The 54,647-nt window shown below is 73.6% G+C and carries 61 protein-coding genes and 4 tRNA genes (2 of these 65 running past the window's edge); 21 read left to right on the forward strand and 44 right to left on the reverse strand.

From position 1 onward, the window contains the following. The 4 genes in view from CLV52_RS11795 to pyrR are tightly spaced (each overlapping or abutting the next) and all read right to left on the reverse strand, a layout consistent with a single transcriptional unit that may run on beyond the window. A protein-coding gene (locus CLV52_RS11795; protein ID WP_133766522.1) for a PH-like domain-containing protein crosses the window boundary here: on the reverse strand, positions 1 to 286 show its 5' portion. 221 nt of this gene lie to the left of the window's left edge; 286 of the gene's 507 nt are visible here — the first part of the coding sequence; its start codon is at positions 284 to 286; the stop codon falls past the left edge of the window. Continuing rightward, on the reverse strand, positions 283 to 1,590 hold the full coding sequence (locus tag CLV52_RS11800) for a dihydroorotase (protein WP_133766523.1): 1,308 nt from the start codon (positions 1,588 to 1,590) through the stop codon (positions 283 to 285). Before CLV52_RS11800 ends, CLV52_RS11795 begins: the two co-directional genes overlap by 4 nt. Then, the gene (locus tag CLV52_RS11805) at positions 1,587 to 2,537 is read right to left on the reverse strand and encodes an aspartate carbamoyltransferase catalytic subunit (protein WP_133766524.1); all 951 of its coding nucleotides are present in this window, start codon (positions 2,535 to 2,537) and stop codon (positions 1,587 to 1,589) included. Before CLV52_RS11805 ends, CLV52_RS11800 begins: the two co-directional genes overlap by 4 nt. Beyond that, positions 2,534 to 3,070 (reverse strand): bifunctional pyr operon transcriptional regulator/uracil phosphoribosyltransferase PyrR, encoded by a 537-nt coding sequence (gene pyrR, locus CLV52_RS11810; protein ID WP_133766525.1) that lies wholly within the window; start codon positions 3,068 to 3,070, stop codon positions 2,534 to 2,536. Before pyrR ends, CLV52_RS11805 begins: the two co-directional genes overlap by 4 nt. Before the next feature lie 295 nt (positions 3,071 to 3,365). Between pyrR and CLV52_RS11815 the strand changes: the two genes are divergently transcribed. After that, the gene (locus CLV52_RS11815; protein ID WP_133766526.1) at positions 3,366 to 3,674 is read left to right on the forward strand and encodes an EthD domain-containing protein; all 309 of its coding nucleotides are present in this window, start codon (positions 3,366 to 3,368) and stop codon (positions 3,672 to 3,674) included. Between the two features lie 6 nt (positions 3,675 to 3,680). Here the strand turns inward: CLV52_RS11815 and CLV52_RS11820 are convergent, their stop codons facing one another. Next, complete coding sequence (locus CLV52_RS11820; RefSeq protein ID WP_133766527.1) at positions 3,681 to 4,340, reverse strand: nucleoside/nucleotide kinase family protein; 660 nt, start codon at positions 4,338 to 4,340, stop codon at positions 3,681 to 3,683. A gap of 38 nt (positions 4,341 to 4,378) precedes the next feature. On the opposite strand from CLV52_RS11820, the gene CLV52_RS11825 reads away from it, so the two are divergent. Continuing rightward, positions 4,379 to 4,891, forward strand: coding sequence for a GNAT family N-acetyltransferase (locus tag CLV52_RS11825; RefSeq protein ID WP_133766528.1), 513 nt, complete (start codon positions 4,379 to 4,381; stop codon positions 4,889 to 4,891). 70 nt (positions 4,892 to 4,961) lie between these two features. Here the strand turns inward: CLV52_RS11825 and CLV52_RS11830 are convergent, their stop codons facing one another. Continuing rightward, entirely contained in the window at positions 4,962 to 5,639 is a 678-nt protein-coding gene (locus tag CLV52_RS11830) for a phosphonatase-like hydrolase (protein WP_133766529.1), read from the reverse strand. Between the two features lie 163 nt (positions 5,640 to 5,802). On the opposite strand from CLV52_RS11830, the gene CLV52_RS11835 reads away from it, so the two are divergent. The 8 genes from CLV52_RS11835 to CLV52_RS11870 all read left to right on the forward strand — a co-directional run bounded on the left by CLV52_RS11835 (position 5,803) and on the right by CLV52_RS11870 (position 13,229). Continuing rightward, a complete protein-coding gene (locus CLV52_RS11835; protein ID WP_246018095.1) occupies positions 5,803 to 6,918 on the forward strand; it encodes a TIGR03364 family FAD-dependent oxidoreductase in 1,116 nt (371 codons plus the stop codon). A gap of 65 nt (positions 6,919 to 6,983) precedes the next feature. After that, the gene (locus CLV52_RS11840) at positions 6,984 to 8,150 is read left to right on the forward strand and encodes an ABC transporter substrate-binding protein (protein WP_133766530.1); all 1,167 of its coding nucleotides are present in this window, start codon (positions 6,984 to 6,986) and stop codon (positions 8,148 to 8,150) included. A gap of 4 nt (positions 8,151 to 8,154) precedes the next feature. After that, positions 8,155 to 9,096: an ABC transporter permease gene (locus CLV52_RS11845; RefSeq protein ID WP_133766531.1), complete on the forward strand. Its 942-nt coding sequence runs from the start codon at positions 8,155 to 8,157 to the stop codon at positions 9,094 to 9,096. Between the two features lie 59 nt (positions 9,097 to 9,155). Beyond that, on the forward strand, positions 9,156 to 10,031 hold the full coding sequence (locus CLV52_RS11850; protein WP_246018096.1) for an ABC transporter permease: 876 nt from the start codon (positions 9,156 to 9,158) through the stop codon (positions 10,029 to 10,031). Beyond that, on the forward strand, positions 10,028 to 11,101 hold the full coding sequence (locus CLV52_RS11855; RefSeq protein WP_133766533.1) for an ABC transporter ATP-binding protein: 1,074 nt from the start codon (positions 10,028 to 10,030) through the stop codon (positions 11,099 to 11,101). The genes CLV52_RS11850 and CLV52_RS11855 overlap by 4 nt, the downstream gene beginning before the upstream one ends. Then, a complete protein-coding gene (locus tag CLV52_RS11860; protein ID WP_133766534.1) occupies positions 11,098 to 11,961 on the forward strand; it encodes a glycerophosphodiester phosphodiesterase family protein in 864 nt (287 codons plus the stop codon). The genes CLV52_RS11855 and CLV52_RS11860 overlap by 4 nt, the downstream gene beginning before the upstream one ends. A 24-nt stretch (positions 11,962 to 11,985) precedes the next feature. After that, positions 11,986 to 12,582 (forward strand): hypothetical protein, encoded by a 597-nt coding sequence (locus CLV52_RS11865; protein WP_133766535.1) that lies wholly within the window; start codon positions 11,986 to 11,988, stop codon positions 12,580 to 12,582. A 44-nt stretch (positions 12,583 to 12,626) separates the two neighbouring features. Then, positions 12,627 to 13,229 carry a hypothetical protein gene (locus CLV52_RS11870; RefSeq protein WP_133766536.1) on the forward strand — a complete coding sequence of 201 codons (603 nt, stop codon included), beginning with the start codon at positions 12,627 to 12,629 and terminating at the stop codon, positions 13,227 to 13,229. Positions 13,230 to 13,232: 3 nt separating this feature from the next. Here CLV52_RS11870 and nusB read toward each other — a convergent pair whose 3' ends face one another. From nusB to CLV52_RS11935, 14 genes are all read right to left on the reverse strand, one after another. Next, positions 13,233 to 13,652, reverse strand: coding sequence for a transcription antitermination factor NusB (gene nusB / locus CLV52_RS11875; RefSeq protein ID WP_133766537.1), 420 nt, complete (start codon positions 13,650 to 13,652; stop codon positions 13,233 to 13,235). 2 nt (positions 13,653 to 13,654) lie between these two features. Further along, positions 13,655 to 14,215, reverse strand: a complete 561-nt coding sequence (efp, locus tag CLV52_RS11880) for an elongation factor P (RefSeq protein ID WP_133766538.1) — start codon at positions 14,213 to 14,215, stop codon at positions 13,655 to 13,657. A 76-nt stretch (positions 14,216 to 14,291) separates the two neighbouring features. Continuing rightward, positions 14,292 to 14,735 carry a type II 3-dehydroquinate dehydratase gene (locus tag CLV52_RS11885; protein ID WP_133766539.1) on the reverse strand — a complete coding sequence of 148 codons (444 nt, stop codon included), beginning with the start codon at positions 14,733 to 14,735 and terminating at the stop codon, positions 14,292 to 14,294. 9 nt (positions 14,736 to 14,744) lie between these two features. After that, the gene (locus tag CLV52_RS11890; RefSeq protein ID WP_133766540.1) at positions 14,745 to 15,719 is read right to left on the reverse strand and encodes a cation diffusion facilitator family transporter; all 975 of its coding nucleotides are present in this window, start codon (positions 15,717 to 15,719) and stop codon (positions 14,745 to 14,747) included. A 36-nt stretch (positions 15,720 to 15,755) separates the two neighbouring features. Continuing rightward, entirely contained in the window at positions 15,756 to 16,829 is a 1,074-nt protein-coding gene (gene aroB, locus CLV52_RS11895; protein WP_133766541.1) for a 3-dehydroquinate synthase, read from the reverse strand. Then, positions 16,826 to 17,296 (reverse strand): shikimate kinase, encoded by a 471-nt coding sequence (locus tag CLV52_RS11900; RefSeq protein WP_133766813.1) that lies wholly within the window; start codon positions 17,294 to 17,296, stop codon positions 16,826 to 16,828. Before CLV52_RS11900 ends, aroB begins: the two co-directional genes overlap by 4 nt. A 29-nt stretch (positions 17,297 to 17,325) precedes the next feature. Continuing rightward, positions 17,326 to 18,528 (reverse strand): chorismate synthase, encoded by a 1,203-nt coding sequence (gene aroC, locus CLV52_RS11905; RefSeq protein ID WP_133766542.1) that lies wholly within the window; start codon positions 18,526 to 18,528, stop codon positions 17,326 to 17,328. 74 nt (positions 18,529 to 18,602) lie between these two features. Next, positions 18,603 to 19,400: a shikimate dehydrogenase gene (locus tag CLV52_RS11910; protein ID WP_133766543.1), complete on the reverse strand. Its 798-nt coding sequence runs from the start codon at positions 19,398 to 19,400 to the stop codon at positions 18,603 to 18,605. Continuing rightward, positions 19,397 to 20,536, reverse strand: a complete 1,140-nt coding sequence (gene mltG, locus CLV52_RS11915) for an endolytic transglycosylase MltG (RefSeq protein WP_162850830.1) — start codon at positions 20,534 to 20,536, stop codon at positions 19,397 to 19,399. Before mltG ends, CLV52_RS11910 begins: the two co-directional genes overlap by 4 nt. Before the next feature lie 46 nt (positions 20,537 to 20,582). Then, positions 20,583 to 21,050, reverse strand: a complete 468-nt coding sequence (ruvX, locus tag CLV52_RS11920) for a Holliday junction resolvase RuvX (RefSeq protein WP_133766545.1) — start codon at positions 21,048 to 21,050, stop codon at positions 20,583 to 20,585. Positions 21,051 to 21,076: 26 nt separating this feature from the next. Further along, the gene (gene alaS, locus CLV52_RS11925; RefSeq protein ID WP_133766546.1) at positions 21,077 to 23,734 is read right to left on the reverse strand and encodes an alanine--tRNA ligase; all 2,658 of its coding nucleotides are present in this window, start codon (positions 23,732 to 23,734) and stop codon (positions 21,077 to 21,079) included. Further along, a complete protein-coding gene (locus CLV52_RS18450) occupies positions 23,731 to 23,907 on the reverse strand; it encodes a hypothetical protein (protein ID WP_162850831.1) in 177 nt (58 codons plus the stop codon). The genes alaS and CLV52_RS18450 overlap by 4 nt, the downstream gene beginning before the upstream one ends. Before the next feature lie 138 nt (positions 23,908 to 24,045). Then, positions 24,046 to 24,675 (reverse strand): 30S ribosomal protein S4, encoded by a 630-nt coding sequence (gene rpsD / locus CLV52_RS11930; RefSeq protein ID WP_133766547.1) that lies wholly within the window; start codon positions 24,673 to 24,675, stop codon positions 24,046 to 24,048. 350 nt (positions 24,676 to 25,025) lie between these two features. Further along, positions 25,026 to 26,441 carry a replication-associated recombination protein A gene (locus CLV52_RS11935; protein WP_133766548.1) on the reverse strand — a complete coding sequence of 472 codons (1,416 nt, stop codon included), beginning with the start codon at positions 26,439 to 26,441 and terminating at the stop codon, positions 25,026 to 25,028. Positions 26,442 to 26,551: 110 nt separating this feature from the next. On the opposite strand from CLV52_RS11935, the gene CLV52_RS19080 reads away from it, so the two are divergent. The 3 genes from CLV52_RS19080 (at position 26,552) to CLV52_RS11950 (ending at position 29,307) form a co-directional block, all read left to right on the forward strand. After that, positions 26,552 to 27,352: a peptidylprolyl isomerase gene (locus tag CLV52_RS19080; protein ID WP_133766549.1), complete on the forward strand. Its 801-nt coding sequence runs from the start codon at positions 26,552 to 26,554 to the stop codon at positions 27,350 to 27,352. An 89-nt stretch (positions 27,353 to 27,441) separates the two neighbouring features. Beyond that, positions 27,442 to 28,671: a DUF349 domain-containing protein gene (locus CLV52_RS11945; RefSeq protein WP_425455697.1), complete on the forward strand. Its 1,230-nt coding sequence runs from the start codon at positions 27,442 to 27,444 to the stop codon at positions 28,669 to 28,671. 99 nt (positions 28,672 to 28,770) lie between these two features. After that, entirely contained in the window at positions 28,771 to 29,307 is a 537-nt protein-coding gene (locus CLV52_RS11950) for a hypothetical protein (RefSeq protein ID WP_133766550.1), read from the forward strand. 73 nt (positions 29,308 to 29,380) lie between these two features. Here the strand turns inward: CLV52_RS11950 and CLV52_RS11955 are convergent, their stop codons facing one another. The 7 genes from CLV52_RS11955 to CLV52_RS11985 form a co-directional block, all read right to left on the reverse strand. Continuing rightward, on the reverse strand, positions 29,381 to 31,639 hold the full coding sequence (locus CLV52_RS11955) for a RelA/SpoT family protein (RefSeq protein WP_133766551.1): 2,259 nt from the start codon (positions 31,637 to 31,639) through the stop codon (positions 29,381 to 29,383). Between the two features lie 55 nt (positions 31,640 to 31,694). Next, complete coding sequence (gene secF, locus CLV52_RS11960; protein WP_133766552.1) at positions 31,695 to 32,753, reverse strand: protein translocase subunit SecF; 1,059 nt, start codon at positions 32,751 to 32,753, stop codon at positions 31,695 to 31,697. After that, a complete protein-coding gene (gene secD, locus CLV52_RS11965; RefSeq protein WP_133766553.1) occupies positions 32,753 to 34,465 on the reverse strand; it encodes a protein translocase subunit SecD in 1,713 nt (570 codons plus the stop codon). The genes secF and secD overlap by 1 nt, the downstream gene beginning before the upstream one ends. 103 nt (positions 34,466 to 34,568) lie before the next feature. Next, positions 34,569 to 34,994: a preprotein translocase subunit YajC gene (gene yajC / locus CLV52_RS11970; protein WP_133766554.1), complete on the reverse strand. Its 426-nt coding sequence runs from the start codon at positions 34,992 to 34,994 to the stop codon at positions 34,569 to 34,571. 118 nt (positions 34,995 to 35,112) lie between these two features. Continuing rightward, entirely contained in the window at positions 35,113 to 36,138 is a 1,026-nt protein-coding gene (gene ruvB / locus CLV52_RS11975; RefSeq protein WP_133766555.1) for a Holliday junction branch migration DNA helicase RuvB, read from the reverse strand. Continuing rightward, positions 36,135 to 36,737: a Holliday junction branch migration protein RuvA gene (ruvA, locus tag CLV52_RS11980; protein ID WP_133766556.1), complete on the reverse strand. Its 603-nt coding sequence runs from the start codon at positions 36,735 to 36,737 to the stop codon at positions 36,135 to 36,137. The genes ruvB and ruvA overlap by 4 nt, the downstream gene beginning before the upstream one ends. Positions 36,738 to 36,804: 67 nt before the next feature. Next, positions 36,805 to 37,092 (reverse strand): hypothetical protein, encoded by a 288-nt coding sequence (locus CLV52_RS11985; protein ID WP_133766557.1) that lies wholly within the window; start codon positions 37,090 to 37,092, stop codon positions 36,805 to 36,807. 85 nt (positions 37,093 to 37,177) lie between these two features. On the opposite strand from CLV52_RS11985, the gene CLV52_RS11990 reads away from it, so the two are divergent. Next, positions 37,178 to 38,212, forward strand: coding sequence for a hypothetical protein (locus CLV52_RS11990; protein ID WP_133766558.1), 1,035 nt, complete (start codon positions 37,178 to 37,180; stop codon positions 38,210 to 38,212). A 14-nt stretch (positions 38,213 to 38,226) separates the two neighbouring features. Here the strand turns inward: CLV52_RS11990 and CLV52_RS11995 are convergent, their stop codons facing one another. The 11 genes from CLV52_RS11995 to CLV52_RS12040 form a co-directional block, all read right to left on the reverse strand. After that, on the reverse strand, positions 38,227 to 38,697 hold the full coding sequence (locus CLV52_RS11995) for a hypothetical protein (protein ID WP_133766559.1): 471 nt from the start codon (positions 38,695 to 38,697) through the stop codon (positions 38,227 to 38,229). A gap of 60 nt (positions 38,698 to 38,757) precedes the next feature. After that, positions 38,758 to 39,312: a crossover junction endodeoxyribonuclease RuvC gene (gene ruvC / locus CLV52_RS12000; protein WP_211342682.1), complete on the reverse strand. Its 555-nt coding sequence runs from the start codon at positions 39,310 to 39,312 to the stop codon at positions 38,758 to 38,760. Positions 39,313 to 39,319: 7 nt separating this feature from the next. Next, positions 39,320 to 40,084, reverse strand: coding sequence for a YebC/PmpR family DNA-binding transcriptional regulator (locus CLV52_RS12005; RefSeq protein ID WP_133766560.1), 765 nt, complete (start codon positions 40,082 to 40,084; stop codon positions 39,320 to 39,322). 51 nt (positions 40,085 to 40,135) lie between these two features. Continuing rightward, positions 40,136 to 41,164: a hypothetical protein gene (locus CLV52_RS12010; RefSeq protein WP_133766561.1), complete on the reverse strand. Its 1,029-nt coding sequence runs from the start codon at positions 41,162 to 41,164 to the stop codon at positions 40,136 to 40,138. A 12-nt stretch (positions 41,165 to 41,176) separates the two neighbouring features. Further along, positions 41,177 to 41,329: a hypothetical protein gene (locus CLV52_RS18455; RefSeq protein WP_162850832.1), complete on the reverse strand. Its 153-nt coding sequence runs from the start codon at positions 41,327 to 41,329 to the stop codon at positions 41,177 to 41,179. 43 nt (positions 41,330 to 41,372) lie between these two features. Next, entirely contained in the window at positions 41,373 to 41,978 is a 606-nt protein-coding gene (locus CLV52_RS12015) for a hypothetical protein (protein WP_133766562.1), read from the reverse strand. 143 nt (positions 41,979 to 42,121) lie between these two features. Then, positions 42,122 to 42,700 carry a pyridoxal 5'-phosphate synthase glutaminase subunit PdxT gene (pdxT, locus tag CLV52_RS12020; protein WP_425455687.1) on the reverse strand — a complete coding sequence of 193 codons (579 nt, stop codon included), beginning with the start codon at positions 42,698 to 42,700 and terminating at the stop codon, positions 42,122 to 42,124. Further along, positions 42,697 to 43,632: a pyridoxal 5'-phosphate synthase lyase subunit PdxS gene (pdxS, locus tag CLV52_RS12025; RefSeq protein ID WP_133766564.1), complete on the reverse strand. Its 936-nt coding sequence runs from the start codon at positions 43,630 to 43,632 to the stop codon at positions 42,697 to 42,699. Before pdxS ends, pdxT begins: the two co-directional genes overlap by 4 nt. Positions 43,633 to 43,682: 50 nt before the next feature. Continuing rightward, positions 43,683 to 44,237, reverse strand: a complete 555-nt coding sequence (locus CLV52_RS12030; protein WP_246018099.1) for an HIT family protein — start codon at positions 44,235 to 44,237, stop codon at positions 43,683 to 43,685. Then, complete coding sequence (gene thrS, locus CLV52_RS12035) at positions 44,234 to 46,306, reverse strand: threonine--tRNA ligase (RefSeq protein WP_133766816.1); 2,073 nt, start codon at positions 46,304 to 46,306, stop codon at positions 44,234 to 44,236. Before thrS ends, CLV52_RS12030 begins: the two co-directional genes overlap by 4 nt. Before the next feature lie 85 nt (positions 46,307 to 46,391). Further along, complete coding sequence (locus CLV52_RS12040) at positions 46,392 to 47,027, reverse strand: hypothetical protein (RefSeq protein WP_133766565.1); 636 nt, start codon at positions 47,025 to 47,027, stop codon at positions 46,392 to 46,394. Between the two features lie 135 nt (positions 47,028 to 47,162). On the opposite strand from CLV52_RS12040, the gene CLV52_RS18930 reads away from it, so the two are divergent. Together CLV52_RS18930 and CLV52_RS12045 are read left to right on the forward strand one after the other, a co-directional pair. Further along, positions 47,163 to 47,303: a pyridoxamine 5'-phosphate oxidase family protein gene (locus CLV52_RS18930; RefSeq protein WP_246018100.1), complete on the forward strand. Its 141-nt coding sequence runs from the start codon at positions 47,163 to 47,165 to the stop codon at positions 47,301 to 47,303. Then, positions 47,300 to 47,569 carry a pyridoxamine 5'-phosphate oxidase family protein gene (locus CLV52_RS12045; protein ID WP_246018101.1) on the forward strand — a complete coding sequence of 90 codons (270 nt, stop codon included), beginning with the start codon at positions 47,300 to 47,302 and terminating at the stop codon, positions 47,567 to 47,569. The genes CLV52_RS18930 and CLV52_RS12045 overlap by 4 nt, the downstream gene beginning before the upstream one ends. 73 nt (positions 47,570 to 47,642) lie before the next feature. On the opposite strand, the gene CLV52_RS12050 is transcribed toward CLV52_RS12045, so the two are convergent. From CLV52_RS12050 to CLV52_RS12060, 3 genes are all read right to left on the reverse strand, one after another. Continuing rightward, positions 47,643 to 47,714 (reverse strand) — tRNA-Val (locus CLV52_RS12050). Positions 47,715 to 47,736: 22 nt separating this feature from the next. Further along, positions 47,737 to 47,807 (reverse strand) — tRNA-Cys (locus tag CLV52_RS12055). Between the two features lie 61 nt (positions 47,808 to 47,868). Then, positions 47,869 to 47,940, reverse strand: a tRNA-Gly gene (locus CLV52_RS12060). 129 nt (positions 47,941 to 48,069) lie between these two features. Between CLV52_RS12060 and CLV52_RS12065 the strand changes: the two genes are divergently transcribed. Further along, positions 48,070 to 48,145 (forward strand) — tRNA-Val (locus CLV52_RS12065). A 195-nt stretch (positions 48,146 to 48,340) separates the two neighbouring features. Here the strand turns inward: CLV52_RS12065 and CLV52_RS12070 are convergent. Together CLV52_RS12070 and zapE are read right to left on the reverse strand one after the other, a co-directional pair. Continuing rightward, positions 48,341 to 49,648: an ammonium transporter gene (locus CLV52_RS12070; protein ID WP_133766566.1), complete on the reverse strand. Its 1,308-nt coding sequence runs from the start codon at positions 49,646 to 49,648 to the stop codon at positions 48,341 to 48,343. Positions 49,649 to 49,867: 219 nt separating this feature from the next. Next, positions 49,868 to 50,833 (reverse strand): cell division protein ZapE, encoded by a 966-nt coding sequence (gene zapE, locus CLV52_RS12075; protein ID WP_133766818.1) that lies wholly within the window; start codon positions 50,831 to 50,833, stop codon positions 49,868 to 49,870. A gap of 193 nt (positions 50,834 to 51,026) precedes the next feature. Between zapE and CLV52_RS12080 the strand changes: the two genes are divergently transcribed. Genes CLV52_RS12080 through CLV52_RS12090 form a run of 3 tightly spaced genes read left to right on the forward strand, consistent with a single transcriptional unit; the run spans position 51,027 to position 53,052 of the window. After that, a complete protein-coding gene (locus CLV52_RS12080; RefSeq protein WP_133766567.1) occupies positions 51,027 to 51,929 on the forward strand; it encodes a sulfurtransferase in 903 nt (300 codons plus the stop codon). Beyond that, the gene (locus CLV52_RS12085; protein WP_133766568.1) at positions 51,926 to 52,339 is read left to right on the forward strand and encodes a SufE family protein; all 414 of its coding nucleotides are present in this window, start codon (positions 51,926 to 51,928) and stop codon (positions 52,337 to 52,339) included. The genes CLV52_RS12080 and CLV52_RS12085 overlap by 4 nt, the downstream gene beginning before the upstream one ends. A gap of 2 nt (positions 52,340 to 52,341) precedes the next feature. Further along, complete coding sequence (locus tag CLV52_RS12090; protein ID WP_162850833.1) at positions 52,342 to 53,052, forward strand: dihydrofolate reductase family protein; 711 nt, start codon at positions 52,342 to 52,344, stop codon at positions 53,050 to 53,052. On the opposite strand, the gene CLV52_RS12095 is transcribed toward CLV52_RS12090, so the two are convergent. After that, the gene (locus tag CLV52_RS12095) at positions 52,961 to 54,196 is read right to left on the reverse strand and encodes an alpha/beta hydrolase (protein ID WP_133766570.1); all 1,236 of its coding nucleotides are present in this window, start codon (positions 54,194 to 54,196) and stop codon (positions 52,961 to 52,963) included. The genes CLV52_RS12090 and CLV52_RS12095 overlap by 92 nt on opposite strands. A gap of 127 nt (positions 54,197 to 54,323) precedes the next feature. Between CLV52_RS12095 and CLV52_RS12100 the strand changes: the two genes are divergently transcribed. After that, positions 54,324 to 54,647 carry the 5' portion of a DUF3000 domain-containing protein gene (locus CLV52_RS12100; protein WP_133766819.1) on the forward strand. The gene runs 246 nt beyond the window's last position, so the window shows 324 of its 570 coding nt (coding positions 1-324); its start codon is at positions 54,324 to 54,326; its stop codon lies off the right edge, out of view.

The following is a 54,647-nucleotide window of genomic DNA, read 5'->3' on the forward strand; positions in this document are numbered from 1 at the left end:
GGTCGCCGCCGGCGCGCTCGACGAGCACGCCGCGGTCCGTGACGGTGAGCGTCGCCCGCGCGCGGAAACCGAGGCCGCCCGCGACGACCCGCTCGAGCGGGCGGCCCGCGAAGGTCGTGGCGACGAGCAGTCCCTCGGCGACGGGGCCGGTCGTGCGGAGGTCCGCCGGCACGGCGGGCAGCACGAGGTCCCGCTGCGCGCGGCCGCGGCGGCGCCAGCCCCACGCCATGCCGAGCAGGGCGAGCACGAGGATCGCGAGGACGATCGCGACGGACACCGGGTTCACCAGGCGGCCCCGATCTCCTCCGGCGCGCGGACGCGCCCGTCGAGGACGGTCGGGACGCCGCGGAAGAACGTCGCGACCACCCGGCCGGGCAGCTCCTGACCGAGGTAGGGCGAGTTCGTGCTGCGGCCGGCGAGGTCGCCGACGTCGAAGCGGCGGCGGGCGGACGGGTCGAGCAGCACGAGGTCGGCGCCGCGTCCGACGGCGATCGGCCGCGCGGCGTCCGCGAGGCCCGCGATCTCCGCAGGGCGCCTCGACATCGCGCGCTCCACCTCCGGCCAGCCGAGCAGCCCCGTCTCGACCACGGCCGCCTGCACCACGAGCACCGCGGACTCGAGCCCGACCATGCCCATCGCGGCGGCGGACCACTCGCTGCGCTTCGCCTCCGCCGGGTGCGGGGCGTGGTCGGTGGCGACCGCGTCGATCGTACCGTCGGCCAGCGCGGCCCGGAGGACGTCGACGTCCTCCGCCGTCCGCAGCGGCGGGTTCACCTTGAAGCGGGCGTCGTAGCCGCGCGCGGCCTCGTCGGTGAGCCAGAGGTGGTGCGGCGTGACCTCCGCGGTGATGCGGATGCCGCGGGCCTTCGCCCAGCGCACGACCTCGACGCTGCCCGCCGTGGAGACGTGGCAGACGTGCAGCCGGGAGTCGGTCGACTCGGCCAGCAGGGCGTCGCGGGCGATGATCGCCTCCTCCGCCACCGCGGGCCAGCCCTTCAGCCCGAGGTCCGCCGCCACCGCGCCGTCGTGGAGCTGCGCGCCGGCGGTCAGCCGCGGCTCCTCCGCGTGCTGGGCGACCACCCCGTCGACGATGCGGGCGTACTCGAGCGCGCGGCGCATGAGCAGCGGGTCGGCGACGCAGGAGCCGTCGTCGCTGAAGATCCGGACGCGGGCGCGGGACCTGGCCATCGCGACGAGCTCGGCGAGCTCGACGCCCTCCCGGCCCTTCGAGACGGCGCCGATGGGGCGGACGTCGACGTAGCCGGCCTCCTCGCCGAGCGCCGCGACCTGCTCGACGACGCCCGGGGTGTCCGCGGTCGGGGTCGTGTTCGGCATCGCGTGCACGGTCGTGTACCCGCCGGCCGCGGCCGCGCGCGAGCCGGTGAGGACGGTCTCGGAGCCCTCCCCGCCCGGCTGCCGGAGGTGGGTGTGGAGGTCGATGAAGCCCGGCAGCAGCAGCAGGCCGTCCGCGTGGACCGTCCGGTCCGCGGTACCGATCGTCCCGAGCTCGACGATCACGCCGCCGTCGACGCGGACGTCCGTGCGGGTGCCGTCGGCGAGCTGCGCGCCCCTGATGACGAAGGCGCTCATGCCGCCCGCTCCCCCGCCAGCACGTCGTACAGCACGGCCATGCGCACCCCGATCCCGTTCTGCACCTGCTCGAGCACGGTCGATCGCGGCGAGTCCGCGACCGCGCCGGCGATCTCCAGCCCGCGGTTCATCGGCCCGGGGTGCATCACCAGGCTCGACGCCGGCAGCCGGTCCGCCCGCGCGACCGAGAGGCCGTAGAGCGTCGCGTACTCCTTCGCCGTCGGGAAGAACGCCTCCGTCATCCGCTCGCGCTGGACGCGGAGCATCATCACGACGTCCGGGCCGCCGTCGACCGCCTCGTCGAGGTCGATGCCCGTCGTGACCGGCCAGCCCTCCGTGTGCGTCGGCAGCAGGGTCGGCGGCGCGACGAGGTGCACGGAGGCGCCGAGGGCCGTCAGCAGCCAGATGTTCGAGCGGGCGACCCGGCTGTGCAGGATGTCGCCGACGATCACGACGCAGACCCCCTCGAGGTCGCGGCCGCGGGAGTCGTCGCCGTGGCGGCGCTTGCGGATCGTGAACGCGTCGAGCAGGGCCTGCGTGGGGTGCTCGTGGGTGCCGTCGCCCGCGTTCACGATGCCGGCGCGGGTCCAGCCGCTCGTGGCCAGCACGTGCGCGGCGCCCGAGGAGGAGTGCCGGATCACGATGCCGTCCGCGCCCATCGCCTGGAGCGTCTGCGCGGTGTCCTGGAGGCTCTCCCCCTTCGACACCGACGACCCCTTCGCGCTGAAGGTGATGACGTCGGCGGAGAGGCGCTTCGCCGCGGCCTCGAAGGAGATCCGCGTGCGGGTCGAGTCCTCGAAGAACAGGTTGACGATCGTGGTCCCGCGCAGCGTCGGGAGCTTCTTCACCTGACGGTTCTGGGTGTCCGCCATGTCCTCCGCGACGTCGAGCAGGGCGACGCCGCGGTCGCGGGTGAAGCCCTTCGTCGACAGCAGGTGGTCGCTCACTGCTCGGCTCCTTCGATCGTGACGGCGTCGGCGCCGTCGACCTCGGTCAGCGTGACGCGGACCCGCTCCGTCTTGGCCGAGGGCAGGTTGCGGCCGACCGCGTCGGGTCGGATGGGCAGCTCGCGGTGGCCGCGGTCGACGAGCACCGCGAGGCGCACGACCGCCGGCCGGCCGAAGGCGGTGAGCGCGTCGAGCGCGGCGCGGACCGTACGGCCGGAGTAGAGGACGTCGTCGACGAGCACGACGGTCGCGCCGTCGAGGTCGACCGGGACGTCGGTCCGCCGGGTCGGGCGAGTGGGCTGCCCGGCGAGGTCGTCGCGGTAGAGCGTGACGTCGAGCACGCCGACGGGGATCTCGCGGCCGGCGATGCGGGTCATCTGCTCGCCGAGCCGCTTGGCCAGCACGGCACCGCGGGTCGGGATGCCGAGGAGGACGAGCCGTTCCGCGTCCGGGTCGTGCTCGACGAGCTCGTGCGCCATGCGCGTGATCGCGCGACGGACGTCGTCGGCCTCCAGCAGGGTGCGCAGCGTCATCCGACCTCCTTCCCCGTCTCTCTGGACGGTCCGTTAAAGGTGATCGCGGACGACACTAGCGCGACCCGAGGACACGGTCTGACGGGCCCCTGAACGGCGCGGACGCGCGCGCCGGCGCCGCGGGGCGGGGCCTCGACGCGATCGCGGGCGTGATGCGACGAACCGGGCGTCCAGGAGCGCCCGTCTCGTCGGATCACGCCCGCATCCGCCGGATGCACCGGGGCAGCGGCCGGTTCGGCCCGTCATCCTTCGATGCATCGAGCGGACTGCCGGGCGGAGGTGGTGGGCTGCATCCATGCCTACGAAGATCGAGCTCATCGTCGACAACCAGGACGACAACGACGCCCTCGACGCGCAGTGGCCGGGCCTCCTGCAGCTGGCCCGCGCGCTGCCCGGCCTCGAGCGCCTCGAGTCCGGCAAGGTCTGGCCGAAGGAGGACGGGTCGCCGACGCCGGCGCACCGCTCGCTGCTGCTGTACTTCCCGGGCTACGACGCGGCCTCCGCCGCGGTCGCCGGACCGGAGGGCGGCGCGTTCTTCCAGGCCTTCTTCCCCGCCGTGCACGGCAAGGTCACCGCGCTCTTCACGGACATCGAGGAGGGCTGACCCGCCTCAGGCGCGGATGAGCAGCGGTGCCGCGGGGTCCGTGTCGTCGACGACGATCGACGCCCGGTCCCGCGGCGCCTCCTCCTCGACGTACATGCGGCGCGCCGCCGCGTACCGGGAGGCGTACGCCGCCTCCGCCGCCGACTCGCCCCCGAGCGCCGCCGCGTCCCGGGCGACACCGCGAGCCGTCGCGACCCCCTCGGGGACCTCGAGCCAGACCACCTCGTCCCAGTCCTCCCGGAGCGTCCCGCGCTGGAGGAACGTGCAGCCGAGGACGACGACCGCGTCGGGCGCGGCCACGGCGAACCGCGGTGCGACCTCGTCCGTCTCCAGGTCGTGGAGGTGCTCCGCGTACCGCCGGTCGCCGCCCGGGCCGAGCGGCCGCAGCACCAGATCGCGGAGGCCGTCCAGGTCGTACGCGTCCTCGTAGTAGCCCCGCGCCGAGTCCCGGCCCTGCCGGTACCGCCGCGCGCGGACGTGGTGGAAGCCGTCGGAGTCGACCTCGATCGCCGTCCCGCCGGCGTCGCGGACCGCCTCCGCGAGCGCGTGCGCGAACGTCGTCTTCCCCGCCCCGCACACGCCGTCGACGCCGACGCGGAGCGGATGGTCGAGCCGACGCCCGAGGAGCCGCTCGGCGATCCGCTCCAGCACCGCGTCGCGCTCCATCCCGTCATCCTCGCGCGCCGGTGCCCCAGAGTGGAGTCGTGCTCACCGACCTCCCGCTCCCCGCTCCGCTCGACACGAGGGACGGCGCGCTGACGCTGCGCCGGGCGTCCGCCGCGGACCTCGACGCGCTCGTCGCGCTGCTGTCGGACGACGCCGTCAGCGCGACGCGCGGCGACGTCGCCGACCCCGCGGACCTCCCCGCCTACGCCGCCGCGCTCGATGCGGTCCTCGCGGCGGAGGGCAACGACCTCCTGGTCGCGGTCGACGGCGACGAGGTGCTCGGCACCATGCAGCTCACCCGGATCCCGGGCATGGCGCGACGCGGCACCACCCGCCTGCTGGTCGAGGCCGTCCGCGTGCGCAGCGACCGACGCTCCGCGGGCATCGGCGGTGCCATGCTGCGCTGGGTCCAGGAGGACGCGGCGCGCGCGCTCGACGCGGGGCTCGTGCAGCTCACGTCGGACGCGGCCCGGGAGGACGCGCACCGCTTCTACGAGCGCCTCGGCTTCGTCGGGTCGCACGTCGGCTTCAAGTACCGGCCCGCACCCTGACACGGCGATCCCGGACTCGTGCGGCGGGGATCCGACCCGCACGAGTCCGGTGATCACTGCACGCGGGCGGTCAGCGCTCGGTGGACAGAAGCTCCGGGACGTCGACCACGCTCGGGAGGAGGTGCGTGTGCCGCGCCTCGCCCAGCTCGGCGACGGTGTGGGCGCCGGTCAGCACCCCGACCACGAAGCGGGCGCCCGCGCGCGTCCCGGCGGTCACGTCGTTGACCGTGTCGCCGGCGACGAGCACGTCGCGCACGTCGACCACGCCCGTCGCCTCCATCGTCCGGAACACGAGGAACGGTGCGGGCCGGGAGGCGGTCACGTCCTCCGCGGTCGCGAGCGCGTCGACGTCGCGGCCGACGCGCCAGCCGACGACGTCGAGCAGCCCCTCGGCGACCTCCCGCCGGTAGCCGGTCTGCAGCGCGACCTTCACGCCCTGCGCGCGCAGCTGCTGCACCGTCTCTGCCACGCCCGGCAGCAGCACGGGCGGGTCCGCCTCGTACGCGGCGACCAGGTCGTCGGAGAACGCCGCGAAGATCCGGTCCGTCTGCGCGAGGTCCTCGTCGAGCGCGGTGAGGATCCCGACGATCGCCTCGCGCTTGTCCGTGCCGCTCCACCGCGAGAGCAGGTCGTCCGGCACGTCGCGCCGCGTCGCGCGCTCGACCGCGGTGCGCAGGACCGCGTACACGGCGCCGCCCTCGTCGATGGTCGTGCCGGCCATGTCGAAGGAGGCGAGTCGGATCGTCATGAGCGCCGATCCTCTCGGGCGGCCCGAGCCGGGACGGCCTCGATCACCTGCTGTTCACCGGGAGTTCCCGCACCGCGCGCTCGGTGACGCGGAGGAGAACGCTCGATGAGCACTGCTTGGAATCGCCTCCGAAAGCCCCTCCGGCGCAGCATGCTCACGGCTCGTGGTGAGAAGCGGAGCCGACCTCGTGGTGGTCGGAGCGGGCATCGTCGGGCTGTCGCACGCCCTGCACGCCGCCCGCGCAGGGCTCCGCGTCGTCGTGGTCGAGCGGGATGAGCGCGCCGTGGGTGCGAGCGTGCGCAACTTCGGCCACGTCTGCACCACCGCGCAGGCCGGCGAGGTCCTCGCCCTCGCCGAGACCGCGCGGGAGGAGTGGCTCCGCCTCGGTGCGGAGGCGGAGCTGCCCGTCCTGCAGCACGGCACGGTCGTCGTCGCCCGCACCGCCGCGCAGGCCCGGGTGCTCGACGAGTTCGCGGCCGAGCGCGGCGCCGCGGTCCGGCCGCTGACGCCCGCCGCGGCGGAGGGCCTGCTCGGCTTCGCGCCCGACGGGATCGTCGGCGCCGCGCACCTGCCCGCCGACCTGCGGGTCGACCCGCTCACGGCGAGCGCCCGGATCGCCGCGCACCTCGAGCGCCTCGGCGTCGAGGTCCGCTGGCGCACGAACGTCCTCTCGGTCGAGCCGGACCTCGTCCGCACCACGCGCGGCGACCTCGAGGCCGCCCGCGTCGTGCTCGCGGTCGGGCACGACGTCGACCGCTTCTTCCCCGACGTCGCGGACGAGCACCGGCTCGTGCGCTGCCGTCTGCGGATGCTGGAGGTCGACCCGCCGGCGGGCGCGCTGCTGCCCGCCGTGCTCACCGGCAGCTCGATGCTCCGCTACGACGGGCTCGCCCAGCAGCCCTCCGCGGCCGACGTGCGCGCCGAGCTGCTCGCCGAGTCGCCGGCGCTGCTCGAGCAGGGCGTCAACCTCATGCTCACCCAGCGGCCGGACGGCCGGCTCGTCATCGGCGACACGCACCACGCCGGCGTCACGGAGGACCCCTTCGAGGACGAGTCGTCCGACGCCCTCGTGCTCGCCGAGATGGAGCGCCTCCTCGGTGCTCCGCTCACGGTCCGGCGTCGCTGGCGCGGCGTCTACGCCTCGAGCGCGAAGGCGCCCTTCCTCGTCACCGAGCCGCTGCCGGGCGTGACCGTCGCCTCGGTCACCACGGGCATCGGGATGACCACCGCGCTCGGTCTCGCCAAGCGGACCGTCGGCCAGCTCCTCGTCACGACCTGACGGGTCCGAAGCCCCGGAGCCGGCGTCCGCCGGGTCCGGTCCCCCCACCAGGAGGAACCCCACACATGCACCGCTCCATCACCCGCCGCACGGTCGTGCGGGCCGCCTCGGCCCTCGCGCTCGCCGGCCTCACCGCCGCGTCGCTCGCGGCCTGCTCCGGCACCGCGTCCGCCGGCACCGCGAGCTCCGTCCCGAAGGCCTCCGCCGCCGTCGCCACGTCCGCGAAGGACTTCGGCGGCATGAAGGGGCTCGTCGCCGCCGCCGAGGCGGAGGGCAAGCTCAACGTCATCACCCTGCCGCCGTCGTGGGCGAACTACGGGAAGATCATCGCCGGCTTCGAGAAGAAGTACCCGAAGATCACGATCACCTCGCAGAACCCGAACGGCTCCTCGGCCGACGAGGTCGCCGCGATCAAGTCGCAGGGCACCGGCTCGAACGCGCCCGACGTCGTCGACATCGGTACCGCGGTCCTCGACGCGAACAAGGACCTCTTCACGCCCTACAAGGTGCAGACCTGGGGCGACATCCCCACGGACTACAAGGACGCCGAGGGCCTCTGGTACTACGACTACACGGGCCTGATGTCGATCGGCTACGACTCCTCGAAGGTCAAGGCCCCGACGTCCCTCGCCGACCTGCTCGGCTCCGAGTACAAGGGCAAGGTCGCGATCAAGGGCGACCCGACGCAGGCGAACGAGGCCGCGAGCGCGGTCTACCTCGCCGCGGTCCAGTCGGGCGGCAGCGCGGACGACGTCCAGCCGGGCGTCGACTTCTTCGGCAAGCTGAAGAAGGCCGGGAACATGATCTCGGTCCTCCCGACGCAGGCCACGGTGAACTCGGGCCAGACCCCGGTCGTCATCCAGTGGTCCTTCAACAACGTCGCGTGGGGCGCCGCGGGCGGCTCGACGGGCAACCCGAACTGGAAGACCGTCGTCCTCCCGGGCACCGCGATCGGCAGCTACTACAACCAGTCGATCAACAAGAACGCGCCGCACCCGGCCGCCGCCCGCCTGTGGGAGGAGTACATCTACTCCCCCGAGGTGCAGAACCTGTACCTCGCGGCGGGGGCCTACCCGGCGCAGCTCGCGGCGATGCAGAAGGCCGGCACCGTCGACGAGTCCACGCTGAAGTCGGTCGGCGAGCCGCCGTCGAACCTGGTCCAGCTCACCGCCGACCAGGCGACGAAGGCCGCCGACGTCCTCAAGTCCGGCTGGTCGAAGGCCATCGGCTGACCCGATGACGACCACCGCGCAGAAGACCCCGGCGGACACGGCCTCCGTGCCCGCCGGGGCCGAGCGGCCGGTGACGCGCGGCGCCGGAGGGACCCCCCTCCGGCGCCGCCGCGTCGGCTGGCTCGGGTTCGCCCCGTTCGGCGTGTACGTCCTGCTGTTCCTCGCCGTGCCGGGCCTCGTCGCGATCGCGAGCGGGTTCTTCGACGCGGACGGCCGGTTCACGTTCGCCAACTTCGCGACGCTCGCGGACCCGACGATCCTGTCGAACTTCGCGGGCTCGATCTGGCTCTCCGCGGTCTCCGCGCTGATCAGCGCCGTCCTCGGCGTCCTCGTCTGCTGGGCGCTCACCGCCGCCCGACCGGACGGCCTCGTCCGCGCGATCGTCGACTCGGCGAGCAGCGTCTTCGCGCAGTTCGGCGGCGTCATGCTCGCCTTCGCCTGGATCGCGACGCTCGGCCAGAACGCGCTCGTCCCGGTGATCCTGAAGGCGGTCACCGGCGTCGACATCAACGCGAACGGGCCGATCCTCTACTCGGTGACCGGCCTGCTCTTCCCGTACGTCTACTTCGGCCTGCCGCTCTTCGTGCTGTCGTTCATGCCCGCGATGGACGGCCTCCGCCCGCAGTGGGGCGAGGCGGTTGCGACGCTCGGCGGGACGCGCCTCCACTACTGGCTCCGAGTCGGCCTCCCGGTGCTCGCGCCCGCCTTCTTCGGCAGCCTGATCCTGCTGTTCGCGAACGCCTTCTCGTCCTACGCGACGGCGGCGGCGCTCATCTCGCAGGGCGGCATCATCCCGCTCGCCATCAAGCAGCAGCTCACCAGCGAGACGATCGTCGGCGTCGCGAACACCGCGGGCGTGCTCGCCCTCGGGATGGTCGTGATCATGGCGGTCCTCATGTCGCTCTACTCGGCACTCGACCGCCGCACGAGGAGGTGGCAGCGATGACGACCGCTGCTGGGGCCCCCGCGGCCGGTTCCGACGCGTCGCGAAGCGACGTGACGGCCGTGCCCGTGGGGACCGCGCGCGTCGCCGACACCGTCGAGCCCCGGCCCCGCGGACGGCGTCCCCGCCGCGGGCGCTACGGGGCCGTGCCCTCGAAGACGACCGGCGCGATCGTCCTCATCGTCATCGGCGCGCTCTTCGCGGTGCCGATCGCAGCGCTGGCCTGGTTCAGCTTCACCACGGCGAGCACGGGCGCGTTCACGCTCAGCCACTACGCCGCACTCGTCGATCCGGCTCAGGCCTCGAACTACAGCGAACTCTTCGCCGGCATCGGCAACTCGCTGATCCTCGCGGTCATCGTCGTGGCGATCATCCTCGTGCTCCTGCTCCCGGCGATGCTGCTCGCGGAGCTGCGGTTCCCGAAGGTGCACCGGGTGCTCGAGTTCGTCTGCCTCCTGCCGATCACGGTCCCGACGATCGTGCTCGTCGTCGGCTTCGTGCCGGTCTACCAGGTCGTGCAGAGCGTGCTCGGCAGCGACCCGTGGACGCTCTCCTTCGCGATCGGCGTCATCGTGCTGCCGTACGCGTACCGGCCGATCCAGGCGAACATCGGGGTGATGAACCTCACGATCCTGACGGAGGCCGCGCGCTCGCTCGGGGCCTCCTGGCCGGTCGCCGTGTGGCGGGTCGTGCTCCCGAACCTCCGCCGAGGGCTGCTGTCGGCGTGCCTGCTCACGATCTCCGTCGTGCTCGGCGAGTTCACCATCGCGAACTTCCTCGGGCAGAACACGTTCCAGACCGCGCTGCTGCTCCTGCAGCAGACCGACCCGTACGTCTCGGCGTTCCTCGCGGTCGTCTCGCTGCTCTTCGTCTTCGTGCTGCTCGTGGTCATCTCCACGGCGGGCTCGATCGGCCGTCCTCGAAAGAAGAAGTCATGACCTCCACCGCCCCGACCCCCGCCGAGTCCCTCGTCGTCCGCGGCACGCCCGTCCAGCTCGTCGACGTCGTCAAGGACTACGGCACCGGCAGCCGCGCACTCGACGCGATCAGCCTCGAGATCCAGCCGGGCGAGTTCGTCGCCCTGCTCGGCCCGTCCGGCTGCGGCAAGACGACCGCGCTCCGGGCGATCAGCGGCCTCGAGACGATCGACGCCGGGCACGTCCGGATCGGCGGCGAGGACGTCGAGGCCGTCCCGGTCCACAAGCGCGACATCGGGATGGTCTTCCAGTCGTACTCGCTGTTCCCGCACATGACGGTCGCGCAGAACGTCGCGTTCGGGCTGCAGATGCGGAAGGTGTCGAAGACGGAGAGCGTCAGGCGGGTGCAGGAGGCGCTCGAGCTCGTCGGGCTCGGCCACCTCGGCGAGCGCTACGCCCACCAGCTGTCCGGCGGCCAGCAGCAGCGCGTCGCCCTGGCGCGGGCGCTCGTCACCCGGCCCCGCGTCCTGCTGCTCGACGAGCCGCTGTCGGCGCTCGACGCGAAGGTGCGCGTGCAGCTCCGCGACGAGATCCGGAAGATCCAGCAGGAGACGGGCATCACCGCCGTGTTCGTCACCCACGACCAGGAGGAGGCGCTCGCCGTCGCCGACCGCGTCGCCGTGATGAACGCGGGATCGATCGAGCAGATCGGGACGCCGGAGGACCTCTACCTGCGCCCGGCCACGGAGTTCGTCGCCGCGTTCGTCGGCCTGTCGAACCGCCTCGAGGGCGTGCTCGAGCACGGCCGCGTGGTCGTGGCGGGGCAGGACCTGGTGGCCCTCCCGAGCGAGCAGCAGGATGGGCCCGTGACCGCGTTCGTGCGTCCGGAGGACGTGCTCCTCGGCACGACCGGCCTGCCCGCGATCGTGATCTCGACGAGCTTCCTCGGCGCGCAGCGCCGCACGGTCGTGCAGCTCGAGGCCGGTCCCGCGCTGACGGTGCAGCACGCGACGAGCGAGCACCCGCAGCCGGGCGACCTCGTGCACGTCGCCTTCACCGGCCAGCCGGTCGCCGTCGCGCCGAGGGCATGACGCGGCCGCTCGTCCTCGGGCACCGGGGCGCCTGCGGGTACCTCCCCGAGCTCACCGACGGCGCCCTGCGGCTCGCGGCCGAGCTGGGCGCCGACGGCGTGGAGATCGACGTCGTCCCGACGCGCGACGGGCGGCTCGTCGTGCGGCACGACCGGGTGCTCACGCCCACGACCGACGCCGACGCGGTGCTCGGCGCCGAGGTGCGGGTCGACGACGTCACCTGGGCCGACGTCCGGCGGCTCCGCGCCCGCGAGCGGTACCCCGACCTCCGGCCGTCGAGCGCCGAGCACGACGGCGAGGAGCCGCTGCTGGTGCTGCCCGACGTCGTCCGGCTCGCGGAGCAGCTCGACCTGCTGCTCGTCGTCGAGATCAAGGACGCCGCCGCGTTCGCCGCCGTCGGGCTCGACCCCGCGCCGCTCGTCGCGCGCGACCTCGACGGCGCCGGCTGCGGGATCGTGCTCGAGAGCTTCGAGAAGACGCCGCTCGACGCGCTCGCCCCGCTCGCGCACCCGGCGATGTACCTCGTCGACGACGAGGGCGGGGCGCCCGACGAGACCCGCACGTACGCGGAGGAGCTCGCGGACCCGGCCGGCCTGCGCCGCTTCGCCGGCGTGAGCCTCGCGACCTCCCTGGTGACGCCGGAGCGCGTCGCCGTCCTGCACGCCGCAGGGCTCGACGTGTGGACGTGGACGCTGCGGCCCGAGAACCGGTTCCTGCCCCCGGAGCACCGCCGCGGCGCCGACCCGGCCGCGCCAGGCGACTGGCGAGCGCACTGGGGCGCGATCGTCGACGCCGGCGTCGACGGGGTCTTCGCCGACCACCCCGACCTCGCGGTCGCCCTGCTGGACCTTCCCCGCTGACCGCGAGGGGACGATCATGGGCGGGTGCCCGCGCACGCCCCGACGGAGGAGCTGCGGCTCCGGCTGTACCGGCCGGATCCGCCCGACGGCGCGCTCGAGGCCTACCTGCTGGCGATGGCCGAGACGCCCGCGCCGGCCGCCGCGCCGCGGCGCGAACGCGCGTCCGCGCGGCCCGGGGTCACGGCGCTCGCCGCAGCCCTCGCGCTCGGCGGCGCCGCCGCGCTCGTCGCGGCCGCCCTCGCGGTCGGATCGGTCGCCGGCGACCAGACCGGGGAGACCGCGTCGACCGGACCGACGACGGTCGCGCTCGGCCCGTCGGGACGGGTCCCCCTGCCGCCGTCCACCGGGGTGCCGCTCGGCACGCTGTTCGACGACGCGGGGAGCACGGCGCGGTTCGACGCCGCCGGCCGCACGGCGGTGATCAGCGTCAACTGCGTCGGCGACGGCACGCTGTCGGTGCGCGTGGCCGACGAGCCGCCGACGGTCCTGACGTGCCAGATCGGCGGTCCGGCGCTCGCGATGCTGCCGAGTACGACGCCGCTCCACCGGTTCGCGGTCGCGGTGACGCGCGACGGCCGCGTGCGGTGGTCGCTCGCAGCCGGCACCCTGCCCGGCGCCTGAGGTCCGGGGTGCGGGATCGGCCCGGCTGCGGCACGATCGCATCCGTGGCCATCGACGACGAGCCGGACGAGCGCGAGCTCGCCGCCAAGCGCGCGGCGCTCTACCGCCCCGGTGCCGCGCCGGAGGCCCTCCAGGACTACCTCGCCGCGCAGGACCGGGCCGCGGCCGAGCGGGCGCCGGCCCTCGCCGAGCAGCCGACCTCCTCGGAGCCTCCCGTGCCCGCGCGCCGCCGGCGGATCGCCGGGCCCCTGCTCGTCGTCGGCGCCGTCGCGGTCTTCGCCGTCGCGGCGGTCGCGGTCGGCGTGGTCGCCCGCGGGCAGGCCGTACCGCCGGCGCCCGCCGAGACCGACGCGCCCTTCCCGCCGGTGCCGGGCACGCCGATCGGCGAACTCGTCGGCGGCGCGGCCCGCACCGCCGTGTTCGACGCCGGTGGCAGCGGCGCCGTGGTCGCCCTGCACTGCAGCGGCACCGGGACGATCACGGTGCAGATCGCGGACGACCCGGTCGGCCGCTACGCGTGCGCCGAGGGCCGGAACGGCGGCATCCGGCGCTCGAGCCTCGAGCTCCAGGGCCGGTTCGCCGTGCGCGTCACCGCGAGCGGGTCCGCGGACTGGGCGCTCACCGTCGGGGCGCTGCCCCGCGGCTGACCGTCAGGCCGTCGCGACGTCCTTCGAGATCGCGGTGAGCAGCCCGTTCACGAACTTCGGGCTGTCGTCCGTCGAGAGCTCCTTGGCGAGCTCGACGGCCTCGTCGATCGCGACGCCGACGGGCACCTCCGGGTTGTACCGGGCCTCCCAGACGGCGATCCGCAGGATCCCGCGGTCCACCGCCGGCATGCGGTCGAGCGGCCAGCCGGTGGAGTTCGCGGCGATCAGGCGGTCGATCTCCTCCGCGTGATCGATGAACCCCTGCACGATCTCGCGGGCGTACGGCCAGCTGGAGGCGCGCTCGGGCCGGGCGGCCGCGCGCAGCGACTCCGCCTCGAGCGACTGCTCCGGCGTCTCGCCGCGGACGTCCGCCGCGAACAGCACGTCGAGCGCGCGCTTGCGCGCCTTCGAACGGGCGGACACGACTAGGAGACGCGGCCGAGGTAGTCGCCCGTGCGGGTGTCCACCTTGACCTTCGTGCCGGTCTCGAGGAACAGCGGCACCTGGATCTCCGCACCGGTCTCGAGCGTCGCGGGCTTCGTGCCGGCGCTCGAGCGGTCGCCCTGCAGACCGGGCTCGGTGTAGGTCACCTCGAGCACGACGGAAGCGGGCAGCTCGACGTAGAGCGGGTTGCCGTTGTTGATCGCGATCGTCGCGGACTGGTTCTCGAGCAGGTAGTCGGCGGCGCCGCCGACCGTCGCCGCCGGGATGGGCAGCTGCTCGTAGGTCTCGCCGTCCATGAAGACGAAGTCGTCGCCGTCCTTGTACAGGAACTGGTAGTCGCGGCGGTCGACGTTCTCGATGTCGACCTTCGCGCCGGCGTTGTAGGTGCGGTCGACGACCTTGCCGGTGACGACGTTCTTCAGCTTCGTGCGCACGAAGGCGCCGCCCTTGCCGGGCTTCACGTGCTGGAACTCGACGACGTTCCAGAGCTGGCCGTCGATCGAGAGGACGACGCCGTTGCGGATGTCCGCGGTGCTCGCCATGGGGTACCTCCAGGTCCTGCGGCCCGCCGCCCCGGCGCCGGACGGCGCGGGCGGCCCGAACGGCCGACCCGGCATCCTACCCGGGCAGCCGCCCGGCCACCCAGTCGAGGGCGAGGCGGTATCCGTCGGTGCCGAACCCGGCGATCACGCCGGTCGCCGCCGGCGACACCACCGACTCGCGCCGGAACGCCTCCCGGGCGGCCGGATTCGTGACGTGGACCTCCACCACCGGGAGGCCCGCGCCCGTGGCGATCCGGACCGCGTCGTGCAGCGCGTACGAGTAGTGCGTGAAGGCGGCGGGGTTGAGGATGACCGGCTCCCCCGCGTCGGCCGCCTGGTGCAGCCAGCCCACGAGCACCGCCTCGTCGTCCGTCTGCCGGAGGTCGACCTCGACGCCCTCCGGCGCCGCGGCCTGCAGCTCGGCCGCGACCTCGGCCAGCGACACGACGCCGTACACGTCCGGCTCCCGGGTGCCGAGGCGCTGGAGGTTCGGTCCGTTCAGCACGAGCACGCGGGGCACGCGTCGACGCTACCGGGGCAGCTCCGCGGACACGGGCTCGTCGCGCACCTGGAGCACCGGCGCGCCCGGCTGGCTCAGCGTCAGCACGGCCTCGACGACGTGCTCGTCCTGCTCGACCGCGCGGCCCAGCGCCGCGAGCCGCTCCGCGATCTCGTGCTCGGGGGCGTCGCCGACGAGGTCGACCGCGGCGACGAGGAAGACACGGGCGGGACCGACGTACTCGAGGTGGAGGTAGGACACGGACGCGACGTCCCGCTGCTCGGCCAGCAGCCGGAGCACCGCGCGCATGACGCGCGGCGACGGCGACTGCCCGATCAGGAAGCGCCGGTTGAGCTGGATGAGGATCACGGCGACGACCCCGAGGAGCACGCCGATCGCGATGGACCCGATCGCGTCCCAGACCGCGGAGCCGGTGACCTCGTGCAGCACGATGCCCGCCGCCGCGAGGACGAGGCCGATGAGCGCGGCGGCGTCCTCGAAGAACACCGCCCGGACCGTCGGGTCGGACGTCGCGAGCACGTGCTCGAGCACGTCCTGCTCCGCCTGAGCCGCCGTGCCCCGCAGCTGCTTCACCGACCGGAGGAAGGACGTGCCCTCGAGCACGAACGCCACCGCGAGCACGACGTAGGCCACCAGCGGGTCCTCGGCCGGCTCGTTCGACGCGAGCTCGGAGATGCCGCGGATCACCGAGACGACCGCGCCGACCGTGAACAGCCCGAACGCCGCGAAGAGCGACCAGACGTACACGTCCTTGCCGTAGCCGTAGGGGTGCGTCCGGTCGGGGCCGCGCCGTCCACGACGTTCGGCGATCAGGAGGAGGACCTCGTTGCCGGAGTCGGCCCAGGAGTGCGCGGCCTCCGCGGTCATCGACGCGGAGGTGGTGAGCAGCGCCGCCACGGACTTCGCGATCGCGATCAGGACGTTCGCCGCGAGGGCGATGACGACCGTGAGGAACGATCCGCCCTGCTGCTGCTCCTCCGCCACGCGATCATTCTGATCGCAGGCTCCTGGACGCGCCCGCTACTCCGCGATCTCGGAGTAGGCGGTGAAGAGGAGGTGGTCCTCCGGACCGTTGAGGATGCTCGTGCGGCCGATCCCGTCGAGCAGCACGAACCGGAGCATGCCGGCCCGGGACTTCTTGTCGCGCCGCATCGCGGTGGTCAGCCCCTCCCAGCGTCCGGCGGGGTAGGTGGTCGGCAGGGACAGCGACTCGAGCACCTCGCGGTGCAGCTGCACGCCGTCGTCGTCGAGCCGCCCGACGAGCCGGGCGAGCTCCGCCGCGAAGACCATGCCGACCGCGACCGCACCGCCGTGCCGCCACCGGTAGCGCTCCATGTACTCGATCGCGTGCCCGAGCGTGTGCCCGTAGTTGAGGATCTCGCGGCGACCGGACTCGGTGAAGTCCTCGCTCACCACCTCCGCCTTCACGCGGATCGCGCGCTCGACGAGCTCCGCGAACACCGGGGACGCCGGGTCGGTCGCGGCGTCGACGTCCGCGGTCAGTCGGTCGAGGATCGTCGTGTCCACGATGAAGCCGCACTTCGCGACCTCCGCGAACCCGGAGAGGAGGTCGTTGCGGGGCAGCGTCTCCAGGACCTCGAGGTCCGCGATGACCGCGACCGGCGCCGTGAAGGTGCCGACGAGGTTCTTGCCCTCGGTCGTGTTGATGCCCGTCTTGCCGCCGACGGCCGCGTCGACCATGCCGAGCACGCTCGTGGGCAGGCTGACGAACGGCACCCCGCGCAGCCACGTCGCCGCGACGAAGCCGGCGAGGTCGGTCACGGCGCCCCCGCCGAGCCCGATCACCGCGTCCGTCCGGGTGAACTCGGCCTGACCGAGGATGCCCCAGCAGAACGCCGCGACCTCGATGCGCTTCGCGTCCTCCGCGTCGGGCACCTCCGCGAGGAGCACCTCCACCCGGCCGGCCAGGCGCTCGCGGATCGCCTCCGCCCGCCGCGTCTGCACCGGCTGGTGGATCAGCAGCGCCTTCTTCGCGCCGGCGGGGACGGCCGCGTCGATCTCGGCGCCGAGGTCGCGGCCGACCACGACGTCGTACTCGCCCGCGTTGCGGACGGGGATGCGGACCGGGCTCATGCGGGCTCCTCCTGCAGCTGGACGGCGAGCTCCTCCGCGATGCGGGTCATCGGGAGCCGCGAGGTGTCGACCACGACGTCCGCGAGCGCGCGGTAGACCGGCTCGCGCTCGGCCGCGATGCGGCGCCACGAGTCGATGCCGTCGGTCAGCAGCGGGCGGCGGTCGCTCGCGAGCCGCTGCGCGACCGCGGCGTCCGACACCGTCAGCAGCACGACGGTGCAGTCCGCGAGCGCCGCCCGCGTCGACGCGTCGAGCACCGCGCCGCCGCCGAGGGAGACCACGCCGCCGGCACGGAGCTCGCGCTGCACGACCTCCCGCTCGATCCCGCGGAAGCCCGGCTCGCCGAGCGAGGCGAACAGCTCCGGGATCGGGCCGTGCTCCACCGCGATCGCGGCGTCCGTGTCGACGAACCGCCGCCCGAGGCGCTTGGCGACCCGGCGGCCGACGGAGGTCTTCCCCGCTCCCATCGGGCCGATGAGCGCGATGGTGCGGTCGTTCACCGGACGGGTGCGGACGACGTGCGCAGCGTCTCCGGGATGGCGGCGAGGTAGGCCTCGAGGTTCCGACGGGTCTCGTCGATCGAGTCGCCGCCGAACTTCTCGACGACCGCGTCCGCGAGGACGAGGGCGACCATCGCCTCCGCGACGACGCCCGCGGCGGGGACCGCGCACACGTCGGAGCGCTGGTGGTGGGCCGATGCCGCCTCGCCGGTCGTCACGTCGATGGTCCGCAGCGCCCGCGGCACGGTCGAGATCGGCTTCATCGCGGCGCGGACGCGCAGGACGCCGCCCGTGCTCATGCCGCCCTCGATGCCGCCGGCACGGTCGGTGAGCCGCTCGATGGCGCCGTGCTCGCGCACGAGCTCGTCGTGCGCGGCGGAGCCGCGGCGCGCGGCGGTGCGGAAGCCGTCGCCGACCTCCACGCCCTTGATCGCCTGGATGCCCATGAGCGCCGCCGCGAGGCGGGCGTCGAGCTTGCGGTCGCCGTGCACGTACGAGCCGAGCCCGGGGGGCAGGCCCTCGACGACGACCTCCACGACGCCGCCGAGGGTGTCGCCGGCGCGGTGCGCGTCGTCGATCTCGTCGACCATGCGGGCGCTCGTCGCCGGGTCGGCGCAGCGCACCGCATCCGCGTCGATGCGGTCGACGTCGGCCGGGTGCGGCACCGGCGCGTCCTCGGGCACCGCGACGGGACCGATGGCGACGACGTGGCTGACGACCCCGATGCCGAGCTCCGCGAGGAACGCGCGCACGACCGCGCCGAGCGCGACCCGGGCCGCGGTCTCCCGCGCGCTCGCCCGCTCGAGGACGGGACGGGCCTCGTCGAAGCCGTACTTCTGCATGCCGGTCAGATCGGCGTGACCCGGGCGGGGCCGGGTGAGCGGTGCGCCGCGACCGCGGGAGGCCTCGGTGAGCGGGACGTCCTCCGCGTTCATCACCTCGCTCCACTTCGGCCACTCGGTGTTGCCGATCGTGAGGGCGATGGGCGCGCCGATCGTGCGGCCGTGGACGACGCCGCCGACGACGCCGAGCTCGTCCTGCTCGAACTTCTGCCGCGAGCCGCGGCCGACGCCGAGGCGACGGCGGGCGAGGTCGCGACGGATCGCGTCGCCCGTCACGGGCACGCCGGCGGGCAGCCCTTCGAGGATGGCGGTGAGGCTCGGGCCGTGCGACTCACCGGCGGTCAGCCAGCGCAACATCGCGACCATCCTCCCATCCCGCGCGCACTCTTCGTTCTGCAGGACGTCACCTCCTACGGAACGAGGGAGTGGGGTCAGCGGCCGACGGCCGTCCGCATCGCGGCTCGGACCTCGTCCTCGCGGGGCAGGGGCTCGTCCGGGTCGGCGTCCGTGAAGACCCGCACCTGCAGGACGGCCTGCTCGATCAGCATGTCGAGGCCGTGCAGGAGGACGCCGCCGGCGGCGGTCCACCGCGCGCCGAGCGGCGTGGGCCACGGGTCGTACGCGACGTCGAGCAGCGGCGTGCCGGCGACCGACGCCGGCATGGGGACCTCCGCCTCGGCGTGCCCCGGGATCGTGGAGACGACGAGGTCCGCGGCGGCGAGGTCCGCGTCCCGGAGCGGCACGACGGCGTCCGCGAGCGCGCCGAGCTCCTGCGCGGCGAGCTCGGGGCGCCGCGCCGCGACGACGCGTTCCGCCACCCCGAGTCTCCCCAGCGCCTCCAGCGCGCTCGCCGCCGTCGCGCCCGCGCCGAGCACGACCGCGCGGCGGACGCCGGCGGAGGCCCGCAGCACGGCCTCGACGCCGCCGACGTCGGTGTTCGCGAGGTGCGGGCGCTCCCCCAGCCGCAGCGTGTTCGCGAGCCCGAGGCGGTCGACGAGCGGCGAGTGCGTCGGGACGAGCGGCAGCACCGTGCGCTTCAGCGGCATCGTGAGCGACAGGCCGACCCACTCGGGGCCGAGGCCGTCGAGGATCCCGGGCAGGGTCTCCGCGGTCGCCTCGATGCGCCCGTAGTCCCACTCGAGCCCGAGCACCTCGGCCGCGGCGGCGTGCAGCAGCGGCGAGCGGGAGTGGGCGATCGGCGACCCGAGGACGGCGAGGCGGGCGGTCACTTCTTGTAGCTCGGGTGCGCCCTCAGCCAAGCCGCGAACTCCTGCGTCGCCTTCTCGTGCTCGGCGAGCGTGTTCGAGTAGACCGTCTTCCCGGTCTCCAGGTTCACGGTGACGAAGTACAGCCACGAGCCCTTCGCCGGGTGCAGCACCGCCTGGATCGCGGCGTCCCCCGGGTTCGAGATCGGACCGACCGGCAGCCCCTTGTGCTTGTAGGTGTTGTAGCGGTTCCCGCTCGCGTACTGCTTCGTCGTCGGCACCACCGTCGTGCCGCCCGCGCCGTAGCTGACGGTCGCGTCCGACTGCAGGAGCATCCCCTGCTTCAGCCGGTTGAGGAACACCCGGGCGACCTTGGCGTCCCCGCTCTCCGTGCCGTTGCCCTCCTTCTGCACGAGCGCGGCGAAGGTCAGCGTCTTCTGCCGGTCCGCGGGAGCGACGCCGGCGTCGTCGAGCGCCTTCTTCGTCCGGTCGACCATCGCCTGCAGCATCTCGCGGGCGGTCACGTCGGGCTGGAACGTGTACGTCGCCGGGAAGAGCCAGCCCTCGATGTTCGGCGCCGACTTCGGCACGCCGAGCGACGCGTAGTCCTTCGCGATCGCGGAGAGCTCGGCGACGGTCTTCCCGGTCGCTTCGGCCGTGAGCTTCAGCACGCCGGCCGCGGTGGTGCCCTCCGGGATCGCGACGGTCGACTCGACCCGGTTGCTCGGCTGCTCGATCGCCGCGAGCGCCGCCTTCGCGCTCATGTGCTCCTTGAGCCGGTACGTGCCGGGCTCGAGCGGCGGCGCCTCGTCGAGGGAGATCAGGAGGTTGTAGAACGCCGCCGGCGTCTTCGTCACGCCCTTCGCGGCGAGGGTGTCCGCCACGTCCGACCCGGACTGGCCGGGCTTGATCTCGACCTCCACCGAGCCCGTCCCGGAGCCGGTGTAGTCGTTGCTGTACCCGAAGAGCGACTTCACCTGGTCGGGGTAGGTCGAGTAGGCCCACCAGCCCGCGCCGCCGATCGCGAGCAGGATCACGAGGAGGATCGCCAGCAGCCACGGCCAGACGCGGCGCCGCTTGGGCCGCTCGCGGCCGTGCCGCGGCGGATCGCCCTGGTCGTCCTCCGGAGGGAGGTTCAGCAGCCGGTCGAACTCGTCCACGGTCGACGCGCGCCCGTTCTGGGGTCCTGCTCCTGGGGCCACCTGGCTACTTCCGCTCGGGTCCGACGATCGCGCCGGGCGCCTCGCCTCGGGCGCGCTCGGCATCGAGGGCGTGCTGCAAAAGTATCACCGCGGCCACCTGGTCGATCACGCCCCGCGAGCCCCGCGTGTTGCGCCCCGAGGCGTGCAGCGCGGACTGGGCGCTGACGGTCGTGAGCCGCTCGTCGACGAGGCGGACCGGGCGCGGCCCCTCCGCGAGCCGCGCCGCGACCGCGCGCGCGTCCGCGGTCGAGGCGGTGTCGCGGCCGGACAGCGCCAGCGGCAGCCCGACGACGAGCTCGATCGCCTCCAGCTCGTCGGCGACCGCCGCGATCCGGGCGAGCACCGGCTCGAGGTCCTGCCCCCTCCGGGGCACCGTCTCGACCGGCGTCGCCAGGAGGCCGTCGCGGTCCGACCGCGCGAGGCCGACGCGGACCGTGCCCACGTCGACCCCGAGCCGGACGCCCCGCCGCATGCGATCCTCCGTGCGCCCCGAGGGGCTCAGGAGGCGAGCCCCTGCGCCACCGCGTCGAGCGCGTCGCCGATCGCCGCGACGTCGGTGCCGCCGCCCTGCGCCACGTCGTCGCGGCCGCCGCCGCCCCCGCCGAGCGCGGTCGCCGCGCGCTTCGCGAGCGCGCCCGCCTTGGCGCCCCCGTCGCGGGCCGCCGCGTTCGTCGCGACGATGACGACCGGACGGGCGTTCACCGCCGCCGCGAGCGCGACGACCGCGGGCGCGGCGCCGAGCCGGTCGCGCACGTCGGTCACGAGGTTCCGGAGGTCGTCGGACGCCGCCAGGTCCCCGACCTGCTCGAGCACCGCGGTGACGCCGCCGACCGTGCGCGCCTGGGCCGCGAGCGCGGGCACGCGGGTCGCGAGGGCCTGGCGCTCGAACTCCGCGATCCGCTTCTCCGCCGCCTTGAGGCTCGCCGCGAGGTCCTGCACGCGCGACACGATCTGCGCGGGCGGCACCCGGAGGTTCGCGCCGAGCTCGGTCACGAGCGCGCGCTCGGTCGCGAACTGCTTGAACGCCTCCGGGCCGACCAGCGACTCGATGCGGCGGCTCGTCGCGCCGACGCTCGACTCCCCCACCACGTTGATCAGCCCGATCTCGGACGAGTGCGCGACGTGGATGCCGCCGCAGAGCTCGCGGGACCACGGGCCGCCGATGTCGACCATCCGCACGACGTCGCCGTACTTCTCGCCGAACAGGGCCATGGCGCCCGCCGCCCGCGCCTCGTCGATCGGCAGGACGCGCGTGACGACCTCGAGGTCCTCGTTCACGCGGCTGTTCGCGACGTCCTCGACCTCGCTCCGCGTCTCCGGGCTGAGCGGCGCGCTCCAGCTGAAGTCGAGCCGCATGTAGCCGGCCTTGTTGTACGAACCGGCCTGGTGCGCGTCGGGACCGAGCACCTGCCGCAGCGCCGCGTGGATGAGGTGGGTCGCGGAGTGCGCCTGCGTCGCGCCGCGCCGGTAGACGGGGTCGACGACCGTCTCGGCCGGGTCGCCGACCGCGACCTCGCCGTGGGCGACCTGGACCTTGTGACTGATGAGCCCCGCCACCGGCCGCTGCACGTCGAGCACCTCGAGCCGGTACCCCGGCCCGACGATCTCGCCCTGGTCCGCGTCCTGGCCACCGGCCTCCGCGTACAGCGTCGTCTCCGCGAGGATCACCTCGGCGATGTCGCCGAGCGCGATGCGGTCCACCGCGACGCCGCCGCGGATGAGCCCGAGCACGCGGCTGTCCGTGACGAGGTCGGTGTAGCCGAGGAAGGTCGTCTCGCCCTTCGCGCGGAAGTCCGAGTACACCGACAGGTCCGCGAGCGCCGTCTTGCGCGACTTCGCGTCCGCCTTCGCCCGGGACCGCTGCTCCTGCATGAGCCGGTCGAACGCGCCGCGGTCGACCGTGAGGCCGGCCTCCTCCGCGACCTCGAGGGTGAGGTCGATCGGGAAGCCGTACGTGTCGTGGAGGAGGAACGCGGTGTCACCCGCGACCTCGCTCGCGCCCGCCGCGCGGGTGCGCGCGATCGCGGTGTCGAGCAGGTTCTCGCCGCCGACGAGGGTGCGGAGGAAGCTCTCCTCCTCCGCGTTCGCGAGGCGCTGGATGCGGCCGAACTCCGGCAGCAGCTCCGGGTACGCGTCGGCCATCGCGTCGCGGGAGACCGGGAAGAGCTCGCCGAAGGTCGGGCCGTCGACGCCGAGGAGGCGCATCGCGCGGACCGAGCGGCGGAGCAGGCGGCGCAGGACGTAGCCGCGGCCCTCGTTCGACGGGGTGACGCCGTCGAGCATGAGCATCATCGCGGAGCGGACGTGGTCGCTGACGACGCGCATGCGCACGTCGTCCTCGTGCACCGCCCCGTACGCCTTGCCGGCCAGCTCGGACGCCTTGTCGATCACGGGGCGGATCTGGTCCGTCTCGTAGATGTTCTCGACGCCCTGCTTGATGAAGGCGACGCGCTCGAGGCCCATGCCGGTGTCGACGTTCTTGTTCGGCAGCTCGCCGACGACGTCGAAGTCCTCCTTCGACCGGATGTTCGTGATCGCGTACTGCATGAACACGAGGTTCCAGATCTCGACGTAGCGGTCGTCGCCGGTCGCCGGGCCGCCGTCCGCGCCGTAGGCGGGACCGCGGTCGAAGAAGATCTCGGAGTCGGGGCCGGCGGGGCCGGGCTGGCCGGTCATCCAGTAGTTGTCCGCGTACCCGAGGCGCTGGATGCGGTCGGCCGGCAGGCCGACCTCGTCGCGCCAGATCGACTCCGCCTCGTCGTCGTCCAGGAACACGGTGACCCAGAGGTCCTTCGGGTCGAAGCCGAGCCCGCCGTCCTCCTCGCGGCTCGTCAGCAGCTCCCACGCCCACGTGATGGCGTCCCGCTTGAAGTAGTCGCCGAACGACCAGTTCCCGAGCATCTGGAAGAACGTGCCGTGGCGCGGCGTGCGGCCGACCTCCTCGATGTCGAGGGTGCGGATGCACTTCTGGCTGTCGACGGCGCGGGGGTACGGCGCCGGGACGGTGCCGTTCAGGTACGGGATGAACGGGACCATGCCCGCGACCGTGAAGAGCAGCGACGGGTCCGGCGAGACGAGCGAGGCGCTCGGCACCACCGTGTGCCCGCGGTCGGCGAAGAACTGGAGGTAGCGGCGTCGGATCTCCGCGGTCTTCACGAGTTCCCCTCCGCCAGGCGGGCGCGGTACGAGTCGGAGACGGCGGCGGCGAACTCGTCCGCCACGCCGTTCACGACGGCGAACACCCGGGCGCCGGTCGGCGTCCGCGATGCGACGTGAGCGAGCGCCGCGCCTGCGAACAGGCCGACGAGAAAGACGAGCACCTTGCCCATGGCTCCTCCAAGATCAGCGTCCGAGCCTACCGGGCCGGTCCGCGGCGCCCGGCGGCCGGGGCTCGACGGGACCTGAGCGCGCGACGACGAAGCGCCCGCCCCGCGATGCGGGACGAGCGCTTCGGACGGACCGGCGGATCAGCGCGCGGCGTAGTACTCGACGACGAGCTGGACGTCCGCGGTGACCGGCACCTCGGCGCGCTTCGGGCGGCGGGCCAGCGTGGCCTGCAGCTTGTCGAGCTCGACCTCGAGATAGCCCGGGGTCTTCGGGAGCACGTCGACGTGACCGCCGGCGGCCGCGACCTGGAACGGCTCGAGCTGCTCGCTCTTGCCCTTGACGTGGATGACCTGGCCCGGCTTCACGCGGAAGGAGGGGCGGTCGACGAGCTTGCCGTCCACGAGGATGTGGCGGTGCACGACGGCCTGGCGGGCCTGCGCCGTGGTGCGGGCGAAGCCGGCGCGGAGCACGAGCGCGTCGAGGCGCATCTCGAGCAGCTCGACCAGGTTCTCACCGGTCAGACCCTGAGCGCGGCGCGCCTCGTTGAAGACGATGCGGAGCTGCTTCTCGCGCAGGCCGTACTGGGCGCGCAGACGCTGCTTCTCGCGCAGCCGGACGGCGTAGTCGCTGTCGGCCTTGCGCTTGCTGCGACCGTGCTCGCCCGGCGCGTAGGGGCGCTTCTCGAGGTAGCGGGCGGCCTTCGGCGTCAGTGGGATGCCGAGGGCGCGGGAGAGCTTGACCTTGCCGCGGGTGCGGGCTTTCGTGGACATGCGGTTCCTTCAGAGTTCGGAATGGGCCGACCGCGCGCACGGGCGCGGACGGAAGTCATCGCGAGGGATCGGCGTGCGGGGACCAGCCGGCTACAGGCTCGTGCCCCCTCGCGGTCCCGCCGTCGCAGCCGCACGACGATCGGGCCCGCTCCAGGCCGCCGACAAGGATAGCAGGACGCCACCCGCCGCGGATCGCCGTCCGGGCCCGTCGCTTCCGGCACTCCCCGTCGGTTCCGACAGCGGCAGCGGGCCGATCCGGCTGCCGGAACCGACCGATGCTGCCGGAGGCGACGCCCAGAGCCGCGGAGGCGGCTCGACGCCGTCGCCCGCTCGTCGTCAGGCGCCGTCGCTCAGGCGCCGTCGGGCTCGATCCCGCGGACGCGCTTGCGCAGGCGCTCCACGCGGCCGGCCGTGTCCCGCTCGAAGCCGTTGCCGGTGGGCAGGTAGTAGTCGCGGCCGACCAGCTCGTCGGGCGGGTACTGCTGCTCGACGACGCCGTGCTCGCCGTCGTGCGCGTAGCGGTACCCCTTGCCGTGGCCGAGCCGCTTGGCGCCCGGGTAGTGCGCGTCGCGGAGGTGCATCGGGACGCGTCCGATGCGGCCGGCGCGCACGTCGGCGAGCGCCGCGTCGATGGCGAGGTAGGAGGCGTTCGACTTCGGCGCCAGCGCGAGGTAGACGACCGCCTCGGCGAGCGGGATGCGGCCCTCCGGCATGCCGATGAACTGCACCGCGTCGGCCGCCGCGATCGCGAGCGGCAGCGCCTGCGGGTCCGCCATGCCGATGTCCTCCGCGGCCAGCACGATGATGCGGCGTGCGATGAACCGCGGGTCCTCCCCCGCCTCGATCATCCGGGCGAGGTAGTGCACGGCCGCGTCGACGTCGCTGCCGCGCACCGACTTGATGAACGCGCTGATGACGTCGTAGTGCTCGTCGCCGTCGCGGTCGTACCGGAGCAGCGCGCGATCGACGGCGGTCGCCACGAGCTCCTCCGTGATCAACGGCGGCTCCGCCGCGGCCGCCTCTTCGCGGTCGGTCGAGTCGTCGTCGACCTCGCCGTCGTCCGCCTCGTCGCCGTCCGCCTCCTCGTCGCCGGGCGGCTCCGCGAGGGTCGCGGACGCCTCGAGCGCGGTGAGCGCCCGCCGGGCGTCGCCGGACGCGAGGCGGACGAGCGCGGCCCGCGCCTCGGGCGCGAGTCGGAAGCGGCCGGCCAGCCCGCGCGGATCCGCCAGTGCCCGGTCGACGAGCACCCCGAGGTCCTCCTCGGTCAGCGGCTGCAGCGTCAGCAGCAGCGACCGGGAGAGCAGGGGCGCGATCACCGAGAAGGACGGGTTCTCCGTCGTCGCGGCGATGAGCGTCACCCAGCCGTTCTCGACCCCGGGCAGCAGCGCGTCCTGCTGCGCCTTCGAGAACCGGTGGATCTCGTCGAGGAAGAGGACGGTCGAGACGCCGTACAGGTCCGCCTGCTCGCGCGCCTTCTCCATGACGCCGCGGACGTCCCGGACACCGGCCGTGACGGCGGACAGCTCGACGAAGCGGCGCCCCGAGCTGTGGGCGACCGCCTGCGCGAGAGTCGTCTTGCCGGTGCCGGGCGGCCCCCACAGGATCACCGAGACCGCGCCGCTCGTCCCGTCCGGCGAGGCGAGCCGGCGGAGCGGCGACCCGGGCCGCAGCAGGTGCGCCTGGCCCGCGACGTCGTCGAGCGACGTCGGGCGCATCCGCACCGCGAGCGGCACGGGACCCTGCCGCAGGGCGGTGCGCACCTCCATGGCCGTCACCCTATGCATCGCCGACGACAGCCCGCGGCGCGCTCGGCGCCCGTCGCCGCCCTCTCCTACGATCGTGTCGCCCGGGCCACCGGGCGCGGAGGGAGACGTGCGTGGCGAAGCCGAGCGGCCGGGACAGGGCTGAGCGGGAGGCGCGTCGGCGCGCCCGGTCCTACGCCGTCCGGCAGCAGATCCACGAGCTCCGCGGCCGCCGTCGGCGCCGCGACGACGTCGTCGCCGCGGTCGTCTTCGTCGTCGTGGTCGCTCTCGCGACCACCGCGCAGGTCGGCTTCTTCACCGCGGGGCCCGGCGCCGCGAAACCGTCGGCGTCCGCATCGACGAGCCCGAGCGCGACGCCGGAGCCGACGCGGACCCTGCCGTCGAAGTCGATCTCGGAGGACCGGACCTGGAAGGGGTCCATGACGGTCAACACGACGAAGCTGTCGATCACGCTCGACGGGAAGCGGGCGCCGCAGGCCACCGCGAACTTCATCGACCTCGCCGCGACCGGCTTCTACTCCGGCCTCTCCTGCCACCGGCTCACGACCGCCGGCATCTACGTCCTCCAGTGCGGCGACCCCGCCGGCGACGGCAGCGGCGGCCCCGGCTACACCTTCGGCCCGCTCGAGAACGTGCCGAAGAGCACCGTCACGAAGGACGGCACGAAGTACGGGGTCTACCCGGCGGGCACCATCGCCATGGCCCGCGGCACCGCGGAGGACAGCCAGGGCAGCCAGTTCTTCATCGTCTACAAGGACAGCGAGCTGCCGGCACCCGGCTACACCGTGTTCGGCGAGGTCACCGGCGGCCTCGCCGCGCTGAGGTCGGCGATCACCAGCAAGGGGACCGCCGACGGCTCCACCGACGGGAAGCCGAAGGTGGCGACGACGCTCGGTGTGATCGCGGTCAAGTGAACGGCACCGTCGACCCGGAGCGCGGTGCAGTAGCCTCTGGCACCGAGGTGAGCGCAGTGACCACTCCCGAGACCGGGTCGGCGGCCGAGGTGGCCGAGGCCTCCACGCACCCCTGGGGCCGCGTCGACGAGCACGGTGCCGTGTTCGTCCGCGACGGCGACGACGAGCGGCAGGTGGGCGAGTACCCCGACGCCGAGCCGGCGGAGGCGATCGCCTACTACGAGCGGAAGTACCAGGACCTGGCGAGCCAGGTCGCGCTGCTCGAGCAGCGCGCCCGGCGCGGCGCCCCGCCCGCCGAGGTCGCGAAGGCCGTGCACCGGCTCGCCGAGACGCTCACGGCTCCCGCCGCCGTCGGTGACCTGCAGGCCCTCCGCAATCGCGTCGCGGCCCTGTCCGGCACCGTCGAGGACCTCACCGCGCAGCGCTCCGAGGAGCACAAGGCGGAGGTCGAGCAGGCCCGGGCCGACCGCGTCGCGATCGTCGAGGAGATCGAGGCGCTCGCGGCCCGCGACCCCGCGACCGTGCAGTGGAAGGCGACCGGCCAAGCCGTCGACGCCCTCTTCGCGCGGTGGCAGGAGGCGCAGCGCAGCGGTGCCCGGCTGCCCAAGAGCGAGGCGAACGACCTCTGGAAGCGCTTCCGCGATGCGCGGTCCACCATCGACTCCCAGCGCCGCGCGTACTTCGCGGAGCTCGACGCCACGCAGGGCGCCGCGCGCGAGCAGAAGGAGCGCATCGTCGCCCGCGCCGAGGCGCTGGACGGCTCGAACGGCGACGCCATCGGCGCCTACCGGTCCCTCCTCGACGAGTGGAAGCAGGCGGGCCGGGCCGGCAAGCGCGTCGACGACGCCCTGTGGGCGCGGTTCCGCGCCGCCGGTGACGCGCTCTACTCCGCCAAGGCGCAGGTCCAGGCGGAGCAGGACGCCGAGTACGGCGGCAACCTCGAGGTGAAGCTCGCGCTGCTCGAGGAGGCCGAGCCGCTCCTGACCGCGACGGACGCGCAGTCCGCCCGCAGCCGGCTCACCTCCATCCAGCGCCGGTGGGACGCCGCCGGCCGGGTCCCGCGCGACCAGGTCCGTCACGTGGAGGACCGACTCCGGAAGGTCGAGCAGCACGTCGCGTCCCTCGAGCAGGAGCACTGGCGTCGCACGAACCCGGAGACGAAGGCCCGCTCGGAGGGCCTCGCGTCGCAGCTCACCGCGGCGATCGCGAAGCTCGAGACCGAGCTGACCGACGCGAAGGCGAGCGGGGACGCGAAGCGCATCAAGGACGCGGAGGACGCGCTGAACGCCCGCCGCATCTGGCTCGACGCCATCGGCTGACGCAGCGGAGGCGCCCGACGGCTCCTCCACACGGCCGGTTCTCCACAGGAGGCGGTCGCGCTCGATGATCCCCGGCGTGACCGGACGACACTCGTCGTCGTGCCCGCCTCCCCCGTGCTCGACCTCGACCTGCTCTCCCCCGCCGAGCGGTCCGTGCTGCGCCTCGACGGGGACAGCGTCCCGCTCGGTCTCACCGATGTGCCGCTCGGCGTGCCCGTCGGGCCTGCCGTGCGCGCCGCCTCGCTCGCGCCGGCCACCGCGCGGTACGACCTGGTGGTCGAGCTGCGGGGCGCGGCGTGGGTGCACGGCGTGGTCCCCGCACTGCCGGACCCGCTGACGCTCGCGGTCGACCTGCTGCGCACCGGGCGTCGCTCGATGCCGATCCGGCCGCCGCGGGAGGTCCGCTTCCGGCCCGACGACACCGTCCGGCTCGGCGGGGTGCTCGTGACGACGCCGCTCCGGACGGCGTTCGACCTCGTCCGGCTCGAACCGGAGGGCGCCGGGGACGAGGTCGCCACCGCGCTGCTGCGCCTCGCGGAGCTGACGCCACCGATCGCCGCCGCGCTCGCGCAGCTGCACATCCGGTGCCCGAACAAGGAGCGCGCGATCGAGCGCCTCGCCGCCCTCCCGGTCTGACGGCCTCCCCCGCTGGTCGGGCGGTCTCGACACGGGCGCGGAGCGCCCGGCTCGTCCACCGAGGCGGGAGGCGTCAGCCGGCGGAGACCCGGTAGACGTCGTAGACGGCCTCGATGCGGCGCACCGCGTTCAGCACGCGGTCGAGGTGCGTGGTGTCGCCCATCTCGAACACGAAGCGGCTGAGCGCCAGGCGGTCCGAGGACGTGGACACCGTCGCGGAGAGGATGTTCACGTGGTGCTCCGACAGCACCCGCGTCACGTCGGAGAGCAGGCCGGAGCGGTCCAGCGCCTCGACCTGGATCTGCACGAGGAAGACGCTCTTCGACGTCGGGGCCCACTCGACCTCGACCATCCGCTCCGGCTCCTGCTTGAGGGCCGCGATGTTGTTGCAGTCGGCGCGGTGGACCGAGACGCCGGAGCCGCGGGTGACGAACCCGAGGATCTCGTCGCCCGGCACCGGGGTGCAGCACTTGGCGAGCTTGACGAGGATGTCGGGCGCCCCGCGGACGAGGACGCCGGAGTCGCTCGACCGGATCGCACGCTGGCGACCCGTCGTCGGCGCCTCGAACTCGGGCTCCTCCGACTCCTGCGTGTCCTGCACCTGCGCGAGGACGCGCTCGATGATCGACTGGGTGGACACGTGGCCCTCGCCGACCGCGGCGTACAGCGCCGACACGTCCTCGTAGCGCATCGAGGTGGCGATCCCGACGAGCACGTCCTGGCTCATCAGCTTCTGGAGCGGCAGGTTCTGCTTCCGCATCGCCCGGGCGATCGCGTCCTTGCCCTGCTCGATCGCCTCATCGCGGCGCTCCTTGGTGAACCACTGCCGGATCTTCGTGCGCGCCCGCGGGCTGCGCACGAACTGCAGCCAGTCCTTGCTCGGGCCGGAGTCCGGGTTCTTCGAGGTGAAGACCTCGACGACGTCGCCGGAGGCGAGCTGCGACTCGAGCGGCACGAGCCGCCCGTTCACCTTCGCCCCCATCGTGCGGTGGCCGACGTCGGTGTGCACCGCGTAGGCGAAGTCGACCGGGGTCGCACCGGAGGGCAGGCCGATGACCTTCCCCTTCGGGGTGAAGACGTAGACCTCCTTCGCCCCGATCTCGAAGCGCAGGCCCTCGAGGAACTCCTGCGGGTCGGCGGTCTCGCTCTCCCAGTCGGAGAGGTGCGCGAGCCACGCCATGTCCTCGTCACCGGTCGTCATCGGCCCGGTGGACCGGCCGGCGACCTGCTCCTTGTACTTCCAGTGCGCGGCGACGCCGAACTCGGCCCGCTGGTGCATCTCGTGCGTGCGGATCTGGATCTCGACCGGGCGGCCCTCCGGCCCCAGCACGGTCGTGTGCAGCGACTGGTACAGGTTGAACTTCGGCGTCGCGATGTAGTCCTTGAAGCGCCCCGGCACCGGCGTCCAGCGCGCGTGGATCGAGCCGAGCACGGCGTAGCAGTCCCGCACGGAGTCGACGAGCACCCGGATGCCGGTGAGGTCGTAGATCTCGTCGAACTCGCGACCGCGGACGATCATCTTCTGGTAGATCGAGTAGTACTGCTTCGGCCGGCCGACGACCTTGCCCTTGATGCGAGCGGACTTCAGGTCCTCCGTCACCTGGTCGATGACCTGGGCGACGAACTCCTCCCGCAGCGGCGTGCGCCGGCGGACGAGCGACTCGATCTCGAGGTACAGCTTCGGGTACAGGACCGCGAACGACAGGTCCTCGAGCTCGAGCTTGATGGCCTGGATGCCGAGCCGGTGCGCCAGCGGCGCGTAGATCTCGAGGGTCTCCTTCGCCTTCCGCTGCGCGCTCTCCGCGGGCACGAAGCCCCAGGTCCGCGCGTTGTGCAGGCGGTCGGCGAGCTTGATGATGAGGACCCGGAGGTCCTTCGACATCGCGATGACCATCTTGCGGACGGTCTCCGCCTGCGCGGAGTCGCCGTACTTCAGCTTGTCGAGCTTCGTGACGCCGTCGACGAGCAGCGCGACCTCGTCGCCGAAGTCGGCGCGCAGCTCGTCGAGCGTGTAGTCGGTGTCCTCGACGGTGTCGTGGAGCAGGGCGGCCGCGATGCCGCGGGGGCCGATGCCGAGCTCGGCGAGGATCTGCGAGACCGCGACCGGGTGCGTGATGTACGGCTCGCCGCTCTTGCGCTTCTGCCCTCGGTGGGCGCGCTCGGCGGTGGCGTAGGCGCGCTCGACGATGGCGGTGTCCGCCTTGGGGTGGTGCTGCCGGACCGTGCGGAGCAGGACGTCGACCGCGTCGACCGGCTGCGCCCGGGAGAAGAGCCGCGGCACGCGACGGCGCAGCGACGCGGTGGTCGGCGCAGCGTCCCGAGTCTCCGTCACACCCCACCTCCCGGTCCGTGGAGGCTAACACCCGGCCGCATCGCGGACTTCCCGGTCAGGCGCGGACCGGGGCCTCGACGGCCTGGTTGCGGCGCGCATCCAGGACGCGCCGCGTCTGCAGCTTGATCGCCGGCTCCGTCGAACGGAGGTCGGTGTAGAGCGGCGCCGCCACGAAGATCGTCGAGTAGGTGCCGACGATGATGCCGATGAACAGCGCGAGCGAGATGTCACGCAGGGTGCCGGCGCCGAGCAGCGTCGTCCCGATGAACAGGATCGACGCGATCGGCAGCAGACCGACGATCGACGTGTTGATCGAGCGCACCAGGGTCTGGTTCACCGCGAGGTTCACCGTCTCCGCGAACGTCCGGGTCGAGCGGTCGCTCAGCTGCGAGGTGTTCTCGCGGATCTTGTCGAACACGACGACGGTGTCGTAGAGCGAGTACCCGAGGATCGTGAGGAACCCGATCACCGCCGCCGGCGTGATCTCGAATCCGACGATGCCGTAGACGCCCGCGGTGATGATCAGGTCGTGGACGAGCGAGACGATGCCGGCCACCGACATCTTCCACGTGCGGAAGTAGACCGCCATCACGATGGCGACGAGCACCAGGAAGATGATGAGGCCGCGGATCGCCCCCGCGGAGATGTCCTGGCCCCACGTCGGGCCGACGAAGGACGACGAGACACCGCGCGTGGCGTTCCCCGGGACCGGGACGTCGTACGCCTTCCCCAGCGCGGCGGCGACCCGGTCGCTCCGGGTCGTCGACCCGTCGGTGTCGAGCTGCGTCGTCTGGACGCGCACGCCGTTCGTCCCGACGACGGCCACGCCGGGCTCGACCTCGGTGCCGGTCACCGACTGCACGGCAGCTTTCGCGAGGTTCGTGTTCTGGATGTCCTTGGTCGAGCCGTTGACGGTGAACTGCGACCCGCCCGTGAACTCGATGCCGAACCGGAACCCGTGCCCGAAGGCCGGGAGGACGAGCAGCGGCAGCACGAGCGCGAGGACGACGGCGACCCCGGAGACGACGTACCAGACCCGGCGCCGCTTGATGAAGTCGATCGACCGCGCACCGGTGTAGAGGTCGTTGCCGAAGCTGGTGAGTCCGCCGGCCATCAGCTGCGTCCCTTCGTGTCGGCGCCGAGATCGGCGGCCTTGCGCTCGGCGATCGTCTGGCGCCGCTGCGCCTCCCCGACCGAGCGTCCTTCGCGGCCCCCGGCGGCCAACGGCGCGCGGAACTGCCCGCGACCGCGGTAGACCGCGCCGAGCGCGCGCGGATCCAGCCCGGAGAAGGCGTGCCCCTCCGCGAAGAACGGCCGCCGCGCCAGCAGCTGCAGCATCGGGTGGGTGAACAGGACCACCACGAGCACGTCGATGAGCGTCGACAGGCCGAGCGTGAGGGCGAAGCCCTGCACGTCCCCGACCGCGAGCACGAAGAGCACACCGGCCGCGAGCAGGTTCACGGCGTCGGAGGCGAGGACGGTGCGCCGCGCGCGGCGCCACCCCGTCTCGACCGCGCCCTCGAGGCTGCGCCCCTCCCGGAGCTCGTCGCGGATGCGCTCGAAGTAGACGATGAACGAGTCGGCGGTGATGCCGATCGACACGATGATGCCCGTCACGCCGGCGAGCGACAGCCGGTACCCCTCCCGCCACGACAGGAAGTCGAGGACGATGAAGGTGAGCACCGCGCCGATGCCGAGGCTCGCGAGGACCACGGATGCGAGCAGGCGGTACTGGAACACCGCGTAGACGAACACGAGGATCAGGCCGATCAGGCCCGCGATCAGCCCCGCGAGGAGCTGGGACGAGCCGAGCGTCGCCGAGATCGTGTTCTGGCTCTGCACCGTGAAGTTCACCGGCAGCGCGCCGAACTTCAGCTGCGAGGCGAGCTCCTTGGAGCTGTCCTCGGTGAAGCTGCCGGAGATCTCCGCCTTGCCGTTCGTGATCGCCGCGTTCATCGTCGGCGCGGAGATGACCTTGCCGTCGAGCAGGATCGCGAACTGGTTCTGCGGCGGTTGCAGCCCGACGAGCCGTTCCGAGATCTTCGCGAACTGCTGCGTGCCGGTGCTGTTGAACGTCAGGTTCACGACCCAGGTGCCCGTCGTAGCGCCCTGGCTCGTCGTCTGCAGCCCTGCGGTCGCGCCGGAGATGCCCGTGCCCGGCACCTCCACGGGGCCGAGGAGGAACTTCTGCGTGTTCGTGTTGTCACAGGTGACGAGCGGCACCGACGCCTTCACCTGCGCCGGCTTGTTCTCCGCCGCGCACCGGTAGTTGTCGAACTCGTTCTGCAGGTACGGCGTGACCTGCGACAGGTCGCTGCCGTTCGTCGGCTTCGCGCTCGGGGTGTTCCCCAGCGACGCCGGCGGCGTGTAGGGCTTGTCGCCCGTCCCCGCGGAGGCGGTCGCCGCGGCGTCCGTGAGCAGCACCGGCCGGAAGTCCATGCGGGCGGCCTCGCGGACGCTGTTGATCGTCGCCTGCGAGGGCGTGCCCGGCAGCGACACGTTGATGAACCGGCCGCCCTGCGTCGAGATCTGCGCGTCGGGGCTGCCGCCGGCGGCGGCGCGCTGGCGGATGATCGCGACGGACTGCGAGAGCTGGTCCGCGGTCGGGTTCCCGCCGTTCTCCGTCGTCGCGGCCAGGATGATCTGCGTCCCGCCGGCGAGGTCGAGGCCGAGCTTCGGGAGCAGCGACTCCGCCTTGCCGGCGAAGGTGCTCGCGGTCGAGGTGAACACGCCGATCGAGTTCAGCCCGAGGCCGAGCAGGATGATCACGACGAGGCCGGTGAGCGCACGCCGGGCGTGGCGCTTCGGAGTCACGGTGCTCGGCACGGAGACCTTTCGGGTCGGGGCGTTCGGAGGGCGCCGCGGATCGGGATCCGCGGGCGCGCGGCACCGCTCCCCTCAGGGGGAGCGGGCCGGGCCATGGTACGGGCTACTCGCCCTGCGCCTTCGATGCGGTGCCGCCGGTGGGTCGCGTCGCGTCGTCGTCGTCGGTCTTGGCGAGCTCGACGCGCTCCCCGAACGCCGGGTCCGCGGCCGCGTCGTCCAGCACGACGGGCGCGCCGTTCAGCTCGGTGCCGTCCTCGGCGACCGGGGTCACGATGCGGCTGATCGCCTGGCGGTGGACCGTGATCTCGGAGGTCGGGCCGGTCTGCAGGGTGATGCGGTTCTCCGCCTCGTCGACCGAGACGACGGTGCCGAAGATGCCGGAGGCGGTCATGATCTCGGCGCCCGGCTTGAGCCCCGAGGTCATCGAGGCGGCGTCGCGCTGGCGCTTGCGGCCGTTGCGGAACATGAGACCGACGACGATCACGATGATCACGCCGAAGAAGAGCAGCTGTGCGGTGTTCGGATCCATGCGGAAGCCTTTCGATGAGGTCGGCCGGCGATGCACGGGCCGGCCTGTCGCCGCCGTCCGCGGCGGTCCTGCGCGGCGCCGCGACGGGGTGCGTCCCCGCCCGGTGCTCAGCGCGGCATCATACCGGCTCGTCCCACAGGGCCTGCGCTCCGGGGGCCTTCGGCGCCTTGCCGGTGCGCCGCCATGCGGCGGCCGTCGCGACCCGGCCGCGGGGCGTCCGCGACAGCAGACCCATCCGGACGAGGAAGGGCTCCACGACCGAGGCGATCGTGTCCTGCTCCTCCCCCACGCTGGCCGACAGGGTGCTGAGACCGACCGGGCCGCCGTCGAAGCGGTCGATGATCGCGTCGAGCACGGCGCGGTCGAGGCGGTCCAGGCCGTCCTGGTCGACGTCGTAGAGCGCGAGGGCCGCCTGCACCGCGTCGTCGTCCGCGATGCCGCCGTGGACGAGAGCCCAGTCGCGCACGCGCCGCAGCAGGCGGTTCGCGATGCGCGGGGTGCCGCGGCTGCGGCTCGCGATCTCCCGCAGCGCCGGCGGCCGCACCTCGAGGCCGAGCATCGTCGCGGCGCGCAGCAGCACCTGCTCGAGCTCGTGCGTGGCGTAGAACTCGAGGTTGGCGGTGAACCCGAACCGGTCGCGGAGCGGGTTCGGCAGCAGGCCGGAGCGCGTCGTCGCGCCGACGAGCGTGAACGGCGCGAGGTCGAGCGGGATGGAGGTCGCGCCCGCCCCCTTCCCGACCATGATGTCGATCCGGAAGTCCTCCATCGCGAGGTAGAGCATCTCTTCGGCGCTCCGTGCCATGCGGTGGATCTCGTCGATGAAGAGCACCTCGCCGGGCGTCAACGAGGAGAGCACCGCCGCGAGGTCGCCCGCGTGCTGGATCGCAGGGCCGCTCGACATGCGGAGCGGCCGGTTCGACTCCTCCGCGACGATCATCGCGAGGGTCGTCTTGCCGAGCCCGGGCGGGCCGGCGAGCAGGATGTGGTCCGGGGTGCGGTTCTGCATCGCCGCCGCCTGCAGCAGGACCTGCAGCTGCTTGCGGACGTTCGCCTGCCCGACGAACTCCGTGAGCGTCCGCGGCCGCAGGGCGCCCTCGAAGGCGAGCTCGGCCTCGGACTGCGGGACGGGGTCGACGGCGCTCACCGGACCGCCTGCGGCCCGAGCTGCGCGAGGGCGGCGCGGAGGAGCACGGAGGTCTGCCGCTCGTCCGGCCGGTCGGCGAGCACCTCGTCGAGTGCGGCCTGCGCGGCCCGCTCCTGATAGCCGAGGCCGACCAGCGCCACCAGGACGTCCGCGCCGCGGACGGCGCCGGAGCGTCGCGTGGCGGGCGCCGCGCTCGGGATCGCGATGAGCTTGCCGGTCAGCGAGACGACGATGAGCTTCGCCGTCTTCGGGCCGATGCCGGAGACCCGGCGGAAGGCGGCGTCGTCGTCGTTCGCGACCGCGGCGGCGATCTCCTCCGGGCTCAGCGCGGCGAGGACGCCCATCGCGGACTTCGGACCGACCCCGGTGACGCCGCGGAGCAGGTCGAACACCTCGAGCCGCTCCCGGTCCTGGAAGCCGAAGAGGGACATGTCGTCCTCGCGCACGACCATCGCCGTGTGCACGAGCACCTCCTCGCCGGAGCGGACGGCGAGCGCGTGCTCGGGCGTGACCGTCACGGCGTACCCGACGCCGTGGACGTCGACGACGAGCACGGTCCCGAGCGCCTGCAGCACGGTCCCACGGAGCGAGGCGATCATGCGGTCGAGGCTAGGCGAGGCCTCCGACGCCGGCGACCCGACCCGCTGGCCCCGTTCGAACGCGTGTTCACACGAGCGGCCAGCGGGTGCCGGCCTGCCGGCGCAGCGCGATGCCGAGGATCTCGGCGTGCGCGCCGGCGCCCTGCGCGGCGACGGGCGCGATCTGCTTGGCGATCTCGTCGTCCGACGCCGCGAACCGGACCACGGCCTCCGCGCGCCCCTGCCGGACGCCGACCGACTTCGCCTCGACGGTCGTCAGCTCACCGACCGCGTTCGCGGCGGCGGGCAGCACGGCCTGCGCGTTCCCGCCCGGGTGCACCCGACCGACGGTGAGGACGACCCGGTACGACGGCATGACGGCACTCCTCTTCCGGCGCCCCGCGCGCCGTCCTCCCATTCTGCGGCCGCATCATGGAAGGACTGCGCGGAGGGGGTCCGGCATGCACGAGGACGGGACGGGGTTCGAGGACGAGCCGACGCTCGCGGAGGCGCTGCGCGACGGGCCGCTGACGCTCGACGACGCGATCCGCACGGCGTCGGCGGTGGCCGACGCGGTCGCCGCACTGCACGCTGCCGGGCGTGCGCACGGCGGCTTCGGACCGGAGGACGTCGCGCTCGGGTCGCGCGTCGCCCTGATCGGCCCGGACGCGCCGAAGGCGGGCCTGGCCGCGCCGCCCGCCCTCCGCGCCCGGGACCTGCAGGGCGTGGGCCGGGTGCTGGCCGCCGCGCTCGGCGGGCCGGAGCACGACCTGCCCGCGCCGATCGTCGAGCTGCTGCGCCGTGCGGAGGCGTCGGACGCGCCCGCCGCCGCGCTCGCGGACGCGCTGCACCGGCTCCGCCGGGATCCGACCGCCGCGGCCGAGCTGCTGCAGCCGCGGCCCGAGCCGGCGCCGGCTCGGCGGCCGCTCGCCGCCGTGGTGCCGCGGCCGGACCGGAGGACGACCGGGGTCGCGGCGGTCGCCGTCGTGGGCGCGGCGGTGGTCGGCGCGGTGCTGCTGCTCGTGGGCGCGCCGGCGAGCACCGTCCGGGCGCCGGTCGCGGCCGCCGCCGTCGAGCCGTCCACCGCGACGGTCGCGCCGGAGGCCGACGAGCCGGCCGTGGCGGCGGCGCTGCCGACCTCGACGCCCGCGGCGCTCCGGCCCCGGCCGACCAGGACCGCCGCGCCGACCACGGTCCAGCGGTCGCAGACGGGTCGCGCGGCGACCTCGCCCGATCCCGCCGCCGCGCCGGCGGCCGTCAGGCCCGCTCGGGTGGCGCCGTCGACGCCGGCCCCCTCCCCGACCGCGCGCCCGACCTCCCGTCCGGCGCCCAGCGCCACGACGCCGGCGACGGCGGACCCGAGCGCCCCGGCGTCGCCCGCTCCGACCGCTCCGCCGGCGCCGACCGCGCAGCCGACCGCAGCGCCCTCGCCCGCTCCGGCGGCGTCGACGTCCGCGCCGCGCTCGTCCGCCGCGTCGACGACCCCGTCGCGCTGACGCGACGCCGGGGCTCAGGCGCAGGCGCCGAACTGGTCGATCTGCCCGGATCGGCAGTCGAGCCGGCGCCAGGCGCCGCCGACGCGGTCGTCCGTCGCGTCCTCGAAGATCTCGACGCCCGTGATGCCCGGACCGGTGCGGTAGTAGCGGACGACCGGGGCGCCCTCGGCCGTCGAAGTCACGACGATCAGCTCACGGCCCTCCCCCGGCGTCGTCGCGAGGCAGGCGATGCGGTCCGCGGGGACGCCCCCGCCCCGCTCGACCTCGAGCTGCCCGCAGGAGCGGAAGGGCGGCCGGTCCCGGAACGCCGCCGGCGCCGCCGGGGAGTCCATCGAGTCCGCCACCACCGATGCGGCCGGCGCTCGGCCCGTCGGGGACGCCGACGGCTGCACCCCGAACACGAGGAAGGCGACGACGGCGCCGCCCACGATCGCGACCGCCAGCAGCGCGCCGAGTACCACGAATGTGCGACGGACGGCGAGCATCCGTGCACTGTACGGCGATTCCCCTGCTCACGGCCACTTCTCGACGGGGCTCGACGTCGGTCAGCGACGTCGGGCCGAGGCCTCCGCCTCCCGCCACGCGCGCTGCGCGGGGGTGACCGCACCGCCCACGGCGGGTGCCGCCGGTCCCTGCCGCCACGCGTGGCAGACGGCGATCGCGATCGCGTCGGCGGCGTCGGCGGGCTTCGGGGCGATCTCGAGACCGAGGAGCCGCGTCACCATCGTCGTGACCTGCCGCTTGTCGGCGTTGCCATACCCGGTGACCGCCGCCTTGACCTCGCTGGGGGTGTGCAGACCGATCGGCAGCCCGCGCTCCGCCGCGAGGTGGAGCGCGACGCCGCTGATCTGCGCGACCCCCATCACGCTCTGGACGTTCTGCTGCGCGAAGACGCGCTCGATCGCGAACGCGTCCGGCCGGTACTCGTCCAGCAGCGCCCGGATGCCGCTGCCGATGTGCAGCAGCCGGAGCTCGAGCGCCTGGTCCGCGGGCGTGCGCAGCACCTCGACGTGCACGAGCCTCGCAGTGCGGTTGAGCGCGACGTCGACGACGCCGACGCCGCACCGGGTCAGACCCGGGTCGACCCCGAGCACCCGCACGACGGGACTACTCGTCCTCGTCGAGCGCGGACGAGACCTGCTCCGAGAAGTCGAAGTTGGCGAAGACGTTCTGCACGTCGTCGCTGTCCTCGAGGGCGTCCACGAGCTTCAGGATCTTCTTCGCCACGTCGACGTCGTCGATCTCGATCGTCACGCCGGGCACGAACTCGCTGTCCGCCGACTCGTAGTCGATGCCGGCGCCCTGGAGCGCGGTGCGCGCGCCGACGAGCTCGGACGGCTCCGTGACGACCTCGAACTCCTCGCCGTGGTCCGCGACGTCCTCCACGCCGGCGTCCAGGACGGCGCCGAGCACGTCGTCCTCGCTGAGGCCGTCCGTCTTCGCGACGCGGATGACGCCCTTGCGGCTGAAGTTGTAGGCGACCGAGCCCGGGTCCGCCATGGTGCCGCCGTTGCGGCTCATGGCCGTGCGGACCTCCGCCGCGGCGCGGTTCCGGTTGTCCGTGAGGCACTCGATCAGCAGGGCGACGCCGTTCGGGCCGTACCCCTCATACATGATCGTGTCGTAGTTGATCGTCTCACCGGTGAGCCCGGCGCCGCGCTTGATCGCGCGGTCGATGTTGTCGTTCGGCACCGAGGTCTTCTTCGCCTTCTGCACGGCGTCGACGAGCGTCGGGTTGCCGGAGAGGTCGGCGCCGCCCATCTTGGCGGCCACCTCGATGTTCTTGATCAGCTTCGCGAACGACTTCGCCCGCCGCTGGTCCTTGATCGCCTTCTGGTGCTTGGTGGTCGCCCACTTGGAGTGTCCGGACACGTGCGCCTCCTGCCGAAATGCCGCGTCGATGCTACCGGGAGCGCCGCTCGGTCATGCGAGCAGCGGCTCGGCCGCCCGCGTCCGCTGCGGCGGGGCGCCCTCGCCGGCGTCCGGGCGGAGGGGCACGAGGAGCGCGAGCAGGAGGACGGCGGCCAGCGAGCCCGCGCGCAGCACCGCCTGGGCGAGCACCACGTGGGACGGGACGTCCGGGGGCAGGTGGACGCCGACGACGGCGATCGCCGTGGCGATCGGCAGCCGGGCCCGGAGGTCGAGCAGCGCGGTGCCGAGCAGCAGCCCGGCCTCGTAGTAGTCGTGCGTGCCCGGGTCGAGCAGCAGCCGGACCGCGACCACGGCGAGCAGCGCCGCCTCCGGTCGGCGGCGCGCGGTCACGATCGCGACCGCCACCGCGCCGACGAGCAGCTGCGCCGGGCGACACCACGGGGGCGTCCGCGGACCCGCGAGGCCGAGGAGGTGGATCGTGGAGGTGGGCGCCACGACGATGGTGAACCGGGACACGTGGTCGATCGCGCCGGGTTGGAGCACGAACGGCAGCCAGACGAGTGCGACGGTCGCGGCGACGATCGCCGCGGCGCGGAGCCGGGTGCCCCGCGGTGCACCGGCGAGCACCAGCACGACCGGCACGACCCACGGCTTGCAGTCGATCGCGAGGCCGAAGGCCAGGGCCGCCCGCAGCGGCGCGTCGCGGCGCAGGGAGCGGAACCCCAGGACGACGCCGAGCAGGGCCAGCGCGTCGTCCGGATGCCCGAACGAGACGGCCAGCAGCTGCCAGCCGAGCAGGACGCCCGCTCCGGCGAGCAGCCACCGGATCCGACCGGCGCGGGTCGCGCGGTCGACGAACGCGGCGAGCGCCGCGACGGCGAGCAGCCCCAGCGCCTCCATCGCCGCGGTCGCGGCCAGCTCGTCGGCGGGACGACCGAGCTGCACGAACGGGGCGCTCAGCAGGAAGGTGAGCGGCCCCATCTGCAGCTCGGGGTGGCGGGCGTACAGGGCGAGCCCGGTCGGACCCGTGAGCGCGTGGACGCCCGTGATGATGTAGTGCCAGGAGATGAGCCAGGCCATCCCGCCGCGCGGCTACCATGCCACGAGGACGACCTGCCAGGCGACGAGCAGCGCCCAGGGCCGGTCGAGCGCCGCGCCGCCGGCGCGGCGAAGGTCGTCCCGGAGTGTCGCGACGACGTCGGGGCGGGCGGGCCGCAGCGGTCCGGCGGGGGTCGATCCGGGCATCGGTGCAGCGTGTCGGGGCCACCCTGCTCACCGCATGGGCGCCTCAGGAGGGCAGCCGGACGCCCGACGCCTTCAGCTCGAGGGCCGCGAGCCGAGCGATGACGAGGGGGTCGCCGCGGCGCCAGGCGGCGACGACGTCCGGGTCGAGCGCCGTCACCGCGCGCGCGGGCCGGGTCGCCAGCGCGCGCAGCGCCAGGAGGTCGTGCGACGCGGACGCGGCGGCGAGCCGTGCGACGGCCGCGCGGCGGACCGCGCCGACGAGCCGCGGGCGGACCCATCCGACGAGCACCACGAGGACCACGAGCAGCGCCACCGTCCAGCCCACGAGGGTCGCGAGGCGCTCCACGCCCTCCTGCCAGCTCCTCCCGGCGTCCGCGAGGGTGCCGCCCGCGGCGCTCGCCGATCCGAAGGGGGCGCTGATGCCGCCGCCGATCAGCGGCACGCCGCTCAGCCGGCCACCGATGTCGGACATCGTCGCGGCGAAGCCGTTCCCGGACCGGGTCACGTCCGCGCCGACCGCTCGGAGGCCCGCGATCGCATCGTGGATCGCCACCGCGACGACGATGCCGGCCACGAGGATCGCGGCGGCGGCGAGGTCCCCGGCGATCTGGTACGCCCGGCGTCCGCCGAAGTCCGAGTAGAGCTGCATGGCAGCAGTGTGATCACTCGACTTCCGAACGACCTGCGGCCGGCCCCGCGCGCTCGTGGGTTCGGCACGGGCGCGGGGCGTCGGAACCGCTGGTCGAGGTGCGAGCGGAGCGAGCCTCGAGACCACGCCCGGTCCGGGTCGCGCTACAGCAGGCGCAGGAAGTGCTCGTGGAAGCGGGTCTCGCCCGTGATCTCCGGGTGGAACGAGGTACCGAGGAGGTTCCCCTGCTGCACCGCGACGACGCGGCCGTCGCCGAGGGCGGCGACCACCGACGCGGCCGGGCCGACCTCCTCGACGATCGGCGCGCGGATGAAGGCCGCGTGCACGGGCGGTGCGCCGAGCACCGCGACGTCGAGGTCCGTCTCGAACGAGTCGAGCTGGTTCCCGAACGCGTTCCGCCGCACGGTCACGTCGAGGCCGCCGAGCGTCCGCTGATCGGGCAGCGCGTCGAGCACGCGGTCGCTCAGCATGATGAGCCCGGCGCAGGTGCCGTAGACGGGCATGCCGTCGACGATGCGCTCCTGCAGCGGCTCCCGCAGGCCGAAGGCGCGCGAGAGCTTGTCCATCACCGTCGACTCCCCGCCGGGGATGACGAGGCCCTGCACCTGGTCGAGCTCGCGGGCGCGCCGGACCGGCACGGCGTCCGCCCCCAGTCCGGTCAGCACCGCGAGGTGCTCCCGGAAGTCGCCCTGGAGGGCGAGGACCCCGACCTTCGGCGTCACCAACCGCGGTCGGCGAGGCGGTGCGGCGCGGGGACGTCGGCGACATTGATGCCGACCATCGCCTCGCCGAGCCCGCGGGACGCGTTCGCGATCTCCGCCGGGTCGTCGAAGAACGTGGTCGCCTTCACGATCGCCGCGGCACGCTTGGCCGGGTCGCCGGACTTGAAGATGCCGGAGCCGACGAACACGCCGTCCGCGCCGAGCTGCATCATCATCGCCGCGTCGGCCGGCGTCGCGACGCCGCCCGCGGTGAACAGCACGACGGGCAGCGCGCCGAGCCGCGCGACCTCCGCGACGAGCTCGTACGGGGCCTGCAGCTCCTTGGCCGCGACGTACAGCTCGTCGGGGGTCTTCGCCTTGAGGGCATTGATCTGACCCTTGATGGTGCGGATGTGCTTCGTCGCCTCGGAGACGTCGCCGGTTCCGGCCTCGCCCTTCGAGCGGATCATCGCCGCGCCCTCGGTGATGCGGCGCAGCGCCTCGCCCAGGTTCGTGGCGCCGCAGACGAACGGCGCGGTGAACCGCCACTTGTCGATGTGGTTCACGTAGTCGGCCGGCGACAGCACCTCGGATTCGTCGATGTAGTCCACACCGAGGTGCTGCAGCACCTGCGCCTCGACGAAGTGACCGATGCGGGCCTTCGCCATGACGGGGATGGAGACCGCGTCGACGATGCCGGCGATGAGGTCCGGGTCGCTCATGCGCGCAACGCCGCCCTGGGCGCGGATGTCGGCGGGGACGCGCTCGAGCGCCATGACCGCGACGGCGCCGGCGTCCTCGGCGATCTTCGCCTGCTCGACGGTGACGACGTCCATGATCACGCCGCCCTTGAGCATCTCGGCGAGGCCGCGCTTCACGCGGGCGGTGCCGGTGCCGGGCCCTGCGGAGTCGGCGCTGCCGGAGGCGGTGGAGGGGGTGAGCGTGTCGGTCATCTCGGGTTCCTGATCAGCGGTCGAAGTCGAACGTCAAGGCTACTCGTGCATCAGGCGGGCCAGGCGTCGTGCAGCGAGCGCCAGGTGTCGCCGAGCAGCACCGGCAGCGCCTTCGTCCCCGCGATGATCGGGAAGAAGTTCGCGTCCGCCGCCCAGCGCGGTACGACGTGCTGATGCAGGTGCGCGGCGACGCCCGCCCCGGCGATCGCGCCCTGGTTCATGCCGATGTTGAAGCCGTCGCACCGCGAGTCCTCGCGGAGCACGCGCATCGCGGTCTGCGTGAGGCTCGCGACCTCCTGCACCTCCGCCTCCGTCGCCTCGTCGTACAGGCCGACGTGGCGGTAGGGGCAGACGAGCAGGTGCCCGGAGTTGTACGGGAACAGGTTGAGCAGCACGTAGGCGTGCTCGCCCCGGTGGACGATCAGCGCCTCCTCGTCGGAGCGCTTCGGCGCCTCGCAGAACGGGCAGGAGCCGTCGGGCGACGACCCGGCGTTCGGCCCCGTGTGGTTCGACGAGATGTAGGCCATGCGGTGCGGGACCCACAAGCGCTGGTAGGCGTCCGGGATCCCGACCGCGCCGTCCACGGTCTCGGGCTCGTCGGTCACACGGCCCCCGCCGCCGCCGCACCTGGGGCCCCCGCGGCCGGTACCGACGCGTCGCGAAGCGACGTGGCGGCCGTGCCCGTGGGGACACCGCCGGCCGGCTCGAGGTCGTCCGCCGTCGTGATCTGCGCGCGCGACGCGATCGCGCCGGTGATGAGCGCGACCGCCTCGTCGACGGGCACGCCGTTCCGGGTGGTGCCGTCCCGGAAGCGGAAGCTGACCGCGCCCGCGTCCCGGTCCTGCTCCCCCGCGATGAGGAGGAACGGCACGTGCTGCAGCGTGTGGTTCCGGATCTTCTTCTGCATCCGGTCGTCGGAGTCGTCGAGCTCGACGCGGACGCCCTGCAACCGCAGAGCGTCGAGCACGCCGGCGAGGTGGTCCGCGTACTCGTCGGCGACGGGGATGCCGACGACCTGCACCGGCGACAGCCAGACCGGGAACGCGCCCGCGTAGTGCTCCAGCAGCACCGCGAAGAACCGCTCGATCGATCCGAACAGCGCGCGGTGGATCATGATCGGCTGCTGCTTCGTGCCGTCGGCGGCGGTGTACTCGAGGCCGAACCGCTCGGGCTGGTTGAAGTCGATCTGGATCGTGGACAGCTGCCAGGTGCGGCCGATCGCGTCCTTCGCCTGCACGGAGATCTTCGGCCCGTAGAACGCCGCGCCGCCCGGGTCGGGCTCGAGGCGCAGCCCCGACTCGGCGGCGACCTCGGCCAGCGTCGCCGTCGCGGTCTCCCACAGCTCGTCGGGGCCCATGAACTTGGGGCCGTCGTCGCGGGTGGAGAGCTCCAGGTAGAAGTCGTCGAGGCCGTAGTCGCGGAGCAGGTCGAGCACGAACTGCAGGGTGCGGGTCAGCTCCGGCTTCAGCTGCTCAGGGGTGCAGTAGAGGTGGGCGTCGTCCTGCGTGAGGCCGCGGACCCGGGTGAGTCCCTGCAGCGTGCCGGACTTCTCGTACCGGTACACCGAGCCGAACTCGAAGAGCCGCAGCGGCAGCTCCCGGTAGCTGCGTCCGCGCGCGCGGAACACGAGGTTGTGGAACGGGCAGTTCATGGGCTTCAGGTAGTAGTCCTGCCCGGCCTTGACGACCTTTCCGTCCGCGTCCACCTCCTCGTCCAGGTGCATCGGGGGGAACATGCCGTCAGCGAACCACTGCAGGTGGCCGGAGGTCTGGAACAGGTTGCCCTTCGTGATGTGCGGGGAGTTGACGAACGAGTACCCCGCCTCGGTGTGCCGCCGGCGCGAGTAGTCCTCCATCGCCTGCCGGACGATCCCGCCCTTCGGGTGGAAGACGGCGAGGCCGGAGCCGATCTCGTCCGGGAAGCTGAACAGGTCGAGCTCCGCGCCGAGCTTGCGGTGGTCGCGCTTCGCGGCCTCCTCGACGCGGTGCTGGTAGGCGCGCAGCTCGTCCTTCGACGGCCACGCGGTGCCGTAGATCCGCTGGAGCTGCGGGTTCTTCTCCGACCCGCGCCAGTACGCGGCGGCGACGCGGGTGAGCGCCCAGCCGTTGCGGATGACGCCGGTGTTCGGGAGGTGCGGCCCGCGGCAGAGGTCCTGCCAGATCACCTCGCCGCTCGAGCGGTCGACGTTCGCGTACACGGTCAGCTCGCCGGCGCCGACCTCCACGGCCTCGTCGGAGGACTCGTCCGTGCCGCCCTTGAGCCCGATGAGCTCGAGCTTGTACGGCTCGTCGGCGAAGAGCCGGCGCGCCTCCGCCTCGCTGACGACGCGGCGCTGGAAGCGCTGGCCGGCGCGCTGGATCCGCTCCATCTCCTTCGAGAGCGCCTTCAGGTCCTCCGGGGTGAAGGGCTGCTGCACGTCGAAGTCGTAGTAGAAGCCGTCGGTGACGGGCGGGCCGATCCCGAGCCGCGCCTCCGGGTTGATCCGCTGCACCGCCTGCGCGAGCACGTGCGCGGTCGAGTGCCGGAGGATCGCGAGCCCGTCGGGCGAACCGATGGTCACCGGCTCGGCGTGCGCACCCGCCGGGATCGGGCGGTCGAGATCCCAGAGCGCGCCGTCCACCCGCGCCGCGACGACCTCGCGGTCCTCGCCGAAGAGCGTGCGCCCCGTCGTCACCGCAGGCCCTTCGCCTGGCTGCGGGGCGGTGGGATCGGTGGCGCTCACGACGGCGTTCCTCCTCGGTCGGTTCGGTGCGAGAAGCCTAGGCGCGGCCGAGGAGGCGCTCCCACCAGGTCCGGCGACGGGGCACGGGGATCGGCGCGGCCTCCCCGCGCACCGCCGCTTCGAGCGCGGGCAGGTCCACGGTCGTGATCAGCCGCAGGCGCTCCCGCAGCCGCCCCTCGTCCTCGACGCGCCCGACCGGGTCGCCGGAGACCGCGCGGCGGAGCGCGGCGTCGATCTCCTCCTGCGCGTCGTGCCGCGCCGCCTCGAGGAGGGCGGCGATCTGCGCCGGATCGTTCTCCCAGCGCAGCAGTCGTCGCGCGACGAGCCGGTAGACGCGGCGCCGCCGCTCGAGGTTGTCGGCATCGGAGGCGCGGTAGTCGTGCTCGTGCACGGCGCTGCCCCTGGTGAGCCGGGCGACCGGCTCCTCCTGCTCCATCCGCCGCGCGGAGGCCTCCGCCTCGACGCGCAGCCCGCCGAGCGCGAGCCGCACCTCGTCCGCCCACGCCTCCGGATCCACGGACCCCTGCGCCGTCACGGTGTCGACGATGATCCGGTTCTTCAGCCGCATGCGCGTCGCGTACTCGGCGAGCAGGAGCCCCTCGTCGGCCTCCTCCTCGACGGCGCGCCGGACGCGCACCGGACCGGTCAGGTCGTCGGCGGGCCGCTCGACCATCGCGCTCCCCCTCTCGTCGACGCCGCACGGAACGACGGTCGCGCGCGCTCCGCACTCCCTCGCCGCGCGGCGCCCCTCGATCCCCCGCCCCTCGATTCTCCACGCCGCAGCCGCAGGCCGACGTACGCTGCGGCGGTGACGACCGCGCTCAGCCCTCGGATCAGCGACTTCCTCCGGCGACCGAACCCCGCGGTCATGGCCACCCTGGCGAACGACGGCCGACCGGTCACGGTCGCGACCTGGTACCCCTCGAGGACGACGATCGGATCCTCGTGAACCTCGACGCCGAGCGCGTCCGGCTCGGGCACCTGCGGCGGGACCCGCGATTCGCGCTCGACGTGCTCGACGGGGCCGACTGGTACACGCACCTCGCCCTGCAGCTCGTCGGCATCGCCTTCACCGACGATGTCGGCCTCCGGGACATCGATGCGCTCTCCCGTCACTACGGCGGCAGCCCCTACGCGGACCGGGAGCGCCCTCGGGTGAGCGTGCGGGCGGAGATCCGCGGCCTGCACGCCAGGGGCGCGCTCCGCGAGGAGTAGGTCCTCCGGGATCCGGGACCGCCCTCGCTCCCCGGAACGAGAAGAACCCCTGCCGGGGCAGGGGTTCTGTCGGTGGGCGATACTGGGTTCGAACCAGTGACCTCTTCCGTGTCAGGGAAGCGCGCTACCACTGCGCCAATCGCCCGAGCGGAGCACCGGCTCCGTCGAGGTGGGGACGGGATTCGAACCCGCGTACACGGCTTTGCAGGCCGTTGCCTCGCCTCTCGGCCACCCCACCAGTGTTCAATCCACCATGCGGGTGGACCGTTCGGCCCGCCGGGGTCCGGCTGGTCCCACCGAGCGGATGACGAGATTCGAACTCGCGACCCTCACCTTGGCAAGGTGATGCGCTACCACTGCGCCACATCCGCATCGCCCCTCTCGGGGCGGGAACGACTGTAGCCGATCCCGGCGCCGGGTGCGAACCGACGACCCGCCCCCTCCGGGGGTCCCCGACCATCGATGGGAGAGGTCGCGCCTGTGGCATCATGGGACGCCGCGGGCGATTGGCGCAGTTGGTAGCGCGCTTCGTTCACACCGAAGAGGTCGTCGGTTCGAGTCCGGCATCGCCCACCACCGCGGAGGCGCCGATCCCACCAGGGAGCGGCGCCTTCGTCGTCCCGGCCCCGTGCTGGTCCACCACAGCGTGCTGCTCCGGATCCGTGCCGCTCCGCCCGGCGCTGAGCGGCGCGGATCCGGAGCACCATGCCGGAGGGACGCGGAACGCCCGCCCCGGCGGACCGGGACGGGCGTTCTGCGTGCGGGAGGCGTCTAGGCGCGGACGGTCTCGTCGCTCTCGTCGAAGACGTAGCTCTCCTCGCCGTGCACCGTGGTGTCGACGCCGGCGACCTCGTCCTCGCTCGTCACGCGGAAGCCGATCGTCTTCTGGATCAGCCAACCGAGCAGCGCGGCCGTGAAGAACGAGTAGACGGTGACCGCCGCGGCGCCGAGGAACTGCGCGCCGAGCTGCTTCAGCGAGCCCGTGTCGAGCAGGCCGATGCCGGTCCCGAAGATGCCGATGAAGAGCGTGCCGATCCAGCCGCCGACGAAGTGGATGCCCACGACGTCGAGCGAGTCGTCGAAGCCGAGGCGCCACTTCAGGTCGATCGCCACGGCGCAGACCGCACCGGTGAGGAGCCCGAGGACCATGCCCCAGAACGGCGTGAGGATGTTGCACGCGGGGGTGATGGCGACGAGGCCGGACACGGCGCCCGACGCGGCGCCGATCGAGGTGGCCTTGCCGTCCTTGATCTTCTCCACGATCAGCCAGCCGAGGGTCGCGGCGGCGGGAGCGGCGAGGGTGTTGATCCACGCGAGCGCTGCGATGCCGTCGACGGCGGCCTCGGAGCCGGCGTTGAAGCCGAACCAGCCGAACCAGAGCAGCGAGGCGCCGAGCAGGGTCAGCGGCACGTTGTGCGGCTTGACCATGCCCTTCGCGAAGCCGACCCGGCGACCGAGCACGATCGCCAGCGCCAGGCCCGCCGCGCCGGCGTTGATGTGGACCGCGGTCCCGCCGGCGAAGTCGTTCACGCCGAGGCCGAAGACGATCCAGCCGCCGTCGGTGAGGCCCTTGTCGCCGAGCGTGAAGTTGAACACCCAGCTGGCGACCGGGAAGTAGACGAGCGTCACCCAGAGGCCGGCGAAGACCATCCAGGCGCCGAACTTCGCGCGGTCGGCGATGGCGCCGGAGATCAGCGCGACCGTGATGATCGCGAAGGTCGCCTGGAAGCCGGCGAACGCGAGCGCGTTCAGGTCCGGACCGCCGTTCGCGCCGGAGGTGAGCTGCGGGATGAGCGCGAAGTTCGTGAACGGGTTGCCGATCACGTGCGGGATCACCCAGTCGTCGCCGCTGGTGAACGAGAACGAGTAGCCGTAGAGCACCCAGAGGACGGCCACGAGCGCGATGGCGCCGAAGCTCATCATCATCATGCTGATGACGCTCTTGGCCTTGACCATGCCGCCGTAGAAGAACGCGACGCCGGGGGTCATGAGGAGGACGAGGGCTGCGGCCACGAGGAGCCACAGCGAGTTCAGATCGACGGACGTCGCCGTGGCGGCGGCGTGCACAGTGGGGGCCATTGAGCCTGGGACCTCTCTTGTTCGTGCCGGGGAGGGCGGCTTCCGGTGCGCGGGCTGCTGCGAGCCCCCGCTGCTCGGCGGACGGCACGGGAATCCGCCCCCGAGTGTGTCGGAGGCACGTTTCACCGCCCGGCGCACCGTGTTTCTCGGGCGTTACAGATCGGGCTCCGATGTGAACAGCGTGTTTCGGGGCGCCCGGCACGGCCTCCCGGACCGCCGTCAGACGGGTGCGGCCCCGGCGTGGGTCATCGCCACCAGTCGCGAGATCGCCCGCAGGTACTTCTTCCGGTAGCCGCCCGCGAGCATGTCCTCGCCGAAGACGCGGTCGAGGGGCAGCCCGCCCGCGACGATGCGGACCTGGGCGTCGTACAGGCGGTCGACGAGCGCCACGAAGCGCAGCGCCTCCGTCTGCCCCGGCAGCGCGCGCACGTCGAGCAGCCCCGCCGTGCGGAGGCCGTCGACGAGCCCGACGTACCGGGCGGGGTGGACGGAGGCGAGGTGGTCGATCAGCCCGCCGAAGTCGTCGACGGTCGTCCCGGCCTCGTCCGGCAGCGCGACCACCGCGTCGTCGCCGGCGACGACGGCGGCCTCCGCCGCGTCGCGCCGCCGGTAGTCGAGCCCGCCGATCCGGATCGTCGTGAAGCGGTCGGCGAGGCCCTGGATCTCGCGGAGGAAGTCCGCGGCGGCGAACCGCCCCTCCCCCAGCGCGTTCGGGGGCGTGTTCGAGGTCGCGCCGATCCGCGTGCCGCCGGCGACGAGCTCGCCGAGGAAGCGCGACATGAGCATGGTGTCGCCCGGGTCGTCGAGCTCGAACTCGTCGATGGCGATGAGGCTGGCGCCCGACAGCAGCCGGACGGCCTCCTGGTACCCGAGCGCGCCGACGAGCGCGGTGTACTCGATGAATGTGCCGAAGTACTTCCGGCCGGGGGCGAGGTGCCAGAGCGCCGCGAGCAGGTGCGTCTTGCCGACGCCGAAGCCGCCGTCCAGGTAGAGGCCGGGCCGCTGCGGCGGCGCCTTCGGGCCGCGGCGGAACAGGCCGCCCGATCGCGGGCGGCCGGCGAACGACTCCACGAACGCGCGGACCGCCTCGACGGCCTCCGCCTGCGACGGGTGCTCCGGGTCCGGCCGGTAGTTCTCGAGCGTCGCGTCCGCGAACTGCCGGGGCGGCACGAGCGACGCGGCCATGCGCGCCGGGTCGACCTGCGGCACGACGTCGGCGAGGCGGCGGTGCGCCGTCACCGGTGCCACCGGGCGTCACAGAAGGGGGCTCGCGCCACGGGGTCACCTCAACTGCATAGGGTCGGATCCGCCGCCTGCACGGCGGTGGCAGCGTATCGCCGGGGTCTCGTGCCACCGGTGAGCATCCCGAGGAGGCACCATGACGGCAGACGACGACGCTCGGTTCGGTGCGTACGCGCACCCGGAGCGGCTCGTGTCGACGGACTGGCTGGCGGAGCACCTCGGCGACGAGGGCCTCGTGGTCGTCGAGTCGGACGAGGACGTGCTGCTCTACGAGACCGGCCACATCCCCGGCGCGGTCAAGGTCGACTGGCACCTCGACCTCAACGACCCCGTCACCCGCGACTACATCGACGGCGAGGCGTTCGCCGCCCTGTTCGGCCGGCTCGGCATCGCGCGCGACGCGACGGTCGTCGTCTACGGCGACAAGAGCAACTGGTGGGCCGCGTACGCGCTCTGGGTCTTCACCCTCTTCGGCCACGAGGACGTCCGGCTCCTCGATGGCGGCCGGGCGAAGTGGATCGTGGAGGATCGGCCGCTGACGCGGGAGGCGCCCGAGCGCACCCCGGTCGAGTACCCGGTCGTCGAGCGCGACGACTCGGGCGTCCGCGCGTTCCGCGAGGACGTGCTCGCCCACTTCGGCTCGCCCCTCATCGACGTCCGCAGCCCGCTCGAGTACTCGGGCGAGCGCACCACGGCGCCCGAGTACCCGGAGGAGTCCGCGCTGCGGGCCGGGCACATCCCGACCGCGCAGAACGTCCCGTGGGCGAAGGCGGCGGCGGAGGACAGCACCTTCCGGTCGCGCGCGGAGCTCGAGGCGATCTACCAGGACGGCGCGGGCCTCCGGCCCGGCGACGACGTGATCGCGTACTGCCGGATCGGCGAGCGCTCGAGCCACACCTGGTTCGTGCTGACGCACCTGCTCGGCTACGAGGGCGTGCGGAACTACGACGGATCCTGGACGGAGTGGGGCAGCGCGGTCCGCGTGCCGATCGTGCAGGGCGAGCAGCCCGGCGACGCACCTGCCACGCTGAGGGGATGACCGACCAGCTCGACGCCATCCGCGAGGAGTTCCTCGCCGTGGAGCCCCGCGAGCGCCTGCTCCTCCTCCTCGAGTACGCCGACGACCTTCCGGCCCTGCCGGAGCGGTTCGGCGACTCCCCCGACCTGCTCGAGCGGGTGCCGGAGTGCCAGGCGCCCGTCTTCGTGAAGGCCGAGGTGGAGGACGGGGCCGTCCACGTCCACGCGACCGCACCGGCCGAGGCGCCGACGACGCGCGGGTTCGCGTCGGTGCTCGCGCACGGGCTCGACGGGCTGACCCGGGAGGAGGCGCTCGCCGTCCCCGACGACTTCCCGGACACGCTCGGGCTGACCGCCGCGGTGTCGCCGCTGCGCCTCCGCGGCATGCACGGGCTGCTGCAGCGCATCAAGCGGCAGCTGCGGGAGGCGTGAGCGTGCCGGTCGTCGACGCGCTGCTGCCGACGCCGGGCGAGCGGGTCGAGCTCGACCGCGACGCGCTCCGGGCGTGGCTGCGCGAGCGCTACGCGCTGCCGTACAGCGCGTTCGTGCGGGTGAACCTCGTCGCGGCGCTCGGCGGCCAGACCACCGCGTCCGACGGCACGTCCGACGGGCTCACCGGCGGCATCGACCGGCTCCTGCTCGCGGAGCTGCGCCGCTCCGCCGACGTCGTGCTCGTCGGCGCGGGGACGCTGCGCGCCGAGCGGCTGGCGCTGCCGAAGACGGCGGCGCTCGCCGTGGCGACCCGTCGGGGCGACCTCGACCCCGCGACCCTCCCCGCCCCGGCCGCGGACGGCCGTCGCGCGATCGTGCTCTGCTCGGACCGCGTCGCGCCCGCGCTCCGCGCCCGGGTCGGCGACCGCGCCACGGTCCGCGTCGTCGACGGCGACCCGAGCAGGACGCCGTCCGTGCTGATCGAGGCGCTCGTCGCGGACGGCATGCCCCGGATCGTCTGCGAGGGCGGCGCGGAGCTGGCGGGGCGGCTCGTGACGGCGGGCGTCGTCGACGAGCTCGACCTCACCACGGCGCCGGCGCTCGCGGGCGGCGGCCCGGCGCTCAGAGCGCTGGGCGGGCCCTGGACGCTCGTCGGCCTTCTGCACGACGAGACGGACCGGCTGTACGCGCGCTGGCGGTCTCCGGCGCGCTGACCCGGTCGAGCGCGGGGAGGTCGTCGGCGAGCCACGCGGTGACCGCGCCCTCCCACCGCTCCGGATCCCGGTTCCAGAGCCGCGTGTGCCGCGCGCCCTGGAAGGTCACGAGGCGGACGAGGTCGGGCCGCGCGTCGGCGAAGCGGTGGGCGACCTCCGGCGGCGCGACGCCGTCGTCCTCGCTCTGCAGCACGAGGACCGGTACCTCGAGCTCCGCCGGGTCGGCGGTGACCGAGGGATCCACGTCGAGGCCGTGCGCCCCGACCAGGCGGCCCCACGGGCCCCTCAGCAGCGAGAGCGCGCCGCGGCGGACCGGCTCGGGCACCCCCGCGCCCCGGGCGAGCAGCGCCTGGGCGCCGTCGAGGACCGGCGAGTCGAGCACGACCCCGCGGATCACCTCCCGCACGCGGGACCGGTGCGCCGTCGCGAGCACGATCGAGGCGCCGGACGACCAGCCGACGAGCACGACCTCCGTCGCCCCCTCGTCGAGCGCGTGGAGGATCGCGGACTCGACGTCCACCCACTCCGCGTCGGTGACCGCGTACCGGGAGGTGTCGCCCGCGGGCGCCTCGCCGTCGCCGCGGTACGCGGGCAGCAGGACGCTCCAGCCCGCGGCGACGAGCGCCGGGATCGCGCGGAGCGCCTCCTGGCGCACCGACGCGCGCCCGTGCACGAGCACCGCCCACCGCTTCACGTCGCCCACCGACACGACCCACGCAGGCACCGCGCCCTGCGTCGTCTGCACCCGCTCGGACCGGAACGGCACGCCGAACGCGTCGGGCGAGAGCCACATCCACCCGTTGAAGCGCCCCTCGCGCGCCGCGGTGAGGTCGCCGGTGTCCACGCCCTGCAGCTCACGGAGGACCCCGTCGCCGTCGATGCCGATGATCGGGCCGACCCGGGCGTGCCCGCGGCCCTCCGCGAACCAGAAGCTGTAGCGGCCGGGCAGCAGCGACTCGGGGGTCGCGCCGAACCGGATCGTGCCGCTCGCGAGGTCGACGCCGCGCACCGGGGTCGCGCGCTGCTGGCGGGGCGTCGCCATGCGCCGCGCGGTGCGGGCCGTCAGCGCGCCGGTCGCGACGGCGCCGGCGGCGACGACACCGGCCGCGAGCACGCCGCGGACGGGATCGAGGCGGCCTGCCATCGCGTCCTCCGTCCGTCCGGTGCTGCGCAGTCCGTGCATGGTATTGGTGCGGTCGTGCGCTGGGAGGTCCGCGTGCCGAGGGAGCCGGGGGCGGAGACGGCCCTAGTCTGATCGCGTGCCGGGTGCGATGTCGGCGCCCTTCGAAGCGGCGCGGGAGTCGATCGCCGCCGCGCGCGTGCGCAACGACCTCATCGTCTCGGAGATCCCGTCGCCCACGAAGGTCGCGCCCTTCTCGCTCGCTCTGGCGGGTGACGTGCGGCAGAAGGTCCACGGCGAGGACTCGGAGCTCGGCACCGGACGCTTCATCCTCCTCCACGACCCCGCGGGGCAGGATGCCTGGGACGGCGACTTCCGCGTGGTGTGCTTCGCGCAGGCGCCGCTCGAGACCGACATCGGCACCGACCCGTTCCTCGCCGAGGTGACCTGGTCCTGGCTCACGGACGCCCTCGAG

The organism is Amnibacterium kyonggiense, assembly GCF_004364555.1.
Classification (GTDB): Bacteria; Actinomycetota; Actinomycetes; order Actinomycetales; family Microbacteriaceae; genus Amnibacterium; species Amnibacterium kyonggiense.

Bases quoted from the DNA above. Each gene is read 5' to 3' on its own strand.
- CLV52_RS11900 (WP_133766813.1), bottom strand. From the start codon at position 17,296: ATGGGAGCGGGGAAGACCTCCGTCGGCCGCCGGGTCGCCAAGCGCCTC.
- CLV52_RS12080 (WP_133766567.1), top strand. From the start codon at position 51,027: ATGACGGCAGACGACGACGCTCGGTTCGGTGCGTACGCGCACCCGGAG.
- CLV52_RS11800 (WP_133766523.1), bottom strand. From the start codon at position 1,590: ATGAGCGCCTTCGTCATCAGGGGCGCGCAGCTCGCCGACGGCACCCGC.
- CLV52_RS11830 (WP_133766529.1), bottom strand. From the start codon at position 5,639: ATGACGATCCGACTCGCCTCCTTCGACATGGCCGGCACGACCATCGAC.
- CLV52_RS12095 (WP_133766570.1), bottom strand. From the start codon at position 54,196: ATGGCAGGCCGCCTCGATCCCGTCCGCGGCGTGCTCGCGGCCGGTGTC.
- secF (WP_133766552.1), bottom strand. From the start codon at position 32,753: ATGGCCGGCGGACTCACCAGCTTCGGCAACGACCTCTACACCGGTGCG.
- CLV52_RS12010 (WP_133766561.1), bottom strand. From the start codon at position 41,164: ATGGCCTGGCTCATCTCCTGGCACTACATCATCACGGGCGTCCACGCG.
- CLV52_RS11840 (WP_133766530.1), top strand. From the start codon at position 6,984: ATGCACCGCTCCATCACCCGCCGCACGGTCGTGCGGGCCGCCTCGGCC.
- CLV52_RS11855 (WP_133766533.1), top strand. From the start codon at position 10,028: ATGACCTCCACCGCCCCGACCCCCGCCGAGTCCCTCGTCGTCCGCGGC.
- pdxS (WP_133766564.1), bottom strand. From the start codon at position 43,632: ATGACCGACACGCTCACCCCCTCCACCGCCTCCGGCAGCGCCGACTCC.
- CLV52_RS11935 (WP_133766548.1), bottom strand. From the start codon at position 26,441: ATGGAGGTGCGCACCGCCCTGCGGCAGGGTCCCGTGCCGCTCGCGGTG.
- pyrR (WP_133766525.1), bottom strand. From the start codon at position 3,070: ATGACGCTGCGCACCCTGCTGGAGGCCGACGACGTCCGTCGCGCGATC.
- aroB (WP_133766541.1), bottom strand. From the start codon at position 16,829: ATGAGCCCGGTCCGCATCCCCGTCCGCAACGCGGGCGAGTACGACGTC.
- CLV52_RS11985 (WP_133766557.1), bottom strand. From the start codon at position 37,092: ATGCCGTCGTACCGGGTCGTCCTCACCGTCGGTCGGGTGCACCCGGGC.
- CLV52_RS12015 (WP_133766562.1), bottom strand. From the start codon at position 41,978: ATGCAGCTCTACTCGGACTTCGGCGGACGCCGGGCGTACCAGATCGCC.
- ruvX (WP_133766545.1), bottom strand. From the start codon at position 21,050: ATGCGGCGGGGCGTCCGGCTCGGGGTCGACGTGGGCACGGTCCGCGTC.
- CLV52_RS12040 (WP_133766565.1), bottom strand. From the start codon at position 47,027: ATGGTCGAGCGGCCCGCCGACGACCTGACCGGTCCGGTGCGCGTCCGG.
- aroC (WP_133766542.1), bottom strand. From the start codon at position 18,528: ATGTTGCGCTGGCTGACCGCCGGTGAGTCGCACGGCCCGAGCCTCACC.
- CLV52_RS11990 (WP_133766558.1), top strand. From the start codon at position 37,178: ATGCACGAGGACGGGACGGGGTTCGAGGACGAGCCGACGCTCGCGGAG.
- CLV52_RS18450 (WP_162850831.1), bottom strand. From the start codon at position 23,907: ATGGGCAAGGTGCTCGTCTTTCTCGTCGGCCTGTTCGCAGGCGCGGCG.
- ruvA (WP_133766556.1), bottom strand. From the start codon at position 36,737: ATGATCGCCTCGCTCCGTGGGACCGTGCTGCAGGCGCTCGGGACCGTG.
- yajC (WP_133766554.1), bottom strand. From the start codon at position 34,994: ATGGATCCGAACACCGCACAGCTGCTCTTCTTCGGCGTGATCATCGTG.
- CLV52_RS11815 (WP_133766526.1), top strand. From the start codon at position 3,366: ATGCCTACGAAGATCGAGCTCATCGTCGACAACCAGGACGACAACGAC.
- CLV52_RS11845 (WP_133766531.1), top strand. From the start codon at position 8,155: ATGACGACCACCGCGCAGAAGACCCCGGCGGACACGGCCTCCGTGCCC.
- zapE (WP_133766818.1), bottom strand. From the start codon at position 50,833: ATGGCCGCGTCGCTCGTGCCGCCCCGGCAGTTCGCGGACGCGACGCTC.
- rpsD (WP_133766547.1), bottom strand. From the start codon at position 24,675: ATGTCCACGAAAGCCCGCACCCGCGGCAAGGTCAAGCTCTCCCGCGCC.
- CLV52_RS12085 (WP_133766568.1), top strand. From the start codon at position 51,926: ATGACCGACCAGCTCGACGCCATCCGCGAGGAGTTCCTCGCCGTGGAG.
- CLV52_RS11995 (WP_133766559.1), bottom strand. From the start codon at position 38,697: ATGCTCGCCGTCCGTCGCACATTCGTGGTACTCGGCGCGCTGCTGGCG.
- CLV52_RS12070 (WP_133766566.1), bottom strand. From the start codon at position 49,648: ATGGCCCCCACTGTGCACGCCGCCGCCACGGCGACGTCCGTCGATCTG.
- CLV52_RS18455 (WP_162850832.1), bottom strand. From the start codon at position 41,329: ATGCCCGGATCGACCCCCGCCGGACCGCTGCGGCCCGCCCGCCCCGAC.
- efp (WP_133766538.1), bottom strand. From the start codon at position 14,215: ATGGCGAGCACCGCGGACATCCGCAACGGCGTCGTCCTCTCGATCGAC.
- CLV52_RS11860 (WP_133766534.1), top strand. From the start codon at position 11,098: ATGACGCGGCCGCTCGTCCTCGGGCACCGGGGCGCCTGCGGGTACCTC.
- CLV52_RS11820 (WP_133766527.1), bottom strand. From the start codon at position 4,340: ATGGAGCGCGACGCGGTGCTGGAGCGGATCGCCGAGCGGCTCCTCGGG.